This is a genomic window from Rhodococcus sp. NPDC059968 (genome assembly GCF_042738615.1).
Lineage (GTDB): Bacteria > Actinomycetota > Actinomycetes > Mycobacteriales > Mycobacteriaceae > Rhodococcus_F.
The window spans coordinates 1-57671 of record NZ_JBHWUE010000018.1 but is presented as its reverse complement, the minus strand read 5'-3'; the positions used below and the strand labels follow the sequence as shown (position 1 = coordinate 57671).

At 64.4% G+C, this 57671-nt stretch carries 54 protein-coding genes and 1 pseudogene; 19 read left to right on the top strand and 36 right to left on the bottom strand.

The genetic code is table 11. The annotated features are described in order from the left end of the window. Window positions 1–405: 405 nt before the first annotated feature. The 5 genes from ACFWAY_RS17245 to ACFWAY_RS17225 all read right to left on the bottom strand — a co-directional run bounded on the left by ACFWAY_RS17245 (window position 406) and on the right by ACFWAY_RS17225 (window position 6893). Window positions 406–2067 (bottom strand): MDR family MFS transporter, encoded by a 1662-nt coding sequence (locus ACFWAY_RS17245; RefSeq protein ID WP_378511382.1) that lies wholly within the window; start codon window positions 2065–2067, stop codon window positions 406–408. A gap of 8 nt (window positions 2068–2075) precedes the next feature. Beyond that, window positions 2076–2714, bottom strand: coding sequence for a TetR family transcriptional regulator (locus ACFWAY_RS17240; protein WP_378511381.1), 639 nt, complete (start codon window positions 2712–2714; stop codon window positions 2076–2078). Between the two features lie 394 nt (window positions 2715–3108). Then, window positions 3109–3891 (bottom strand): GntR family transcriptional regulator, encoded by a 783-nt coding sequence (locus ACFWAY_RS17235; RefSeq protein ID WP_378453976.1) that lies wholly within the window; start codon window positions 3889–3891, stop codon window positions 3109–3111. A 54-nt stretch (window positions 3892–3945) separates the two neighbouring features. Beyond that, window positions 3946–5334, bottom strand: coding sequence for a cytochrome P450 (locus ACFWAY_RS17230; RefSeq protein ID WP_378511380.1), 1389 nt, complete (start codon window positions 5332–5334; stop codon window positions 3946–3948). A gap of 113 nt (window positions 5335–5447) precedes the next feature. Next, window positions 5448–6893 (bottom strand): sugar porter family MFS transporter, encoded by a 1446-nt coding sequence (locus ACFWAY_RS17225; RefSeq protein WP_378453974.1) that lies wholly within the window; start codon window positions 6891–6893, stop codon window positions 5448–5450. Window positions 6894–7393: 500 nt separating this feature from the next. Between ACFWAY_RS17225 and ACFWAY_RS17220 the strand changes: the two genes are divergently transcribed. The 6 genes from ACFWAY_RS17220 to ACFWAY_RS17195 all read left to right on the top strand — a co-directional run bounded on the left by ACFWAY_RS17220 (window position 7394) and on the right by ACFWAY_RS17195 (window position 11468). Continuing rightward, window positions 7394–8575, top strand: a complete 1182-nt coding sequence (locus ACFWAY_RS17220; protein WP_378453973.1) for an FAD-dependent oxidoreductase — start codon at window positions 7394–7396, stop codon at window positions 8573–8575. A 14-nt stretch (window positions 8576–8589) separates the two neighbouring features. Next, the gene (locus ACFWAY_RS17215) at window positions 8590–9033 is read left to right on the top strand and encodes a flavodoxin domain-containing protein (protein WP_378511379.1); all 444 of its coding nucleotides are present in this window, start codon (window positions 8590–8592) and stop codon (window positions 9031–9033) included. A gap of 21 nt (window positions 9034–9054) precedes the next feature. Continuing rightward, window positions 9055–9327, top strand: coding sequence for a GntR family transcriptional regulator (locus tag ACFWAY_RS17210; protein ID WP_378511378.1), 273 nt, complete (start codon window positions 9055–9057; stop codon window positions 9325–9327). A 64-nt stretch (window positions 9328–9391) separates the two neighbouring features. Continuing rightward, on the top strand, window positions 9392–10366 hold the full coding sequence (locus ACFWAY_RS17205) for an aldo/keto reductase (RefSeq protein WP_378511377.1): 975 nt from the start codon (window positions 9392–9394) through the stop codon (window positions 10364–10366). Window positions 10367–10422: 56 nt separating this feature from the next. Then, window positions 10423–11127, top strand: coding sequence for a creatininase family protein (locus ACFWAY_RS17200; RefSeq protein ID WP_378453969.1), 705 nt, complete (start codon window positions 10423–10425; stop codon window positions 11125–11127). Window positions 11128–11261: 134 nt separating this feature from the next. After that, entirely contained in the window at window positions 11262–11468 is a 207-nt protein-coding gene (locus ACFWAY_RS17195; RefSeq protein WP_378453968.1) for a hypothetical protein, read from the top strand. 160 nt (window positions 11469–11628) lie between these two features. Here ACFWAY_RS17195 and ACFWAY_RS17190 read toward each other — a convergent pair whose 3' ends face one another. The 21 genes and pseudogenes from ACFWAY_RS17190 to ACFWAY_RS17090 form a co-directional block, all read right to left on the bottom strand. Beyond that, the gene (locus tag ACFWAY_RS17190; protein ID WP_378511376.1) at window positions 11629–14925 is read right to left on the bottom strand and encodes a protein kinase; all 3297 of its coding nucleotides are present in this window, start codon (window positions 14923–14925) and stop codon (window positions 11629–11631) included. Between the two features lie 747 nt (window positions 14926–15672). Then, the gene (locus ACFWAY_RS17185; RefSeq protein ID WP_378453966.1) at window positions 15673–16080 is read right to left on the bottom strand and encodes a WhiB family transcriptional regulator; all 408 of its coding nucleotides are present in this window, start codon (window positions 16078–16080) and stop codon (window positions 15673–15675) included. 2 nt (window positions 16081–16082) lie between these two features. Continuing rightward, entirely contained in the window at window positions 16083–17171 is a 1089-nt protein-coding gene (gene fgd / locus ACFWAY_RS17180; protein ID WP_378511375.1) for a glucose-6-phosphate dehydrogenase (coenzyme-F420), read from the bottom strand. After that, window positions 17171–18100: an LLM class flavin-dependent oxidoreductase gene (locus ACFWAY_RS17175; protein WP_378511374.1), complete on the bottom strand. Its 930-nt coding sequence runs from the start codon at window positions 18098–18100 to the stop codon at window positions 17171–17173. The genes fgd and ACFWAY_RS17175 overlap by 1 nt, the downstream gene beginning before the upstream one ends. Further along, window positions 18097–18741, bottom strand: coding sequence for a PaaI family thioesterase (locus tag ACFWAY_RS17170; protein WP_378511373.1), 645 nt, complete (start codon window positions 18739–18741; stop codon window positions 18097–18099). Before ACFWAY_RS17170 ends, ACFWAY_RS17175 begins: the two co-directional genes overlap by 4 nt. A gap of 102 nt (window positions 18742–18843) precedes the next feature. Continuing rightward, entirely contained in the window at window positions 18844–19761 is a 918-nt protein-coding gene (locus ACFWAY_RS17165) for an LLM class F420-dependent oxidoreductase (protein WP_378511372.1), read from the bottom strand. 17 nt (window positions 19762–19778) lie between these two features. Further along, a complete protein-coding gene (locus ACFWAY_RS17160; RefSeq protein ID WP_378453961.1) occupies window positions 19779–20954 on the bottom strand; it encodes an acyl-CoA dehydrogenase family protein in 1176 nt (391 codons plus the stop codon). Between the two features lie 9 nt (window positions 20955–20963). Next, window positions 20964–21548, bottom strand: a complete 585-nt coding sequence (locus ACFWAY_RS17155; protein WP_378511371.1) for a flavin reductase family protein — start codon at window positions 21546–21548, stop codon at window positions 20964–20966. Between the two features lie 59 nt (window positions 21549–21607). Next, window positions 21608–22681 carry a 2-oxoacid:ferredoxin oxidoreductase subunit beta gene (locus ACFWAY_RS17150; RefSeq protein ID WP_378453959.1) on the bottom strand — a complete coding sequence of 358 codons (1074 nt, stop codon included), beginning with the start codon at window positions 22679–22681 and terminating at the stop codon, window positions 21608–21610. 34 nt (window positions 22682–22715) lie between these two features. Then, window positions 22716–24644: a 2-oxoacid:acceptor oxidoreductase subunit alpha gene (locus ACFWAY_RS17145; RefSeq protein ID WP_378511370.1), complete on the bottom strand. Its 1929-nt coding sequence runs from the start codon at window positions 24642–24644 to the stop codon at window positions 22716–22718. Window positions 24645–24647: 3 nt separating this feature from the next. After that, window positions 24648–25592, bottom strand: a complete 945-nt coding sequence (locus ACFWAY_RS17140; protein ID WP_378511369.1) for an alpha/beta fold hydrolase — start codon at window positions 25590–25592, stop codon at window positions 24648–24650. A gap of 139 nt (window positions 25593–25731) precedes the next feature. Next, a complete protein-coding gene (locus ACFWAY_RS17135) occupies window positions 25732–26937 on the bottom strand; it encodes a thiolase family protein (RefSeq protein ID WP_378511368.1) in 1206 nt (401 codons plus the stop codon). A 32-nt stretch (window positions 26938–26969) separates the two neighbouring features. Beyond that, a complete protein-coding gene (locus ACFWAY_RS17130) occupies window positions 26970–28436 on the bottom strand; it encodes an aldehyde dehydrogenase (protein ID WP_378511415.1) in 1467 nt (488 codons plus the stop codon). 55 nt (window positions 28437–28491) lie between these two features. Beyond that, window positions 28492–29274: an enoyl-CoA hydratase/isomerase family protein gene (locus ACFWAY_RS17125; RefSeq protein WP_378511414.1), complete on the bottom strand. Its 783-nt coding sequence runs from the start codon at window positions 29272–29274 to the stop codon at window positions 28492–28494. Window positions 29275–29373: 99 nt separating this feature from the next. Further along, window positions 29374–30891 (bottom strand): annotated as a pseudogene (locus tag ACFWAY_RS17120) (AMP-binding protein); the annotation flags it as partial. An 11-nt stretch (window positions 30892–30902) separates the two neighbouring features. Next, window positions 30903–32444 (bottom strand): class I adenylate-forming enzyme family protein, encoded by a 1542-nt coding sequence (locus ACFWAY_RS17115; protein ID WP_378453955.1) that lies wholly within the window; start codon window positions 32442–32444, stop codon window positions 30903–30905. Window positions 32445–32503: 59 nt separating this feature from the next. After that, window positions 32504–33025: an aromatic-ring-hydroxylating dioxygenase subunit beta gene (locus tag ACFWAY_RS17110; RefSeq protein WP_378453954.1), complete on the bottom strand. Its 522-nt coding sequence runs from the start codon at window positions 33023–33025 to the stop codon at window positions 32504–32506. 2 nt (window positions 33026–33027) lie between these two features. Further along, entirely contained in the window at window positions 33028–34323 is a 1296-nt protein-coding gene (locus ACFWAY_RS17105) for a Rieske 2Fe-2S domain-containing protein (RefSeq protein WP_378453953.1), read from the bottom strand. After that, entirely contained in the window at window positions 34320–34832 is a 513-nt protein-coding gene (locus ACFWAY_RS17100) for a Zn-ribbon domain-containing OB-fold protein (protein WP_378511367.1), read from the bottom strand. The genes ACFWAY_RS17105 and ACFWAY_RS17100 overlap by 4 nt, the downstream gene beginning before the upstream one ends. Beyond that, window positions 34829–35977, bottom strand: a complete 1149-nt coding sequence (locus ACFWAY_RS17095) for a thiolase family protein (protein ID WP_378453951.1) — start codon at window positions 35975–35977, stop codon at window positions 34829–34831. Before ACFWAY_RS17095 ends, ACFWAY_RS17100 begins: the two co-directional genes overlap by 4 nt. Next, complete coding sequence (locus ACFWAY_RS17090) at window positions 35974–36273, bottom strand: hypothetical protein (RefSeq protein WP_378453950.1); 300 nt, start codon at window positions 36271–36273, stop codon at window positions 35974–35976. Before ACFWAY_RS17090 ends, ACFWAY_RS17095 begins: the two co-directional genes overlap by 4 nt. Before the next feature lie 305 nt (window positions 36274–36578). On the opposite strand from ACFWAY_RS17090, the gene ACFWAY_RS17085 reads away from it, so the two are divergent. The 9 genes from ACFWAY_RS17085 (at window position 36579) to ACFWAY_RS17045 (ending at window position 45113) form a co-directional block, all read left to right on the top strand. Continuing rightward, window positions 36579–37475, top strand: coding sequence for an alpha/beta fold hydrolase (locus tag ACFWAY_RS17085; RefSeq protein ID WP_378511366.1), 897 nt, complete (start codon window positions 36579–36581; stop codon window positions 37473–37475). Between the two features lie 9 nt (window positions 37476–37484). Continuing rightward, window positions 37485–38315, top strand: a complete 831-nt coding sequence (gene hpaH, locus ACFWAY_RS17080) for a 2-oxo-hept-4-ene-1,7-dioate hydratase (RefSeq protein WP_378453948.1) — start codon at window positions 37485–37487, stop codon at window positions 38313–38315. Next, window positions 38315–39091, top strand: coding sequence for an aldolase/citrate lyase family protein (locus ACFWAY_RS17075; protein ID WP_378453947.1), 777 nt, complete (start codon window positions 38315–38317; stop codon window positions 39089–39091). Before hpaH ends, ACFWAY_RS17075 begins: the two co-directional genes overlap by 1 nt. 84 nt (window positions 39092–39175) lie before the next feature. Continuing rightward, window positions 39176–40348 (top strand): acyl-CoA dehydrogenase family protein, encoded by a 1173-nt coding sequence (locus tag ACFWAY_RS17070; RefSeq protein ID WP_378511365.1) that lies wholly within the window; start codon window positions 39176–39178, stop codon window positions 40346–40348. Window positions 40349–40363: 15 nt separating this feature from the next. Continuing rightward, window positions 40364–41392 carry an acyl-CoA dehydrogenase family protein gene (locus ACFWAY_RS17065; RefSeq protein ID WP_378511364.1) on the top strand — a complete coding sequence of 343 codons (1029 nt, stop codon included), beginning with the start codon at window positions 40364–40366 and terminating at the stop codon, window positions 41390–41392. Then, on the top strand, window positions 41389–42540 hold the full coding sequence (locus ACFWAY_RS17060) for an acetyl-CoA acetyltransferase (RefSeq protein WP_378453944.1): 1152 nt from the start codon (window positions 41389–41391) through the stop codon (window positions 42538–42540). The genes ACFWAY_RS17065 and ACFWAY_RS17060 overlap by 4 nt, the downstream gene beginning before the upstream one ends. A gap of 83 nt (window positions 42541–42623) precedes the next feature. Beyond that, a complete protein-coding gene (locus ACFWAY_RS17055; RefSeq protein ID WP_378511413.1) occupies window positions 42624–44132 on the top strand; it encodes a class I adenylate-forming enzyme family protein in 1509 nt (502 codons plus the stop codon). Further along, a complete protein-coding gene (locus ACFWAY_RS17050; protein WP_378511363.1) occupies window positions 44129–44860 on the top strand; it encodes a tyrosine-protein phosphatase in 732 nt (243 codons plus the stop codon). Before ACFWAY_RS17055 ends, ACFWAY_RS17050 begins: the two co-directional genes overlap by 4 nt. A gap of 58 nt (window positions 44861–44918) precedes the next feature. Continuing rightward, a complete protein-coding gene (locus tag ACFWAY_RS17045) occupies window positions 44919–45113 on the top strand; it encodes a ferredoxin (RefSeq protein WP_378453942.1) in 195 nt (64 codons plus the stop codon). Window positions 45114–45120: 7 nt separating this feature from the next. Here the strand turns inward: ACFWAY_RS17045 and ACFWAY_RS17040 are convergent, their stop codons facing one another. From ACFWAY_RS17040 to ACFWAY_RS17030, 3 genes are all read right to left on the bottom strand, one after another. Continuing rightward, complete coding sequence (locus ACFWAY_RS17040) at window positions 45121–45705, bottom strand: nuclear transport factor 2 family protein (RefSeq protein WP_378511362.1); 585 nt, start codon at window positions 45703–45705, stop codon at window positions 45121–45123. Between the two features lie 10 nt (window positions 45706–45715). Further along, window positions 45716–46582, bottom strand: coding sequence for a DUF2889 domain-containing protein (locus ACFWAY_RS17035; RefSeq protein ID WP_378511361.1), 867 nt, complete (start codon window positions 46580–46582; stop codon window positions 45716–45718). A 154-nt stretch (window positions 46583–46736) separates the two neighbouring features. Beyond that, window positions 46737–47792 carry a TIGR03617 family F420-dependent LLM class oxidoreductase gene (locus ACFWAY_RS17030; protein WP_378453939.1) on the bottom strand — a complete coding sequence of 352 codons (1056 nt, stop codon included), beginning with the start codon at window positions 47790–47792 and terminating at the stop codon, window positions 46737–46739. Between the two features lie 141 nt (window positions 47793–47933). On the opposite strand from ACFWAY_RS17030, the gene ACFWAY_RS17025 reads away from it, so the two are divergent. The 3 genes from ACFWAY_RS17025 to ACFWAY_RS17015 are packed head-to-tail and all read left to right on the top strand — an operon-like array spanning window position 47934 to window position 51693. Further along, entirely contained in the window at window positions 47934–48710 is a 777-nt protein-coding gene (locus ACFWAY_RS17025) for a FadR/GntR family transcriptional regulator (protein WP_378511360.1), read from the top strand. Beyond that, window positions 48700–49533, top strand: coding sequence for an enoyl-CoA hydratase (locus ACFWAY_RS17020; RefSeq protein ID WP_378511359.1), 834 nt, complete (start codon window positions 48700–48702; stop codon window positions 49531–49533). The genes ACFWAY_RS17025 and ACFWAY_RS17020 overlap by 11 nt, the downstream gene beginning before the upstream one ends. Window positions 49534–49560: 27 nt before the next feature. Beyond that, window positions 49561–51693, top strand: coding sequence for an acyl-CoA dehydrogenase (locus tag ACFWAY_RS17015; RefSeq protein ID WP_378511358.1), 2133 nt, complete (start codon window positions 49561–49563; stop codon window positions 51691–51693). 60 nt (window positions 51694–51753) lie between these two features. Here the strand turns inward: ACFWAY_RS17015 and ACFWAY_RS17010 are convergent, their stop codons facing one another. From ACFWAY_RS17010 to ACFWAY_RS16995, 4 genes are read right to left on the bottom strand one after another with little or no spacing between them, the layout of a single operon-like run. After that, complete coding sequence (locus ACFWAY_RS17010) at window positions 51754–52677, bottom strand: SDR family NAD(P)-dependent oxidoreductase (protein WP_378453935.1); 924 nt, start codon at window positions 52675–52677, stop codon at window positions 51754–51756. 39 nt (window positions 52678–52716) lie between these two features. Beyond that, the gene (locus tag ACFWAY_RS17005) at window positions 52717–53157 is read right to left on the bottom strand and encodes a Zn-ribbon domain-containing OB-fold protein (protein WP_378511357.1); all 441 of its coding nucleotides are present in this window, start codon (window positions 53155–53157) and stop codon (window positions 52717–52719) included. Between the two features lie 5 nt (window positions 53158–53162). After that, window positions 53163–53987 carry an enoyl-CoA hydratase/isomerase family protein gene (locus ACFWAY_RS17000; protein ID WP_378453933.1) on the bottom strand — a complete coding sequence of 275 codons (825 nt, stop codon included), beginning with the start codon at window positions 53985–53987 and terminating at the stop codon, window positions 53163–53165. Between the two features lie 23 nt (window positions 53988–54010). After that, window positions 54011–55264: a cytochrome P450 gene (locus ACFWAY_RS16995; RefSeq protein WP_378453932.1), complete on the bottom strand. Its 1254-nt coding sequence runs from the start codon at window positions 55262–55264 to the stop codon at window positions 54011–54013. Between the two features lie 250 nt (window positions 55265–55514). On the opposite strand from ACFWAY_RS16995, the gene ACFWAY_RS16990 reads away from it, so the two are divergent. After that, window positions 55515–56153, top strand: a complete 639-nt coding sequence (locus tag ACFWAY_RS16990; protein ID WP_378453931.1) for a cysteine hydrolase — start codon at window positions 55515–55517, stop codon at window positions 56151–56153. A gap of 18 nt (window positions 56154–56171) precedes the next feature. Here ACFWAY_RS16990 and ACFWAY_RS16985 read toward each other — a convergent pair whose 3' ends face one another. From ACFWAY_RS16985 to ACFWAY_RS16975, 3 genes are all read right to left on the bottom strand, one after another. Beyond that, complete coding sequence (locus ACFWAY_RS16985; protein ID WP_009472439.1) at window positions 56172–56966, bottom strand: SDR family NAD(P)-dependent oxidoreductase; 795 nt, start codon at window positions 56964–56966, stop codon at window positions 56172–56174. Window positions 56967–57068: 102 nt separating this feature from the next. Further along, a complete protein-coding gene (locus ACFWAY_RS16980; protein WP_378453930.1) occupies window positions 57069–57287 on the bottom strand; it encodes a hypothetical protein in 219 nt (72 codons plus the stop codon). Window positions 57288–57299: 12 nt separating this feature from the next. Continuing rightward, window positions 57300–57671: amidohydrolase family protein (locus ACFWAY_RS16975; protein WP_378511356.1), on the bottom strand; the 372-nt coding region annotated here is incomplete at its 5' end.

Genomic DNA, 57671 nt, shown 5'->3' with positions numbered 1-57671 from the left:
AAATCGCGTCAACTCTCTCGCGCAACCTCCTGAGCCAATTGATAGCCACAACAAATCCACTGCCCGCGGTATCGTCCGAACCCTCATCGTCGAAGTAGCGACGATCGCCGACCAGCGCGGAGCCGGTGGATCGAGGCAGCATCACATCTGCACCCAGTCGAGGACAGCGCTCCAACAACAACCCTCCCTCGGACCCGACATGACACGGCCGAGCAGGTTCCGGTGGCAACACGGCCACAACCCGGTCGAGCAGTAGAAAGGAACCTGTCTGAAGCCCTCAGACAGCGTCCGAGGGCGGTTTTACATGCGTCGAAACCTCTCCCCGCGCAATAGGGGTGGGGCGGCGGACCGGTCTGAATTGCCGTCACGACAACGTGCTGCTGCCGCACAGCCCATTTCCTCGCCTTACCTCGACGTACTGGTCTGGGGTGACCCGATGCCGGATGCTGCGGTCTGACCGTCTTCCGGCCCGTCGAGAGCGCCGATGAGATCGACGTTCGGTTCGCGGTCGATGCGGGTCGCCAGAGGCTTTTCCTGGACGAAGAGCAGGAGGAGGACCGCGAGGATCACGAGTGGGACCATGTAGAGGAAGATCGGGGTCAACGCGTCGTTGTAGGCGCCGATGATCACCTCACGTACCGGCTCTGGGAGGCTTTTGAGGATGGCCGGGGTCAGTGAGTTCTCGCCTCGAGGAAGCGCCGCGCCGGTTTCCGGCATGCGCTCGGCGAGAAGGTTCGTCAGGCGCGTGGTGAACAGGCTTCCGACGATCGCGGCGCCGAGTGAGGCCCCGATCTGGCGGAAGAAGTTGTTGGATGCGGTTGCTGTTCCCACTTCACTTGCAGGGAACGTGTTTTGGACGATGAGTATGAGGATCTGCATGCCGAGCCCGAGTCCGACTCCCATGAGAGCGATGTAACACCCGATCACTACCAGTGACGTGGTGGGCGTCAGTGTCGACAGCAGCACCAGGGCACCCGCGACGATGAGGGTGCCGATGATCGGGAACCACTTGTATCGTCCGGTCTTACTTACGACTTGTCCGGATCCGATCGAGGCGACGAGCAGCCCCGCCATCATCGGAATCATCAGCAGGCCGGCCTCGGTGGCATTCTTGCCCGTAACCATCTGCAGGTACGTGGGTAGGTATGCCAAGGCGCCGAACATCGCGATTCCGGTGATCAGACCCGCCACGGTGGTGAGAACGAAGTTGCGTTCGGCGAACAGGTGCAGGGGGATGATCGGTTCCGCAGATCGACGTTCGACCATGACGAAGGCGATGGAGGCGCCGACGGCGCCGACGATGAGGCCGATGATGACGGTCGAACCCCAGGCGTAGGTGTTGCCACCCCACGTGGTGAAGAGGATGAGGCAGGTGGCTGCGACCGCAATCAGCGCCATACCCCAGCCGTCGATCGTGGGTTTGGTGGTACGGCCCTTGGGCAGGTGGAGGAACAGTACCGCGGCGGCGATGGCGAGAAATCCCAGTGGCACGTTGATCCAGAATGCCCAGCGCCAGCCGATGCTCTCGGTGAACCACCCACCCAGCAACGGTCCGCCGACCGAAGCGAGTGCGAACACACCGCCCATGGCGCCCATGTACTTTCCGCGTTCGCGGGCGGGGATGACGTCGGCGATGATCGCTTGGGACAGCAGGATCAGTCCGCCGCCACCGAGGCCTTGAACGGCGCGCCCGATGATCAGAGCGGTCATGCCGGGCGCGAGGCCTCCGATGATCGATCCGGCGATGAAGATGCTGATGGCGCCGATGAACAGACCTTTGCGACCGATGAGGTCGCCGAGCTTTCCGTAGACGGGCATCATGATCGTCGAGGCAAGGATGTATGCGGTGGTCACCCACAACATGTGGTTCACGCCGTTGAGCTCCCCGACGATGGTGGGCAGCGCAGTGCTGAAGATCATTTGATCCAATGATGCAAGCAGCATGGTAATCATCAAGCCTGCAAATACCAGCACAATGCTGCGGTGATCGCTCGAAGATGCCTCCGCCGGCCCACGATCGGTCAGCTCCGGGGTGGGGTCCGGGGACGGCGGTGTCGGTGTGGTCATCGAGATCCTTACTTCTGATGGTCTGCGGGCCGAATGATTTCGGCCATCAACTCGAGCGCAGGGGTGAGGAGTTCAGCTCGGGTCTGGTTCTTGTCGCTGTTCTGCCAGCGGCGGAAGACGTAGCGCATCGCGGCTCCCGCTGTCATGACCGTGGCACTGGCCTCCTCTTCGGCGTCCACCCTCCCTGCGAGGTGTCGCTGTTCCGGGTTCGCCAGTAAACGCTGCGCCACGACTCGGGTCAGAGACTCCTCCAGTTCGTGCAAGCCCCTCAAGTGGCGCTGCAGAAGTTCCGGATTGCCTTTGATGATCTGGCGGCGCTGCGACTGGAGATCGAAGTCGTCACCGACGCCGTGTACCGCAGTCTCGAAGATGTGAACCACCGCGCGCAGCGGGTCTGCAGGGAATTCGTCGAGCAACCGATTGACGGTGTCGTCATCAGGAATGACGAGTACATCGCCGATCACCGCGGCATCTTTGGACGGAAAGTAGTTGAAGAAGGTCCTGCTCGAGACGTTGCTGGCGGCGCAGATCATGTCCACTGTCACCGCGTCGTACCCACGCGCGCCCACCAGTTCGACCGCCGTGGTTTCGATGAGTTGACGAGTCGCCAGCCGTTTACGCTCACGCAACCCAGCCTTTTCTTGCATGCAGTAAATGATTGCACTCACTGCATGTTTTGGCAATCCGCTGGAGGTTGAGGCGGCTTCAAATGACCTCACCCATGGTGAACTGCGCTGAGGCAGGGTCGTGCGTCAGTGCCCGGACACCGAGTCGACGATGGCGGCGCAGAGCAAAGGGCCGGCGGACGTCTTTCGTCCAGTCATCTGGGGTGCGCGGATCGACAGATCCTCGCACCGAGCGTCCCGGCGAATGTCCTCGAACAACTGCACCCGCGACTCCAACCCGAGACCCCTCACGGCGAAGGGTGTGGTGACGCCCGATCATCGCGTCCGTCCTTGTCGTCGATACACTCGTCGAGACTTCTCGCATACCTCTCTGGCTCGCGAATCGCGAGACTTTCACCAAGTTGACGTGCCGCTGTCAGTCAGAGTCTGCCGCGTCACGGTCAGGCAGGTTGGGAAAGAATTGCATGCTATCGATATCGGACAGAACGAGTTCGCGGTCATAGGACAACCGAACTCTGCTCCCGAGCCATGATGTCCGCGACAGTTCGACCAACTGTCGAGTACCCGCAAGTCGGGACTGGGCGTGCACCACTACGAGTGGTATGTCCAAGTATGAGTGCAGGAGTTCGGCCTGGAGCGTCGTCGCAAAGCCGATCTCCGCGAAACACTCTGCAACAACAGGTTGATCGGGTGCCAAAGGAACGATCGCCTCAGCGCCGGCTAACTCGGCCGGCGACCAAGATTCCGTGAGGCCGATCGGAATTTCGTCGACAAGATGTATCTCACGGGCGAATATCAAGCGTCCGGGCAGCACAAACTGCTTGAAGGTCCTCTCCAGTTCAGGTGGAACGGGGGCGCCCACGTTGTCGTCCATCCGAGATCTCGCGTCGTGGCCTTTCGCGATCAGTTGCTGCCGCCACGGTTTGTGCAGGTCGAGATCGAATCTGCCTGTCAGCTCTCGACCTGTCACATAGGTGCCGGATCCACGTCGACTCTCGACGTATCCGTCTTCGACCATGGCCGCGATTGCCCGGCGGACCGTCACTCGACTGACGCCGTAGTGCTCCATCAACGCAGCTTCGGTGGGAATGCGAGCTCCCGACACGAACTCGCCCTCATCGATGCGGCGTCGCAGATCACGTCGGATCTGCCCCCAGGCTGTCAGCGGGGAATCATGCTCGACGACAAAGGCTGCCACTTCTCCATTGTCACCCATGCCGGCCCCGGCACGCCGCAACAGGTGGAGGATTGGTCACCGAGGTAGCGAATAGATGGCTCGCGCCACCTGAGCACCCGGCGCGGAGAACTCCACCGGCAGCCGTGAGAATCCGCGGACCATCTGCTTGACCCAGCGTTCGGGCTGCCCGACGATGCGGATGTCCGGTCCTGCGAGAAGTTCCTCGACGGCGATCTTGGCGGCGAGCCGCGCGAAGGGTGCACCCATGCATGCATGGATGCCCTCGCCGAACGACATGCTTCGATTCTTCGGTGTGAACTCGCGGTTGATGTCGAATGTGTCGGGATCGGAGTAGACACGCTCGTCGCGGTTGGCGGAGCCTTGCAAGAACATCACTCGCGAGTCGGCGGGAATTGTGACACCCGCAATGACGGTGTCCTCGGTCGTCTGACGCGACAGGTTTTGACCTGGTGTCTCGTAGCGGAGGGTCTCGTCCACGAACTGCTTGATCATGTCAGGATTTTGCCGCAGGTAGCCCTGCAGACGTGGGAACTTGTCGAAGACATACACGATGTTGGTCAGCAGGGCCGCGGGAGCGTCGCTCGCCGCCGATAGCACCAGGTGTGCCAACCCGTCCATCTCGGCCTCGAAGACCTTTCCCTTTCGCTGTGCCAGCAGGATCTGCGTGTAGGCGTCCGAGCCCGAAGTGTCGGCGCCTGCATCGATTTCCACCCGTCGGGCGGCGAATCGTTCCGCGAGGAGGACTTCGGTTTCTTGATTTGCTGCTGCCGCATCGGCCGGGATTCCGAACTTTCCAACGGTTCGCTCCATGGCGCGCCACAGGTGTTCGACAATGACTGCATTGTCCTGGGCCGGAGAGCCGAGCAGTGAGATGCCCATTCCGATGGACATCGGCAGCGCGAAGTCACTGGCGAAGTCCCCACTACCCTTCGCGTGCATGTCAGCCAACAGCTTTCGCGCAAAGTCCCGGGTACCTTCCTCGCGAGCGAGGATCTCGCGGGCAGCGAAGGTGCGACGAACCGCTTGGCGCAGGGCCGTATGGCGAGGCGGATCCTGAGCAACGAGGATCCCTTCACCGTAAGAGTCGTGCGTGCCGTCGATGTCGTTCCCAAGCCCGTTGACGAACTGCTGGTGGTTGGCCAAGCCTGCACGGACGTCGTCATAGCGTGACACCACGTAGATGTCGCGGTCCGGGTTGTAGTAGACCGGAGCCGCATCTCGCAGGCGCCTGTAGGTGTCGTAGGGATAGTCGTAAGCGGAATACGACAGCGGGTCGTAGTAGACGGTCAGATCGTCCGGTGCGGTGGCATGTTCGACCGAAGCGGGCGAAGTTCCGGCATCCGACTGCCGATCGGTGCCGGGCGACTCCGCGGCGGGGCTCGGGTGATGCGCGACTGAGCATCCGTGCACAAGCGGTGCCTGCGTATCAGCGGTGGATGTCATGGACTTCGGACCTCACTTCGACGTGTACAGCGCTTGCGCGCCTGGATGTTTCTACCGTGTAGGCATCGGCTCGTCGTCGATCCGACGTGGCCACTGCGGATGCGGTTGGAGAACTACAGCGAGCGGTACTTCTCCTGGAATTGCTCCTCGAGGTCCTCGAGGGTGCGACCACGTGTTTCGGGCGCGGAGGTGATCATGAAAAGTGTGCCGAGGAAGCACACCACCGCGAACAGGAGAAATGTCCCGAAATGCAGGGCTTCGACCAAGATCGGGAAGGCAAGCGAAATGAGTGCGTTGATGCCCCAGAGCGCGAGTACTGCGAGGCCGATCATGCGTCCTCGCCACTTGAGCGGGAAGATCTCGGCGATCATCAGCCATACGACCGGACCGATGGTGCCCTGGACGATACCGACGAAGACCAGAATGCCGATGAGCAGTAGCCAAGGACGAACGGGATTGCCTTCTGGGAGTGCCAGTCCAATGGTTCCAACGAAAATGTGCCCGAATGTCGTGCCGGCGAAGCCGAAGATCAACAGCGTGCGACGGTTGAACTTGTTGATGAACGTCAGGGCGAGAAGCATTGCGCCGACAGCGATCACGCCGGTGAGCACGTTGAACGTGATGGCGCTCGAGCCGAATCCGGCCTCGTCGAGTACCTGCGTGCCGTAATACATCATCGAGTTGATACCCGTCAGCTGCTGATACATGGCCAGGCCGATGCCGACGAACAACAAGTGGCGAATCCAGGGCGTGCGGAAGATCTCGGAGTAGGTGCCGGCCTTCTCGACCTTCTCGAGTTCTGCAAGCTGGCGAACTTCGTCCATCTCGGCGACAGCACGTTCGTGGGATCGGACGGTCAACAGCACCGCCAGAGCTTCGTCGTCTCGACCGTTGGCGATGAGCCAGCGCGGACTTTCGGGCATCCGCAGCATCCCGAAGAACAAGAACACGGCCGGCACCACAGCCACCGCCAACATGTAGCGCCACACGCCGTCGTGATGCCCGAAGATGTTCGCAATGATCGCGTTGACAGCGAACGCCAGGAACTGGCCGGACACGATCATAAGCTCGTTACGCGAGACGATGCTGCCACGCTTCTCGAACGGTGCGACCTCGGCGAGATAGACCGGGACGGTTACCGATGCTCCACCGACGGCAAGACCCAGAACGAAACGGAAGACGAGGAAACTTCCGTAACCGGGTGATACGACGCAACCGACAGCGCCGATGAAGAACAGAATGGCAAGCAGGATGATGTTGCGTCGCCGCCCCATCGCATCAGAAAGTCGACCACCACTGAACGCACCGATCGCCGCTCCGATGAGCAAAGTGAACGTGATCAGTCCTTCCTGCACCGATGTCAGGCCGGACGCCGACAGTCCACCGGGTTCGACCATGAACGACAAGGCACCGTTGAGAACGCCCGTGTCGTAACCGAACAGCAGGCCGCCGAAAGTAGCGACGACTGCAACGAGGCCGATTCGCCGGTTGTAAGCACCATCGCCGAGAGGCGGCAAGTCCATTTCCACTGAATTAGTGGTGAGTGATCCGTGGGACACGTCTCCTACGCTCCTTTGCGTAATTCGCTCGAACCGAAAAGTCGGTCATGACGCGAGTTGATCGATATCGAATGCTAGGCCATGGACGTGGTCCGCGTCACTATCTCAGCGGAAACTCTTTCAACTATTTTTCGTCGAGCCGGAATCCGATATTTGTATTGCTTTCATATCCAATCTCTTCTTTTGTGCAGGTCACGGGGCCAACGCAACAAGTTCAGGCCCGCCAACCACCGAAGAATCGCGCGGATCGTCCGGACCGGTCTCCCGTTTCTGCAGGCACGGTCCAACAAGACTCCATCCTCGATTTGTATCGCCATCAATACAACTTGGTATGGACTCGAATACAACTTCGTCAAGGATGTGTATTTACTGGAATACAGAATCTTCAGACGTCGAAAAATAACTCGTCGAAAACCTTGGAATTCGATTTTCGGAGCTCCATTCCGGTGTTATCGTCCTTGTCACACAATCAACTACATTCACCGCCAGGGAGACCCGTCATGGACACGACGAACACCATCGAGTCGCAGCCATCGGTCGCGATCGTCGGCAGCGGACCGTCCGGGTGCTACCTCGCACAGTTCCTACGCAAGCAATGGCGCGAATCCGAGATCGTCATATTCGATCGCCTCGACACCCCGTACGGCCTGGTGCGATACGGAGTCGCTCCGGATCACCCGGGCACACGCGCCGTGTCGAAACAGTTCGACCGCCTGTTCACACGCGACAACGTCACCTTCGTCGGCTCCACCATCGTGACCTCGGTCGAAGGCTGCGGCGATGTGACACTCGACCAACTCCGATCGACGTTCGACATCGTCGTCCTGGCTACGGGCCTTCACGCGGACCGTACACTCGACTGTCTCACCGACCTCCCCGGTGTGTATGGGGCCGGCAGGTTGACGCGTTTGATCAACGGCCACCCCGACGAGACAGTCGAAGGTTTGCACCTCGGCGCACACATCGTGATCGTCGGTCATGGAAATGTCGCCATCGACCTGCTCCGACTGTTCCTGACCGCGCCGGAGCAGCTTCGCGCACTCGGTGTCGCAGATGACGTGATCGGCGCCATCACCTCTGGTCCCGTCCGCGAGATCGATATCGTCGGTCGATCCCTGCCTGCCGCGGCCAAGTTCGATCTCGCGATGATCAAGGAACTGGCCAAACTGTCCGATGTTCGCTTCGAGGCCGATATGGTCACACCCGCGGACGACGAAGATCCGTCGCGACATGATGCGGTCAAGATGCTGATCGACAGTTCCGAGCCGAGTGCACAGCGCATCGCCAGGTTCCACTTCGGTTGGGAGCCCGTCGAACTGGACGGCCACGACGCCGTCGCCGGCCTCACTGTCCAAGCACTGGACGAAAGCTGCCGGACGGTCCGTCTCGAGACCGACTCCGTCTGCACCGCCATCGGGTTCGCCGAGAATGAGAGCGCACCGCTACTCCGGGCCGACCACGCCTCGGCCGAGCATGTGGACCTCGACCGGGGCATTCTGGGCGACAGTCTGTTCTGCGTCGGATGGGTCCGACGTGGACCGCGCGGAACCATTCCCGAGAACCGCGCCGACGCACGCATGGTCGCAGACACCATCATCGCCGACTTCAACGCTCGCAGCACTGCGGCATCCAAGCCCGGGTACAGCGCGCTCGACTTCGCACACCATTCCGCCACTATCTGATCGAGGAGTACACCATGAGCAGGACCGTCATTCTTTTCGGAACCGAATCAGGCAACGCTGAGATGGTCGCCGAGGACCTCGTCGAGGAGCTCGACGGCAACCATAATGCCGTGGCCATCGACATGACCGACTACGACATCTCGGAATTCTCCACCGAAGACAGCTACATCGTTGTGTGCTCGACCCACGGTGACGGCGAACTTCCCAGCGGCGCGCGCCCGTTCTTCGAGGCGTTGGAGGCCGACTCCCCCGACCTGAGCGCGATTCGCTATTCAGTCTTCGGACTCGGGGACAGCAGCTACGAGACCTATAGTCACGGAAGCGAAATCATCGACGAGAAGCTGCGCGCACTGGGTGCCGAACGTGTCGGGGAATACGGACGCCACGATGCAAGTGACGGCTCCTTGCCGAACGACGACGCGCTCGAGTGGTTACGCACTGTCTTCGTCGCATCCTGAGCACTCGACCCGAGGAACCCCATGCCCGCTGTTCTCGTACGTACCCTGCCCGACGAACTCGTCCACGACCTCGACCGCGATCTGCCTACACCGCTCTACGCTCAGCTCGCTCAACGGATCGAGTCCGCGATCACCAACGGCACGCTCGAACGAGGATATCGGCTGGAAAGCGAGACCGTTCTTGGTCGGCGGATCGGGCTCTCGTACTCCACGGTCCATTCCGCTGTCGACGTTCTCGTCAAGAAGGGCCTGCTGATGCGCAGCCGAGGAATAGGAACCCTGGTCATCCCCTGAGCCTCACCCGAAGTACACCGCCACCACAAACCGTCTCACCCAAAGACAACGAGGTTCACCACTCATGCAGTACCGCAGCTTCGGCCGCACAGGCTGGGATGTCAGCGAAATATCCTTCGGGGCCTGGCAACTCGGCGGGCAATGGGGCAAGGTCGACGACGAAGAGTCGATCGGGACACTCCTGCACGCCTACGAGCAGGGAATCAATTTCGTCGACACCGCCGAACTCTACGGGGCAGGCCACAGCGAAGAAGTCGTCGGCGAATCACTTCGGCGGTGGACTGGCGACAAAGTCTATGTCGCTACGAAAATACAGCCCGTCGTGTGGCCGAGCCCCGACGAAGACGGACCGCTCATGTCCGGCCGCTATCCAGAATGGCACCTGCGCGACGGTGTAGATCTAGCGCTGAGGCGCTTGGGCGTCGAACGACTGGACCTGCTTCAGCTGCACGGCTGGTTCGCCGACGGCACGCGTAACCTGGACTGGCTCGAGACCCTCAACGCACTTCGCATCGAAGGAAAGATCGACAAGATCGGAGTATCGATCCGCGACTATCGACCGGAGGAAGGCATCGACATCGCCTCGCTCGGCCTCGTCGATTCGATCCAGGTCATCTTCAACATGTTCGAGCAGCGTCCTGCCGACGCACTGTTCCCGGCCGGACGCAAGACACGGACCGCCTTCATCGATCGCGTTGCACTCGACTCGGGTTCACTGGGCGGACAGTGGACGGCCGAGACCTACGACTCGTGGGAACCTGGCTCCCAGCAGCACGAGATGTTCCGCGGCGAACGTTTCGCCGAGACGCTCGCTCGGGTCGAGGCGCTGAAAGAACTTTGCTCGCTGTACTTCCCGACGCTTGCCGAGGCCGCTATGCGCTACGCACTGAGCTCCCCCGAGGTTTCCACGGTGATCGCCGGAATGAGCTCGCGCCGGAACGTTGCGCGAAATATCTCCTACTCCGACGGCAAAACCTTCCCTGAAGAGCTTCGGCTGAAGCTGTCCGAGCACAACTGGTCGCGTAACTACTACAAGTAAAGCGAGTGCGTGCCATGACTTCTTCGACTGCAAGAGGCGCCGTGCAAGCGGAACTGATGTCCCCTTCCGAGCTCGACGCCGCACTTGCCGCGGCCCCGGTGGCGTACCTACCCTTGGGCACTCTCGAATTCCACAGCGCGCATCTGCCGATCGGGCTCGACGCGCTCACCGCCCACGGAGTCTGCGTCGGAGCCGCGACCGATACCGGCGGCATCGTGCTTCCGCCGGTGTACCAGGGCACCGGTGGTGGGCACTCGGACTACCCGTGGACGATCATGATGAACTCCCCTGATTCGATTCGGACGCACCTCGAGCAGACCTTGGCGAAGCTGGAGTCGTTCGGCGTCCGACTGGCCGTGGTGTTCACCGGGCACTTCGCCGACGAGCAACTCGAGATGATCGACGATCTTGCCGAGGCATGGAACGGGCGGTCCGATCGCACACTCGCGGTGTTCGCTACCGCGGTCAATCGTTGCCCCGCCTCACCGGTCCCACCGGACCATGCGGGGTACTTCGAGACCAGTCTGCTGCACGCATTGCATCCGGAACTCGTTCACATGGAACGGCTTCCGTCGGCAGAGATGTACCCTTCAATCGATCCGGAGGGTGACACAATGGGCCCGCAGCGCCACGATCCGGCTCATCCTTTGTGGGGGATATTCGGGCCCGACCCACGCACTGTAGACATGAATAGAACTGATTTCGTTCGGTCGGCTTTGGTTTCCTGGATCGCGGCCCAGGTTGCGACAAGCCTGCACTGACTTGCTACCTGCTGGTCAGGAGTTGTGAATATGACGACTTCAGATATGCAGTCCTACGTGCGCTTCACGGCATCGCCTCGCACGCCGGAGCCTCACCGGAACTCAGCCGCAGCGCACAAGACGCGCTCGAACTGATGAACGTCGGCGTCAACTTCCTCCGCGAGCACATGCACTCCGAATTCCGGATCCACCACGCCATCCTCGACGAGGGCGGGCGCTCCGTGAACGTCGTCCACCCGTACGCCGAGGCCTACCACGTCGTCCGAGCATCCAACGTCCGAGAGATGCGCGCACTGTTCGCCCGTGTCCGCAAGAACGCCGAAGGCGCCCCTGATGACTGAGACGACGGTCGAGATCGAGATCGACCGTAGCTCTTCGAACCTCCTGGGAACACCGTGCTGGAAGTTTCGATGCATCGAGCGCGGGGAGTAGTCTCGCGGCTAATCAGCGCCTGGGCCACCAATTCGAATGAAGCCCTGGCGGCGATCGACCGAGCCCACCTTAGTGCTCGCTTCCCGTCTGTTCCACTACCCACGCGGCAATCTTTGCGCGGGAGGTGAATCCGAGTTTGGCGAGGAGATGCTCTACGTGTCCCTGGGCAGTGCGGGGCGAGATCACGAGTCGAGCTGCGATCTCCTTGTTGGTAAGGCCCTGGGCGACTAGATCGGCGACCTGGCGTTCTCGTTTAGTCAGCTTCGGCGATGTTTCCGTGGAGGCCGAGGAAGTTGGCGCCGGCTCGCCGAGAGCGTAGGCGAAGGCGGCTCCCAGCCCCAAGGACCGGCCTTCCCGGCGGGCCGCCTCGTATGCTCGCTCCCCCAGAGCCAGACGACTCGACTGCTCGCACTGCTGGTGGTGAGCGAGCATCGTAGGGAACACGACTCCGGCGCTGCCAATGGAGTGCCCCAGGGCCTCGGCCGCAGCAATCAAGACGATCGCGCGGTGCGCGTCACGCTCGGTCGCGGCGAGCCAGCCCAGGGCTTCGAGACAGGTGGCGACAGTTCGTGGGCTGTTCACCTGCCGCGCCAGGCGCAGCGACTGTTCGAGTAGCCGTGCCGCCCCAACCACATCACCCTGCCGCCACACTGCAACACCCATACCCCACAGTGCGTACGCGCGGTACATCGATTCACCGCGCGCTTCCGTGGTTGCGCGGACCTGCTCGTAGCACTCGATTGCCTGCTCCGTTTCGCCGAGGAGTTCGTGGGCTATCCCCAGCATGTGTAGCGCCCCGATGTGCAGTGGGTGGTTCTTCCGGCTGGTGAAAGTCTCGAGGGCACTGTGTAGGAGCGAGGGTGCACGACGAAGATCACCGCTGAAGAGCGCGAGCATTCCGTCGGAATAGGCCACGAGTGCGTGGACCAACGGGTCGGTCGACTGTTCGGCCAATGCGCGCCCCTCCTCCACGAGTGCGGTTCCCACCGGAATCTCACCCTGCAATTCGGCCAGGACGCTGTCCGCATACAAGCCCTTGACTCTTTCGCGGGTAGGCAGTCCCGGAGCGCTGGCCAGGAGGCGATCTAGCCAACGCCGTCCCTCGCTGTACCAGCTCTGAGAGATCCAAAAGGGGAATAGGGCGGCGGCGATGCGCAGTCCGGTCTCGGGGCTATTTGTCGCGCAGAACTCCAGCGCCTCTCTCGTATTCGACTGCTCCCGCCCGAGCCGGGCGATCCAGTCCAACTGCCGCGAGCTTATCCATTCATCTTCCGCCGCAAGTGCCAACTTCTCGTACCAATCCCGGTGCTGCCTGCGAAATTGGTCGTACTCACCGCTCTCCTGCAATTGCATTCGACCGTAGTCGCGCAGAGTCTCGAGCATCCGGAATCGGACCACGGGACCGGCTTCTTCGCGGATCAGTATCGACTTGTCCACCAGTGAGGTCACCAGGTCGAGGAGATTCTCCGGCTCCAGACCGCGGCCGCCGATCTGTTCGGCGGCGTCGAGTTCGAAGCTTCCGGCGAACACCGCCAGTCGAGACCACACCGCCTGCTCATCCGGTGTGCACAGCTCGTAGCTCCAGTCGATACACAGTCTGAGAGTTTGCTGCCGTGAGGGCGCCAGCCGGCTGCCGCGAGTGAGCAGCGCATAACGATCGGTGAGCCGCTGCAGGATCTGCTCGGGCGACATCGCCCGCAGCCGAGCCGCCGCCAGCTCGATCGGTAGAGGCAACCCGTCCAGTCGATGGCAGATTCGGGCGACTGCATCCTTGTTGGTGTCGGTGAGCTCGAACCCCGGGACGGCGATGACGGCGCGGTCGACGAACAGGGTGACCGCGTCATAGCGGGGTAGGCCCCGCAGCGTCGAGTGCCGATCTGGGTCGGGCACCGTCAGTGGCGGAACCCGCAGCGCCGCCTCGCCACCGATCCCCAGAGGTTCGCGGCTCGTGGCGAGGACCCGCACTCCTCGGCAGGCGCGCAATAGGGTCTCGACCAGCCGGGCCGCCGCGTCCACGATCTGCTCGCAGTTGTCGAGCACCAGCAGCAATTCCCGGGAGGCCAGGAAGTCCAGCAGTACCTCATGCAACGGTGTCCCCGCCTGTTCACGCAACCCGAGCGCGGCAGCCACTACATCGCTCAACGACGTCCCGTCGGACAGCTCACCCAACTCCACCAGCCATACTCCGTCAACGAACTCACGTCGCATATTCTCGGCAACCCGCAAGGCCAGACGGGTCTTGCCGACACCGCCGATCCCGGTCAGCGTCACAAGATGGGAGTCCGACAGCATCGCCTTGGTGTCCGTCAGTTCACTCCGACGCCCGACGAAGCTGGTGAGCTCGATCGGAAGGTTTCCCTTGACGCCCCGAGTGGCATGTGACGTCGGTTGGCGGTGCGCCAACGTAATGTGCTTGGCGAATGGTGTAACGCCTGGAACCGGTGATTGCTGCTGTGCGCCTAGTTCGGCGTGCAGAGACATCTCGTCGGCGGGGAAGCCGAGGCGCAGCTGGATCCGCCGCAGTTCGTCACCGAGCTCAGCAGCGGAGGGCCGGTCCTGAGGATTTGCGGCCATTGCGCGTCCGATCGCCGCGGACACGTCGTCGTCGATTCCGTGCTCGCGCAGATCCGGTACCGGCTGGGTGGTAATCCGCAGGAACTGGGCCACCACCTGCTCACCGCTGCGGCGCTCGAAGGCGGCATGACCGGTCAGGGCGCTGAACAAAGACGCACCGAGTCCGTATACGTCCGAGGCCCGGCTCGGCGAATCGCCCCGGAGCACCTCTGGGGCGGTGAAGGCCGGCGAACCGGTGACGGTACCCGTGCCGGTCTCGAATCCGCCGGACATGTGCGCGATCCCGAAATCACCCAACGCCGGATCCCGGTAGTCGGTGAGTAGAATATTTGCGGGTTTGATGTCAAGGTGCAAGATCCCGAGCCGGTGCGCGGTCTCCACTGCCCCGGCCATCTTTACCCCTAACCGCAGCGACTCGTCGATCGGGAGCGGCCCGTGTCGGCGGATCCGCATATCCAGCGAGTCCTGCGCGTGGTACTGCATCGCAATGTAGTGGACACCACCCTCGGTGACGCCGACTTGCAGCACGTTGACGATATTCGGGTGTCCGCTCAGCCTGCCCATAGCCCGCTGTTCCCGGAGGAATCGCGCTCGATTCACCTCGTCCAGGTCGGCGGTGAGCACCTTCACTGCGACGACACGTTCGATGCCCGGCTGAGTGCAGCGGTAAACGACGCCGAAGCCACCGCGCCCGATCTCCTCGGCGTTCTCGAACCCCTCTGCCTCTAGCTGCGCAACGACCGCTGCGCCCACGTTGCGTTGCGTTACCAGGGGATCTTCATCCTCGGTCATCAGCTATCCAGCGATCCATCCGATCCGCGACGCTCGACGATCGACACCGCGCATACCTTGAAAACCTGTGTTCTCAGGGTAACGCCGCCACCCGATGCCTCGGCCCTATCTCGACGTTCTCTCAACCTCGATACGCCGCGCAGTTCAGACGTCCGGCACCCCGCAGCCCGGCATTGGTGCTGGCGCGATCAGCCCGAGCGTGGGCGCGAATCATGAGTTGGACATCTGATCGATTGGCATGGTGTCGACGGGTAACGCGTACTCACCGGTCTCCGGGAAGTCGATATCGACGCACTCGCTGTACGAGCAGACCCCGACGTGGCTCACCGAGTACCGACTGATCTCATCTCGACCGGGAACTGTCACCTTCCTGTGCTCGTCCGGAACGTATCGCCTCAGCCACATTTGTGCCTGCGGATCGCTCCCTGTCCGAAGTGAAGAGCGCGGACCGAGCATCCGCGTTCGGAACGTTTGCAGGGCGCGGAGCAGAACCGCCCGCGTGGGGCGCGGTCCGCTGCAGGGCACAGAGCACCATTTACAACGTTTGCGCCTGGCATAGATATGCCCACCGCTCGAACTCCATCCGATCCCGCTCGTCTGCATCACAAGAGTCGAGAAGATCGATGCAGTCCTGCCTCTTGCAAGTACGGCACTCGTTACCGAGCCGAGTCATTGACGCTCGATTCTCGAGGTTCCGCTGTATCACTACTCAGTGTGCTCTGCACTGCTCGCACACTCGAATGCGACTCACCTGGAAGTACCGCAGCGTCGGAATGCCCTGCCGGCAGCCGAGGGCTCGGCTTCCTCATTCTTTCTCGACACGAGCGCAGGCCGTTGGTTGAGTCTGCGTTCGCGGTCTTCGCGCAGGGATCGGAACCGTTTCCGGAGTCGCCATTCCTTGCGTTCTTCCTCAGTGAAACCTCCCCAAGTGCCGTGGGGTTCGGCCGTTTCCAACGCGTAGTTCAAGCACGCCGCTCGCACTGGACAGCTATCGCAGATCAGTTTGGCAACACGTATCCGCTCCGACCGTGCTTCACCACGTTCGTTGTCCGGGTGGTAGAAAATTGTCGTGTCGGTACCACGACATGCAGCGGACAACTGCCAGTCCCACACCTCCGAGATCGGTATAGGTAGTTTCGGTAGCTTTGCAGGCATCCCTATTCCTTCGTGCGTGCCCGGGTGCCGGGAGCTGACTGGACCGTGGTGTACGAAGCGTTTGAGGCTGTATCCGCGCTTGGCGTAGAAGGAAGTTCACGGAGGCGGGGTTCTAGATCCCGCTCGAACAACTCCAGGAACCGCTTCTGATCATGCCCGGGAGCGTGGAACACCAGGTGGTTCAACCCCGCATCGAGATACGGGCGGATCTGCGCCACCGCCTCATCCGGATCCGACGCCACGATCCACCGCTTCGCCACCTGCTCGATCGGCAACGCATCCGCCGCCTTCTCCATCTCGATCGGATCATCGATGCTGTGCTTCTGCTCCGGCGTCAACGACAACGGCGCCCAGAACCGCGTGTTCTCCAACGCCAACTCCGGATCCGTGTCATACGAAATCTTGATCTCGATCATCTTGTCGATCTCCGCCACATCCCGGCCGGCCTTCGCCGCCCCCTCCGCGACCGCAGGCATCAACTTCTCCGTGTACAACTCCATCCCCTTACCCGACGTGCAGATGAACCCGTCACCACTACGACCGGCATACCGGGCCACCACCGGACCACCGGCGGCGATGTACACCGGAATCCCGCCCTCGGGCACGTCGTAGATCGACGCCCCCGTGGTGTTGAAGTACTCGCCCTCGAAATCGACCCGATCACCCAACCACAGTTCGCGCATCAACCGGACCGCCTCCCGCAGCCGCGCGAACCGCTCCTTGAACTCCGGCCACTCTCCGGCAAAACCCGTCGCGATCTCGTTCAAAGCCTCACCGGTACCCACCCCGAGCATGATCCGCCCCGGATACAGACACCCCATCGTCGCGAACGCCTGCGCCACCACCGCCGGGTTGTACCGGAACGTCGGCGTCATCACCGACGTCCCCAACTGCAGCCGCTCCGTCCGCTCCCCGACCGCCGTCATCCACGCCAACGAAAACGGCGCATGGCCACCCTCGTGCCGCCACGGCTGAAAGTGATCCGACACCGTCGCCGAGTCCATCCCGTGCGCCTCCGCCAGAACACCCAGCTCCACCAACTCCCGCGGACCGAACTGCTCCGCAGAAGCCTTGTAACCCAACTTCACCATCACGCCTCCACCAATGCTTTGACTGGTTCCAGAACCTCACCTGCGAAACGTCTGAGGGTGTCTGCAGCAGCGAAATCGTGGAACCGGAGGACGAATAGTTCCACTCCGCGTTCGTGTTCCCGTCGAAACTGCTCGACCAGCTGCGCGGAGGTGCCGACGAGGGCGGCTCCCCACGCAGGTACCGGCATCCGCCGCGCGGTCACTGCTGCCACGTGTTCGACGTCCGCTTCGTCCGCTGCCATTCCGACGGCGTACTGGGCGGAGATCCGTGCTCGACCTTTCAGCTCGGACAGTTCCTCGAGTCTGTTCCTCGCTCCCCCAACGCAGTTCCACCAATCGGCGTACCGGGCGACCAGCGGCATGGTCAGCGTCGGGCCACCACCGCCGATGTGAATGGGGATCCGGCCGTGCACGGGAAGTGGAAGTCCGTACGCGCTATGCAGCTGGAACTGCCGGCCCTCGTAATCGAAGGGCTCACCGGTGAACATCAGTTCTAGGATATCGAGAGTCTCCCCCAACGCTTCCGAGCGCTCACGTCTGGATCCGAGCGGAAACCCGAACGCGGTCAATTCGGCCTCGACCGAGCCCCAACCCAGTCCCAGATCGAGCCGCCCACCACTGATCTGGTCCAAGGTGGCCGCCATTTTCGCGAGCAGCGCGGGATGCCGGAACGGATTGCATCCAACGAGATGGCCGAGTCGTATTCGCGAGGTCACACCGGCGACTGCCGTCAGCAGAGTCCAGCTTTCGAGCGTGTCGCACGGAGGAGCGCCCGGCGCGTAGAGGTGGTCCATCAGCCAGAAGGAATCGAACCCGCGTTCTTCCACCACTGTCGCGGTCGCGAGTACGGCGGACACATCCATCTTGAACTGGGGGACGTAGACGCCGAACTGCAGGTCACCCATCCGGTGGCGTACGTCGGCCGTCATGGCTGCCCGGGTAGCAGTCGCAGGAACAGCGCTTCCGCCTCGGCCAGCAGTTCGTCGCCGTCGAGGAGGCGCCCCGTGATCCACGTCTTGCGACCGTCTATCCGGTCGATGGATGCTTCGACTCGAAGCTTCCTGTGGATCGGGGTGATCTTCCGATAGTTCACCTTCAGGAACGCGGTCCGCGATCCCGGCTGTCCCTTGATACTCACGAAGATCCCGAGCAGATCGTCGAACAGCAGCGGGATGGTGCCGCCGTGGACGGCACCGTTTCCGCCCAATTGGGAGTCGGTGAACTCGACGACCGCGACCATGTCCCGGTCGCGTAGTTCCTGGACAATGTACGGGATCAGCACCGGATGTCCCCGGCCGGTCAGATCGGGCCGCCGCGGGTAGCGTTCGAGCTCGGGCACCCGGAACTCCGTCAGCCGCTCCGTCGCATCCCGGAACTCCCGGTTCAACTGCGCCATGAGTTCGACCGAAGGCGCTGCTGCACACAGTGCGGACTGCAGTTCACGGAACGTCTCGACGAGCTCACCGAACTCGCGGCTCCCCGGCATTTCCTCCGCCACGTCTCGCGCCCACTCCCCCGGTTGATAGGGGGACGTCACGGATTGTTCACTCGGCACAGTCGATTTGGGCACTGTGACTCCTTCGTCTCGCTCCTGATCGTGGGAAGCGGAGACCCGCGCGCTCCATCGGAACGCGCGGGTCCGCTCGATTTTCGTGCCGGGACACCGCCGGGTCTATCGGCTGATCAGCCGTTCGCTCATCATGGCGATGTCGCGCTCGAACTCGCCGAGACTGCGACTGGACGGCTCGATCGTGATCCAGGTGACGCCGGCGTCCGCGTAGGCACTCAACCGCGGTGCGAGGGCGTCGCAGAATGCGGTGGAGTCGCCGGACTGCTGCAGGTTCTTCTCGAAGGGCACGAACGAGACGTCGATGGACGACTTGCCGGCTTCGGCCCGCTTCTTGTTCTGCGCGGAGATCATCTCGCAAAGGGTGTCGATGTCTTCGAGCGGCGGAGTTCTCGTGATCTCCGCCATTTGAGCGGACTGCGCCATCGGCATCCATCCGTCCGCCGATTCGACGACGCGACGTCGGGCTGCCTTGCTGTTGCCCCCGATCCAGATCGGTGGTCCACCGGGCTGCGCCGGCAGCGGGAGCGAGAGGTGGTTGCTGCATCCGAACTCCGGGCCGTCGTGATCTTCGCCCACCCAGGTGGCGCGCATCGCGGCGATGGCCTCGTCGAGCAACTTCCCACGGCGAGCGAAATCTGCTCCCAGCGCGTTGAACTCGGTCTCGAGATAGCCCGCGGCCATGCCGAGGGTGAGCCGTCCACCCGACAGCAGGTCGAGGCTCGCTGCCGATTTGGCCCCGAGGTAGGGGCTGCGATACGCAGCCACCATCACGTACGTGATGAGTCGAATCCGTGTCGTCGCCTCCGCTGCCATACTCAGTGCGACGAACGGGTCGAAGGCGTGGTGACCGCCGTTGGCGAGCCACTTCTTGTCCGGGTACGGGTGCTCACTCATCGAGAACCCGTCGAAACCGGCGTCCTCGACGAACTTGGCGACCTGCCCGAGACTACTGTTGCCGATCCACTGCGGGTAGTGCTTCACGGCGCGCATCGGGAACATCAGATTGAATTTCAGATCCATGGCCCTGAGTTCTCCTGTCACTTCAGCAGTTCGCGCGCGATGACGACGCGCTGAACCTCGGTGGCGCCCTCACCCAGTCGCTTCACGCGAAGGTCGCGAAACCACCGTTCGAGTGGCAGTTCGTCGGAGAGCCCGAGAGCGCCGTGGATCTGGATGCACCGGTCGATCACCTTGTACGCCACCTCGGTGCCGTACATCTTGGACACGGACGCGTCGGTCCGAACGTCCCGGCCGAGATCCGCGTTCCACGCCGCCTGGTACATCAGCAGTCGCGCGGCCCGCAGTTCGACTTCGCAGTCGACGAGCATCCACTGGATACCCTGCTTGTCGGCAAGTTTTCCGCCGAACACATCCCGGTCTTTCGCCCACCGGCACGCCATGTCGAGGGCCGTCTGCGCGATGCCGATGGGACCGGCTGCGTACTGGATCCGGCCGTGCACCAGAAAGTCGGAGGCGAGGGCGAACCCTCTGCCCTCCTCACCGATCAGGTTACCGACGGGGATGCGGACGTCGTCGAAATGCAGTTCGTACGGCGCGAACGACGCCATCACCCCGATCCGGTGGAAAGACATTCCCGGAGTGTCCTTCTCCACGATGAGACAGGAGATGCCGCCCCGGCCCTCACCGGTGCGTGCGTAGACGACGCCCCAGTCCGCCTTCTCCGCGTGACTGGTCCACATCTTGCTCCCATTGAGCACGTAGTGGTCGCCGTTGCGGACTGCCTTGAGTTTGATCGCCCGCGCCGGATCCGACCCCCCGGACGCCTCGCTGATCGAGGTGTACGCCTTGGTGGCCGTGCCGTCGATGATCGGCTGTGCGTACTTGCGAAACTGCTCTTCCGTCGCTTTGTACATGACGTTCGGTGGATTGCCACCGAACGCACCCAGCGCCGGGAAGAACGCACCCATGCGGCATTTCGCGGCTTCCTCGGCCACAAGGACCTGCCCCAGCACGCTGAGGCCGGCACCGCCGAACTCCTCCGGTGTCTGCATCGCCCACAAGCCGAGCGAACGCGCCTTCTCCTGCAGCGGAATCAGTTGTTCGCGGGGCAGGCCGGCCGCGTCGTGCGGCAGGGTGGCCTCGAGCGGATGTACTTCCGACTCCATGAACCTTCGCACGGTGTCGCGGAGCATGCGGAACTCTTCGGGCAGTTCCCACGCTCCCGTGACGGAGGTCTGTTCGACAGTGGTCATCTGCCGTTCCTAGACCGTCTGGCCGAAGCGTCGCGCGCGGGCGTTGGCGAGCTGCGGCTCGTGGTTCGCGTCGTACTGGGCGATCCACTGCTCGGGGAGCTTGCCCCACGCCTCGTTGATCTTCAGACGTTGGCCAGGGTTGAGGATCTCGGCAGCGACGACGTCGCCGACGAAAATCGAGCTTTCCTGGACGTCCAGGGTGCCGACGATCCGGGCTTCGACGTAGCTGTGCGCGTCGAGCAGGATCGGTGCCCCGGTGACTCCGGTCTTGGTGCGCAGCTTCGCGAGCTTTTCCCCGTCACGGCCCGAACTGCCGCCGAGCGTCATCAGGATTTCGAGGGACTTCTCGAGCTGATCGTCCTCGGCGCTGAGCATGTGCATGACGAAGATGCCGGAGTTTGCCACCATGTCGTTGGTCTTGTTGTACTTGGTGAGGCTGATGGTGGCGCGCGGAGCTTCGGGAATGATGCTTGCGGAGCCCGCGGACAGCGACATCAGGCCGTTGCCGAACCCACCGTCGACGGTGGTGATGGCGACGGGAAAGGGCCGCAGCCCGGCAAGCACCTTGTTGGCGGCATCGGTATCGACGGTCATGGTGTGTTCCTTCATCTCGGGATGGTTATTCGCTGGTATCGGGACTGCGGGGCCCTTGATCAGTCGACGGTCCACGTGTTGTGGCCGTTGAGGGTGTCCTGCAGGCTTTCACCTCCGGAAGCCTGCGCGGTGGAGACCTGGTCGCGGACGGCGTCGTCGTACGTGGGGCGGGTCACCGATCGGATGATGCCGGTGACGGTGTAGCTCAGGCTCTGATCGGAGAGGCGCGAGAGCGCATACGCGTACTCCGGATCGTCACCGTGGGCATCGTGAATCACGATCTCGTGAGCGGCGACGTCGGCGGTGTCCGCTACTCGCAGTCCGAAACCATTACGCACGACGCACAGTTCGTCGTCGGCGCCGAAGGTGATCGGCTCCCCGTGCCGGAGCGGGATCAGTCGCTTCGCCGCCTCCTCCTTGCGGAGGGCGTCGAAGGATCCGTCGTTGAAGATGGGGCAGTCCTGCAGGATCTCGACGAACGCCGTCCCGCGGTGGCGGGCCGCAGCCATCAGCACCTCGGTCAGCCCTGCACGGTCCGAATCGAGGGCCCTGGCAACGAACGTGGCCTCGGCGCCCACGGTGAGGGACATGGTGTTGAACGGTGCGTCCACCGATCCCATCGGCGTGGACTTGGTGACCTTGCCGACCTCCGAGGTCGGCGAGTACTGCCCCTTGGTGAGGCCGTAGATCCTGTTGTTGAACATCAGGACCCGCATGTTCACGTTGCGGCGGAGAGCGTGGATCAGATGGTTTCCGCCGATCGACATGGCGTCGCCGTCACCGGTGACCACCCAGATCGACAGGTCGGGCCGGGTGACCGACAGGCCGGTCGCGAGGGTCGGTGCCCGGCCGTGGATGGAGTGCACACCGTACGTTTCCAGGTAGTACGGGAACCGTGAGGAACAGCCGATACCGGAGATGAACGCGATGTTCTCCCGCTTGAGGCCCAGCTGCGGAAGCATGCTCTTGACGGTTGCCAGGATCACATAGTCACCACAACCGGGGCACCAGCGCACCTCCTGGGTGGACGCGAAGTCCTTGGCCTTCATCGGCACATCCGACTTCGGGACGGTGTCGAGGGCACTGAGCCCTAGTTCGATTCCACGAAGATCGGACGGGATGACACTGGTCATGGGAACTCCAATCGAGAAACTGTGGGTCGCGGCGCTAGCGTGTGACGACGGCAGCGAGGGCGGCCGGGGTCTTGGCGGATTCGGAGCCGGCGAGCGTGCCGCCGAACTCTTCGAGGAATGCCTCGTGCAACTCGTCGGCCCGGAACGCCATGCCCGACACCTTGGTGACGGGCTGGATGTCGGCATCGAACCGAGCACTGAGCAGCATCGACAGTTGGCCCAGGTTCATTTCGGGCACCAGCACGCGCCGGTATCCGGTCAACACGTCGCCGAGATTCGCCGGCATCGGATTCAGGTGCCGCAGGTGCACACGAGCGATCTTGTTGCCACCACGGCGCATTCGCCGGACAGCTTCACCGATCGGGCCATAGGACGAACCCCAGCCGATCACCAGCACGTCGGCGTCACCGTCGGGATCGTCCACGATCAGATCGGGAACCTCGATGCCGGCGATCTTCGCGGCCCGAATCCGGGTCATCAGTTCGTGGTTGACGTCGGTGTACGAGATGTCGCCGCTGCCGTTCTCCTTCTCGAGTCCACCGATCCGGTGCTCGAAACCTGCGCTACCGGGTACAGCCCAGTCGCGGGCGAGCGTCTGCGGGTCACGGGCGTAGGGCAGGTAGCCGCCCTCGGCACCACCTCCCTGCCCGGCGGCGGCGAACGCCGGGTCGATCGGGGGTAGCGCGCCGACGTCCGGGATACTCCACGGTTCCGAGCCGTTCGCGATGGCACCGTCGGACAGCACGAGAACGGGAGTGCGGTAGGTGACGGCGATGCGCGCGGCCTCGAGGGCGGCATCGAAGCAGTCGGCGGGCGACTGCGGCGCGATCACCGCGACCGGGGATTCCCCGTTGCGGCCGTACAGGGCCTGCAGCAGGTCGGACTGTTCGGTCTTCGTCGGCAGCCCGGTCGAGGGCCCACCTCGCTGCACGTCGACGATGACCAACGGCAGTTCCGTCATCACGCCCAGCCCGATCGCCTCGGACTTGAGGGCGAGTCCGGGACCCGACGTGCTCGTCACACCCAGGGCACCGCCGTAGGACGCGCCGAGCGCCGCTCCGATTCCGGAGATCTCGTCCTCTGCCTGGAAGGTGACGACGCCGAAGTGCTTGTGCTTGCTGAGCTCGTGCAGAATGTCCGAGGCAGGCGTAATCGGGTAGGTGCCGAGGAAGACGTCCATCCCGGACGTCCGGCCCGCCGCCAGCAACCCGTAGGCCAGGGCGGTGTTGCCCGTGACCTGCCGGTACGTTCCCGCGGGCAGGGTCGCCGGCGCCACCTCGAAGCTCGTGGCGAACGACTCTGTCGTCTCGCCGTAGTTCCACCCTGCACGCAGGGCCAGGACGTTGGCCTTCGCGATGTCCGGTTTCTTTACGAACTTGCTGCCCAGGAACTCCTCGATGGCGGCGAGAGGCCGGCCGTACATCCAGGACAGCACCCCGAGTGCGAACATGTTCTTCGACCGCTCGGCGTCCTTCTTGCCCAGCCCGACAGATTCCACCGCACCCAGTGTGATTGTGGCCATGGCGATCTCGTGGACCTGGTAGTCCTCGAACTCGGCGGTCTCGAGAGGGTTGCCGTCGTACCCGACCTTCGACAGATTCCGCTTGGTGAACTCGTCGCTGTTCACGATCAGCGTGCCGCCGCGAGGCAGATCGCCGATGTTCGCCTTCAGTGCGGCCGGGTTCATCGCGACGAGGACATCCGGGCGGTCACCCGCCGTGAGAATGTCGTACTCGGCGATCTGGATCTGGAAGCTCGACACGCCGGGCAGCGTTCCCTGTGGCGCCCGGATCTCGGCGGGAAAGTTCGGCTGCGTCGCGAGGTCGTTGCCGAAAGCGGCTGCCTCCGCGGTAAATTGATCACCGGCCAACTGCATGCCGTCGCCGGAGTCACCGGCGATACGGATGACGACCTGTTCGAGTTTGGTGACCGGTCCGGTCGCCGCCTGAGTGGTGGATTCCATCTGCTACTGACTTCCCTTCGACGACTCCTGGGCGTGAGCCCGAATCGCCTGGTCGAGGTACCCGAGCAAGCTCGCGGTGAAGATGTCGTTGTCGTCGCCCGCCACCATGTGGCCGGCATCTCTGACGTCGACGACCTGAGCGTGCGGTATCAGTTCGCGCATCTCGGCGACGCCCTCGTCGGATACGACGTCGGATTCCTTGCCGCGTACCAGCAGGACCGGACAGGTGATGTTGCGTGCCGCCCGGCGCGAACGTTCGTAGATGACTGCGCTGACCGGCGTATCAGGATGCGTACTCGCATCGTCGTTGAACATCACACGGGGATCCCAGTGCCAGTGCCATCGACCGTCGCGCAGCCTGAGATTCTTCTTCAGGCCTTCGAGGTTGCCGGAGTGGCGGCGGCGTGGGTTATATGCGGAGATCACCTCGGAGGCTTCCTCGAGGGAGGCGAAGCCGTCGGGGGCGCTCGTCATGAACTGCCGGACGCGCTGCCCGCCCGCGACCTCGACACGCACTGCAATGTCGACGAGCACGAGTGCCTGCGCGAGCTCGGGATCCTCACCGATCGCGATCAACGACACCTTGCCGCCGAGAGAGGCGCCGACCAGAGCGATCGGAAGGTCACCGTGCTCATTTCTGACATGATGGACAATCAAACGGACGTCTTCGGTCATGATCGACATACCGTAGTTACCGGACTCGTCCCACTCACTGTCACCGTGGCCGCGGAGGTCGACCGCGTACGCGGTCCAGCCGGCCGCCGCCAGGCGTTCACCGGTTCGGCGCCACGAGTGCCTGGTCTGTCCGCCGCCGTGCAGCAGGAGGACGACACCAGCGGGTTCGTTGCTGGTGCCGAACCTTTTCCACCGGTCTGCCGAGAGCTGAAGTCCGGCCCCCTGAATGCTCAGCGTTTCCGGAACGTCCATAGGCTCTACATCGAGCTCCATCCGAACCGCCTTTCCTTGTGGGCTGCGCCGCACTTGGGGCCACACCGGGAGTTTTGTCTCGGCGGCCCGGGCGAGGATTCGAGGTACCCACCCGCCCGGGCTGCCGTTCCCTCACTTTATCTGACAGTTGTGTTCATTTCTAGTCTTTCGAGGCCGGAACTTCGATCACCACTGCGCCGGCCTGACCGCCACCGGCACACATCGCCGCGACGCCGAAACCGCCACCCCGTCGACGCAGCTCGTTCATGAGCGTGACGACCATCCGGGCGCCCGAGGCGGCCACCGGGTGACCCAGGCTGCATCCGCTACCGGCGGTGTTCACTATCGATTCGTCGATCCCGAGCTTTTTGCACGCCGCAACGGGAACCGACGCGAACGCCTCGTTGATCTCCCACAGGCCCACGTCGGCGATCGAGATTCCGGCCCGGTCCAGCACCTTGGGGATCACGTCCAGCACCGCAAGTCCGGTGCGCGCCGGGTCCACTGCCGTCGCCGCCCAGGACTTGACGATGGCGAGGGGTGTCAGTCCGGCCTCGGCCACGAGGTCGCTGCCGACGATCGCCACCGCAGCGGCGGCATCGTTGATGCCGCTGGCGTTACCCGCGGTGATGGAGAAGTCCTCGATCTCGGGGTGGAGGACCTTCAGGCTCGCCAGCTTCTCCGCGGTAGAACCGCGGCGCGGATGCTCGTCGGTGGAGAATTCGATCACCGAGCCGTCCGACTGCAGCACCTGCACCGGGACGATCTCGTCCGCGAATGCACCGGAATCGATTGCAGCGAGAGCGCGTTCGTGTGATCTGAGAGCCCACGCATCCATTTCCTCGCGCGTGATGCCGGCCTCACGTGCCGTGTTCCACCCCACCGTGATGGACATGTCCATGTTGGGTGCCTCGGCGGAGTCCGGGTGTGTCGGCGGCATCCACTTGTCGGTGAACTCGTCGACGGTCCCGGGAGTGCGGAACTTCTGCAGCGGGCCGGTGGAGGTCGACTGGGCGCCACCCGCGATGACCGCGCGCTCCGCTCCCGCGATCACGGAAGCGGCGGCGTTGCCGATCGCGGTGAGGCTGCCTGCGCAGTGCCGGTTGACGGCTTGTCCGGGCACCTGGAGCATCCCGGCGACCACCGCCGCGTGGCGGGCGATGTCACCGCCGCCGTAGTTGGACTCGGCGAGGATGATGTCGTCGATCTGCGAAACCTCGAGCCCGGAGCGCTTCTGCACTTCTTCGAGTACGACACGGGCGAGTTCCATGGCGGTGGTGTCGCGCAGAGTGCCCTTGAACGCCGTACCGATGGGCGTACGGGCACCGGCGACGATGACGGCTTCGATCTTTCCTGATTCTGACACTGTCCAGTCCTTCGATAGTGGGATGCGCGGGGTCAGCCGAGCGTGAAGGGGTCACGGGTGTCGCCGGTCAGCTCGACCCACACCGCCTTGGTTTCGGTGAAGTCCTTGACGGCGTCGATACCGTTCTCGCGGCCGATGCCGCTGGCCCCCATGCCGCCGAAGGGCACGCTCGGGGCGACGGCACGATACGCGTTGATCCAGATCGTGCCGGCACGCAGCTTGCCTGCCACCCGATGCGCCCGGTGAACGTCCTTGGTCCACACCGAACCCGCGAGACCGAACTCCGTGCCGTTCGCAGCCGCGACTGCCTCGTCCTCGTCGGTGAACGTGGAGACGACCAGGACGGGTCCGAACACTTCCTCGGCCACAGCGCGCATGTCCGATGTGACATCGGTCAGGACGGTGGGCTTGACGAAGTAGCCGCCGAGTTCCTCCACTGCTTCTGCACCGTAGGCAATGGTCGCTCCCTGCTCGCGCGCCGACTCGAAGTGCGACAGCACCTTCCGGAACTGCGGCTCGTTGGAGACCGGCCCCATCTCGGTGGCCGGATCCCGGGGGTCCCCGAGGACGATCGTCGATGCCCGGGCGACGATCTTCGACACCAGTTCCTCGGCGACACTCTCGTGCACGAGCAGGCGCGACCCGGCGAGGCAGGTCTGTCCCGTCGCGGCGAAGATCCCCGAGATCACCCCGTTGGCAGCGGCGTCGAGGTCGGCGTCGGGGAACACGACCTGAGCCGACTTGCCGCCGAGCTCGAGCGTGAACCGGGTCATGTTCTCCAGGGCGGCCTGACCGACTTTGATGCCCGTACCGGTGGAACCGGTGAAGGCCACCTTGTCGACCCCGGGATGCGACGCGAGAGCGGCGCCCGTCTCGGGACCCCATCCGGTGACCACGTTGATGACCCCGGGCGGGAAGCCCGCTTCCTCGAACAGCCGCGCGAAGGCGAGCGTCGACGCGGGTGTGTGGTCACTCGGCTTGACGACGAACGTGCACCCCGCCGCCAGTCCCGCGGCAAGCTTCCAGGTGAGCAGCAGCAGGGGCGAGTTCCACGGGGTGATCGCCCCGACGACACCGACCGGCTCGTGTTTCGTGTACACGAGGTAGTTGGGCTTGTCCGTCGGAATGACACCACCCTCGAGCTTGTCGGCCATGCCGGCGTAATAGTAGTAGTACTCGGGCAGACCCTTCATCTGTCCGGCCATCTCCCGCAACAGCTTTCCGCCGTCGCGGACCTCGAGTTCGGCGAGGTTGTCCGCCTCACGGGCAATGACGTCGCCGAGCTTCCAGATGAGCTTGCCGCGGGCCGTCGCGGTCATCCGGCCCCACGGACCGTTCAGTGCCTCCCTCGCGGCACGAACCGCACGGTCGACGTCGGACGCGCCACCGTCGGGGACCGTGGCCCAGGGCCTTCCGGTGAACGGGTCGAGACTGTCGTACGTCTTGCCCGATTCGGCTTCCACCTCGGCGCCGCCGATCAGCAGCGGAAACCGGATCACTTGTTCTGTAACGACGCTGCTGCTCACAGCACACTCCTTGTTCGGTGGGGCAGGTTCAGCGGAATCGCGGCTTGCGCTTGTTGGTGCGGGAGTCGACGTCGTCCCTGCCGTTGTTTCCGATCTGGGTGTAGGACAGTCCGTTGCGCAGTGCCATCGACGGCATCATGTCGAGGGATTCCCAGATGGCGCGAACGGTTCCTTGGATGGCCTCGGGGCGCCGTCCCGCGATCTCGGTCGCGAGTTCGTGGGCGCGATCCCACAACTGCCCGGGTGCGGTCACCTCGGTGACGATTCCGGCCCGCAGTGCGGTATGCGCCGTGATGCGTTCGTCGCTGCCGAGCAGCGCCCACCGCATGACCTCCCCGAACGGGATTCCGCGCGCCAGCATGCCGATCGGCTCGAGGGCGGAGACCCTGCCGCCGTTAGCATGTGGGTCGAAGAAGGTCGCGTCCTCCGAGCAGATCACGATGTCGGACTCGTTGACGAAATACATCGCGCCGCCGGCGGCCATGCCGTTCACCGCGCAGACGACCGGCTTCCACACCTTGTGCTGCCGGGGGCCCAGCAGCACTCCGGGGTCTTCCTGGTTCCACTGGTTCAGGTGGGTCCACCAGGGTGCGGCACTGACATCGACTCCGGTGCAGAAGGCCCGCTCCCCTTTCGCGCGCACCACGGCGACATGGATGTCGTCGTCGTCCCGCACCCGTGCCCACACCGCGGCCACCTCCCGGGTCATGGCCTCGTTGAAGCAGTTCAATTGGTCCGGGCGGTTCAGGGTGATGATGGCGATATGGTCCGCGACCTCGAATTCGATGGTGTCGAATACGGTTTCGAGCATGTTCGGCTCCACTCGTGTATGTCCCGAAGGCGTCGGTTGCGTGCTGTCTTCGGAGGCAAACAGCTTCCGTAGTTCGGGTTTGACGATCTTTCCCATCGCGTTGCGTGGCAGCACGTCGAGCACCTCGACCTGCTCCGGGTACTTACGGATGTTCAGACCGACCGCGTGCAGGAAGTCCCGCAGGTCCTCCAGTGTCGGCGGTTGGCCGGGATTCGCCGGTACCACCACTGCACAGACCCGTTCGCCGCTGTTCGGGTCCGGTATCCCGATCACCGCGACGTCCGCGACGGCCGGATGGCCGACGACGGCTTCCTCGACTTCACGCGCCGAGATGTTCTCCATCTTCCGGACGATGATGTCCTTGATGCGGCCGGTGACCGCCAGACAACCGTCGGCGTCCACATAGCCCAGGTCGCCGGTGCGGAAGAATCCGTTGCGGTCGAGCGTTCCCTCGTCAAGTGCGCTGTCCACGTAGCCTTTGAACAGCTGCGGTCCGCGCACCCGGATTTCCCCGATCTCACCGGGCGCCGCGTCGGTTTCGTCGGTGCGAACGATCCGGACCGCACCCCCACCCGCGGGGAAGCCTTCGAAGACCGCGTGCTGCTCGTCCGTGTCGTCCGGGGTACCCCAGGTGATGTAGGGGCATTCGGTCATTCCGTAGCCCGAGATGACGCCGACCCCGCCGAGGGCGGTCTTCGCCGCGGCGTGCTGCGCACGGGGTCGCGGTGATCCACCCGCGAGGGTGGCCCGGGCGTGGGGAAACAGCGGCACCGCACCCCGTTCACGGGAGAGGCGAAGGTACTCGTTGGTGAACGGAAGACCGGAACCCACCAGGGTGACGTTCTGCTCGATCAGAAGATTCGTCGTCTCCTCGGGGACGAAGGTCGCGCTCACGATGAGGGCGTGTCCGACGATCACCGCGTGCAGCAGGTGCGCGATGCCCCCGATGTGGGCGACCGGTGCCAGTGCGGCGCAGCGATCCTCCGGACGGGCCCGGACGTTGGTGACGAAAGTCGCCGCTGCCGCGAGGAGTCCGCCGTCGGTGTGCTTGACGCCCTTGGGAGCTGCGGTGGTACCGGAGGTGAAGAAGATCCACGACACGTCGTCCGGGCCCGCGGGATGCGCCGGTGGTGGTAGGACCGCCGGGTCGCCGAGTTCCCAGTCCCCGTCGACGACGAGTACCTCCAGGCCGCGGGCACTTCCGGCCGCGACCCGCGCCGCCATGTCCGCGTAGCCGTATCCGCGGAACATCCGGGGCACGATCAGGAGGCGCGAACCGACCTGCTCGCTGATGAACGCGATCTCCGGGTCACGCAACATCGTGACGAGTGGGTTCTGCACCGCGCCGAGCCGGGACAGGGCCATGGCCAGAGCCATGGTCTCGACCATGTTCGGCAGTTGCCAGGACACCACGTCACCGGCTCGAATCCCTCTCGTGTAGAGCGTCGCCGCGATTCCTTCCGCCAACCGCCGGAATGCGTCGAAGGAGAAGGAACGCCGCGTTTCGTCGACCGCGAACTCGGCGGACGGGGTGATGGCGGCTCTCGCCGCCAGCGTCTCCCAGATCGATTCCACCTGTACTCGGCTCGCGTCGACCACGCTCTGGGCGCTGACCATGCCCGTCCTCCCTACTCCGCCGAGACCCGGAGGTCGTCGGCGATGACGCGCTTGAGGATCTTGCCTGCGGGGCCGAGGGGGAAGTCGCCGCGGTAGACGAAGCGCCTGGGCTGCTTGTACCCGGCCAGCTCCGCCCGGCACAACGCCGTCAGCTCGGCCGTGAGGGCGTCCTCGTCCACGTCACCGCGCGGGACGATCACCGCGACCGGTGTCTCGCCCCACTCCGGATCGGGAATTCCCACCACGGCCACCATCTCGACCTGTGTGTGGTGCCCGATGACCCGCTCGATCTCCGCCGGGTACACGTTGAATCCGCCCGAGATGATCATGTCGGTCTTGCGCCCGGTGATGTGCAGGTATCGCTCCTCGTCGAGGTAACCGAGATCGCCGGACCAGAGACCGGTGGAGCGGAACGCCTCGGCCGTCTGCTCCGGGCGGTTCCAGTACCCGACCGCGTTCGCTTCGCTCTCGATCACGATCTCGCCGATCTCACCTGCAGGGAGTTCGTTGCCGTCGGCGTCCACGATGCGGATGGAACACATCGGTGTCTCCTGACCACACGAGGTGAGGATCGAGGTCTTGCCCGCCACCATGTCCCGGTGGTCCTGGGGCGTCAGGATCGTCGCCTGCCCACCGCATTCGGTCAGCCCGTATCGCTGCTGCATGTCGCAGCCGAGCATGTCCATAGCCTTCTTCGCCAACCCCGGAGGGACGGGCGCCGAACCGTAGCTGATTCGGCGCAGGCTGGACATGTCCCGTGCCGGTCCCTCCTCCAGGATCCGCAGGGTCCGCTGAAGCATCGTGGGGATGAAGGTGGTGAACGTGACTCCACTGCGCTCGATCTCGTCGATGACGGCCTGAGGGTCGAACCGACGGTGGATCACCATGGTCTGACCCAGATAGGTCCAGGACAGGGTGCGCACCATCCCGCCTGCGGTGAAGAAGGGGGTGGTGGCGAGGAAGACGTCCGAACGATCGCCTTCGGTGACGAGAGTGGTGTCCACGACCTGGGCGAGCATCCCGCGGTGCGTGTTCACAACCCCTTTTGAGCGTCCTGTCGTTCCGCTCGTGTAGAGAATGAACTGGATGTCGTCCGGAGTGAGATCCGCCGGAGTCGGCTCGGTGGATCGCGCACCGCGCAATGCCGTCTCGTAGTCGGCACCGACGACGCTGCCCCCGATCTCGAGAACCGGGGCCAGATCGTTCAGTTCCGCGCCGAACCGCTCCACCTGGTCCGTGTGGACGATCGCGCCGCGAGCCCCCGAGTCGTCGCGGACGTGCGCGAGTTCGTCGGGAGCAAGGCGGATGTTCACCGGAACCGCGACGAGTCCGGACTTGGCGAGGGCGTAGGTGATCTCCGGCCATTCGATGCAGTTGCGGGCGATGACGAGGACCCGGTCACCCTTCGCCAGACCCTGGTCGAGGAGATGGTTCGCCAACCGCCGGGCCCGTTCGTCGACCGTCGTCCACGTATGGGTTCGATCGCCCTCGACGACGGCGGGCTTGTTCGGGTATCGCCGTGCGTTGTTCCGTGGGATGTCGCCTACTAGCACTGTTCCTCGCAAATTTGATTCTGGAAGGCGGCGCCTTCGATGGTGGGGTGCGTTTTCGGTCAGATGAGGAAAGCGAGTGTGTCCACGGGGCCGCCCGCGCTGATGAGGTGGACCGTCTTCCCGGCCAGCTTCAGTCCGCCGGGTGTGCGGCGGACACGGTGGATCACCCGGCCGGCCCAGACCCGCTGGGAGTAGCGGTACTCGAAGAGCGCGAAGTTAGATCCCACGGTCACGGTGTCCTCGTCGGTGTCCAGCACCTCGGAGTTGCTGAGCAGTCGGCGCATCACCGACGGCGGGGTCTGCGAATGCCGGTTTCCGGTATTGAGCTGAGCCACCCGGCTCTTGATGCGACGCCGGTTGTCGTAGATGTACGACAACCGGGTCTTCGGGTCGTCGTCGGGATGCATGGGGACCCAGTACAGCGCGTCGTTGTCCCACAGGAGCTCCCACTCGGAGTACCGGGCCTCGTCCGCGAGGCGCGCCTCGAGGTTGAGGAAGGCCACGATGTCGGCGTCGGGCGCGGGCAGCGGGAGGGGTGCACTCTGCAGGGCGGGGGCCGCCGAATTCTCCACGGTGGTCATGCTCAGATCTCCTGTCCGACGACGCTCGCCCACTGGCGGTAGAAACCGCGTTGCGGGGTCTCGGCGCTTTTGTCGCTGTTGACGATTCCGGTTTCGTCCTGCGCATCGGTCTCCAGACCGCGGGACAGTCTCAGCCACTCGGGGTCCCGGGCGGCGAGGCCTGCCTGATTGCGCATTCCGATCTCACCGTCGTCGGCGATCAGGAATCCGGCCGGGCCCATCGCGCCCTCCGAGCGGCGCAGCATCCGCTCGTTCATGCGGTCCTGCCCGGGGAACAGCGCTGCCGTGGTGTAGGCCACCGTCTCGTCGGGACCGATCGGTTCGACGTACATGATGTTCATTTCGGCGAGGAACAGGTTGGGCCAGATCAGGGTGTGCGGCGGGCCCACCACGAGTGAGTCGTGCGTCTTCTCGGGACCGTGTGCCGCCTCCAGCGCCGCGACGTACTCGGGCAGCTTCTCGCGGGGTGTGCGTCCGTACCAGACGAATTCCTCGTCCAACTTGCGGTACTCCGCCGAGTAGTCGATCTCCGAGTGCCCGCCGCCCATGTCGCGGACCACGACATCGACCTTCGACGGAATGTGCGACACCTTGGCGGGCCGGATGGCGTCGTAGACCGATGCGTGGGTGAACAGCGCGTGATAGCCATCGACGTTGTTCTCCACCACCATCTTCCAGTTCGCGTGGTGGAGGTGCTTCATCCAGTTCGACCGGAGGTCGATGGTGCCCGTCGGTGACAGGTTGAGCAGTCGGTCGATCGCTTTCGTCGCGTTGCCGAGATGTTCCTGCAGTGAGATACCGTCGGCAGTGAGGGACGCGAAGAGGAAGCCGCCGTAACTGTCCACGCGCGGGGCCTCGGCCATGCCCAGTTCCGAGCGCACCTTTTGGAAGGCCTCGCCGTAGCCGTTCCGCATCGGAACAGCGGTGAGCGATCCGTCGTTGCTGAAAGTCCAGCCGTGGTACGGGCATCGGAAGGAGTTGGCGTTGCCCATCTCCGCGTTGCACAGCTTGTTGGCGCGGTGCGAACAGCGGTTGAGCAGGACCCGGATCGTGCCGTCCTTGCCGTGGACCACGACCACCGGGTCGTGGCCGATACGGCGGGTGAGGTAGTCGCCCGGCTCGCTGACCTCGCTCTCGTGCGCTACGTAGACCCACCCTTTCCGGAAGATGGTGTCCATCTCGCGTTGGAAGATCTCGGGCGAGGTATAGACCGAACCGTGCACGCGATCGTTCTGCACGATGCGCGCGACGTCGAAGTCGTCGGGCGCCGTGGTCGGCGTCGATTCCATGGTGGTCATGAGTGGGCCTCCGTCTCGATTGGGGCTGTGGTCCGGGCGGTCGGCTCAGCCGAACTTGTTGTTTCACTTGATGTCTCGGTGTTGCACGCAGCGGGAATCCATACGTTGCCCAGTCGCCGGAAGTCGACCTCGACGGCGTCGCCGACACGGGGCGGGCGAGCCGTCGGGTGGAGCGTGGTCATGATCAACCGGTGCCCCGCGGACAGCTCGACGTCGAGGATCGCGTAGGGCTCGGCCGTCCGCACCAGTCCCGGCTCGAAGCGGTGCATCGTCGTGGCGGAATGTACGACTCCGGTCGGTTCGACCACTCTCCAGTCGCTGTCGCTCGACCCGCAACCGTCACAGACGTACTGCTCGAGGTCGAGGGGTATTCCGCAGCGGGTGCAGAAGGGCAGGGCGAGTTCGCCGCGGGCGCTCGCCTCGTAGAGGGGTGCGAGAGAGTCGGCAGCCACATCCGGCTCGAGACCGGGGTGGAGAAGCCAGTCGGTGTCATACGTCGTCGTGGTCATGCCGCTCTCTCCAGGATCATGGCGGCGTGGTGATCGACCCGGCCACCGATTCCACCGACGAGGGCGGTGCGAGCGCCGGGCACCTGGCGCTCACCTCCCTCGCCGCGCAGTTGGATCATCGCCTCCGCGAGGGGCGTCATGCCCTGAAGGTAGAAGCCGGACAGCTGACCGCCGCCGGTGTTGGTAGGAAGTGCGCCACCCCGGCTCGTTCCGCCGCCTCGTACGAACTCGCCCGCCGGTGTTCCGCCGGTGAGCCCGTACTCCCCCAGAAGGAGGAGTGTGACGACCGAGAACGGGTCGTAGAGCTGCGCGACGTCCAGGTCCGTCCGGGACATTCCCGCCTGACCGAGCGCGTCGTCCACTGCACGCGCGCCCCCGCCGAACCACGACTCTCCCCCGGCCCGGCGATGCCGGACCGGGTGGTCCCGCCCCGTCCCGCGGACGGTGAGCCGGATGTCGTTGCCGATCCCGGTGTCACCGGTGACGACCACCGCTACGGCACCGTTCACAGGCCGTGCGCAGTCGAGGCGGCGCAGTGGATCGGCGATCATCGGGCTGGCCAGGTACCCCTCGTCGTCCAGCGGCTTCGTGACCACGGCGTCGGGATTTCCCAAGGCCCAGCTGCGGGTGGTCGTGGCGACGGCACACAGGTCGGCGGCCGTGCCCCCGGTGAGGTGCATCCATCTCTGGGTGAGCAATGCGTAGGTGGGCACCGACCCCAGCAGTCCCGAAGCCCGCTCGAGACCCCGCGTCCCGGTGTTGCCCCCGCTGTGGGCGTACGTCGATCCCGCCCCCTTGCCTTCTACCAGCGGGGCGTCGGCGAAGACGCAGACGACGGTCCCGGCCGCGCCGGCGTCGATGGCAGCCTGTGCTCGCTGGATCATCGCGATCGTGGTGGCGCCTTTGATCTCGATGTGTTCGAGAAGTCGAAGGTCCGAGAATCCGCCCTGTGCCGCGAACGTCACCCCGAGGCGGTCGGGCCGTACACCCTGTGAGGACCCGACGAGAAGTCCGTCGACGTCCGCGTGTGTGATTCCGGCGTCGGCCAGAGCAGCCCGGGTCGCCTGGCAGGCGAGTTGCAGTGGGGTGTCACCAGGCCTCAGCGACATCGTGGTCATGCCGAGACCGACCAGGTCGACCGTCACGACACGTCCCTGGTGAGGGGGCGAACCGTCCCCACCGGACCCAGTGAGCGGTCGCGGTGCTCGTCGCGGTAGTTGCCGACGCGCATCCATTCCTCACGGTCCTCGGGGGTCGCGAGACACAGGCTCGCGAGTTCGAGCGGCGAGAGGAAGATGTGATCTCCTGTCTCGGCGTCCTCGACCAGCAATCTGGGACCGTTACCGCTCGTGTCCAGCGACACGCGGACCACGGCGAACTCGTTGGCCAGCTGTGCCAGCTCCCGTCGCTCGACTGCGCGGGTCTCCTCATGTACCGACATTGCCCTCAGCTCTTCTCGTGACCCGCCCGCGACGGACTTCGCAGGCGGTCCGGTGTGCACTTCGCGTCCGGGGAGGCTTGCCCAAACGACTGAACACCCCTCATAGTCATATCGTATGTGAGTGTCAGAAACAATGCCCGGAAATCGAGGTCTGCGATCCAGGATCTTCAGGATTTCCCAGTTCAACCCTATTGAATTCCACAAACCTAAACGTGCACACTGTGCATACTAGGATCAAAATAAGACACAACCGTCAGATCGATGTCCGGCCGCGGCGCCGCCGTCGAATCCAGGAAGGCCTGTACATGAGCGAGACAACGATGACCGTCCCGGCCGTCGCCACCGACAACTACCGCAGCATCTGGGGCTTCCTTCGCGAGCTCGACTTCCGTCAAGGATTCGTGGATGTCGACGGCGTGCGGACACGGTTCGCCGAGGCAGGCGCTCCCGACAAGCCGCATGCGATCCTGCTCCACGGAACCGGCGGCCACTGGGAGACGTTCGCCCCGAATCTCGCCGCACTGAGCGAGCAGTACCACTGCGTCGCCATCGATATGGTGGGCAACGGCTTCTCCGAGAAGCCCGATCACGACTACGAAATTGCGGTTTACGTGCGGCAGATGCTGGCCGTGATGGACCACTTCGGAATGTCGAAGGCGCACTTCATCGGCATGTCACTTGGGGCATGGGTCTCCGCTGCTGTTGCCGTGCAGCATCCCGACCGCGTTCACAAACTGATCCTGATGTCGCCGGCGGGGCTGATCGCCACGGCGTCCAACATGGCCCGGATCCGTGCCGAGCGCACCGCCGCGGTCGAGAACCCCACGTGGGAGTCGATCCACAAGGTCTTCGAGCACCTCATCGCCGACGAGGACAACCGTCTACCCGACCTCGTCGCCCTGCGTCAGGCCATCTATCGCCGCGACGACACCCGCGAGACGATCGACCACCTACTTATCCTGCAGGACGCCGCCGCCCGCGACCGCAACCTGATCCCCGAGGAGAAGTGGAAGACCATCACGGCACCGACCATGATCGTCGCGTCCGGACAGGACCACGGCGAGTACCAGAACACCGCGCGCACCGTCGCCAGGCTGATTCCCGACTCCGAGGTCTTCGAGATGCCCGAGGTACGCCACTGGCCGCACTTCGAGGATCCCGCGAGTTTCAATCCGGCCGCTCTGGCCTTCCTGGGCAAGTGATCGATGATCATGCCTGATTCCGGCACACTGAACCCGGAGGCGATCGCCGACACGGCGCGCCGCCTCTACGAAGCGGAAAAGACTCGGATCCCCATTCGCCAACTCTCGCTGCAGTATCCGGACATGACGATCGACGACGCGTACGCGGTTCAGCGGGCGCTCGTCGACCTGAAGGTGGCCGACGGACGCAGCGTCAAAGGCCGCAAGATCGGACTCACGTCCAAGGTCATGCAGCGCGCCGTATCGATCAGCGAACCCGACTACGGCGCGCTCTTCGACGACATGTTCTTCGACGACGGCGGAACCGTGCCGGCCGGGCGATTCATCCGGCCCCGCGTCGAGGTGGAACTCGCCTTCATTCTCGGCGAGGACCTGAAGGGCCCCGGGGTAACGTTGTACGACGTCCTGAGCGCGAGCGAGTACGTCACCCCCGCTCTCGAGATCCTCGACGCACGAGTACAGATGAGCGATCCGGAGACCGGCCATCTCCGCACCATCGTCGACACAATCGCCGACAATGCAGCCGATGCGGGCCTCGTTCTCGGTGGCCGCGTCGTCAAACCGATGGACGTCGACCTGAGATGGGTGAGTGCGCTGCTGCTGCGCAACGGCTCCATCGAGGAGTCGGGCGTCGCAGCCGCGGTACTCAACCACCCGGGTAACGGCGTGGCCTGGCTCGCGAACCGTCTCGCACCGCACGGTGTGCCCCTGCGTGCGGGCGAAGTGATTCTGGCGGGCTCGTTCACCACGCCGATCTTCGCCGACCCCGGCGACACGTTCGTCGCCGACTACGGACCTCTGGGTACGGTCTCGTGTGCCTTCGCCAAGGACGCCGGGTGATGGGCAATCGATGGGCGGAACTCCTCCGCGACGACCGCCCCCGGATCGGCATGTGGATCGCGTCCGGCAACGCGTACAGCGCCGAGATCTGCGCCGGTGCAGGGCTCGACTGGCTCATGCTCGATCAGGAGCACGTCCCCAACGACATTCGTTCGACACTCGCGCAGTTGCAGACGCTGGCGGCGTACCCGGTCGAGGTTCTCGTTCGTCCCGCGTCCGGCGACCCCGTGGCGATCAAGCAACTTCTCGATATCGGGGCAACCAATCTCATCATCCCGATGGTGGAATCGGCGGAGGATGCACGCGCACTCGTCGCGGCTACCCGCTATCCCCCGCTGGGCATCCGCGGCGTAGGTAGCGCCCTTGCCCGCGCATCACGATGGAACCGAATTTCTGACTACCTGCCTACCGCAGACGAGGGCCTTACCCTGACCGTTCAGGTCGAGTCGATGGAGGGGCTGGACTGCCTGGAGGAGATTCTTGCCGTCGACGGAATCGATGCCGTCTTCATCGGGCCCGCCGATCTCGCGGCCTCGATGGGCTACCTGGGAAAGCCGGAGAGCCCCGAGGTCGTCGAAGTGATCGAGAAGGCAATTTCCGTCATCGCGTCTTCCGGCAAGGCTGCCGGTGTCAATGCCTTCAATGAGACCATCGCGCGGCGGTACATGGCCGCCGGTGCTCGCTTCGTCCTCGTCGGCGCCGACGTGACCGTCCTTGCCCGGGGCAGTGAGGCACTGGCCAGACGGTATTCGGCCAATTCTGATCAAACGGCCTGAACCTCTTTAATCTGACACTATTGTCACTTATACTCGAGTGGTCGAGTGCGGATCTTCGCGATCCGCCGCTATGGAAGGTCTCCTATGGATTTGGACTTCACACGGGAGCAGGTGGAGTTCCGCGACCAGGTACGTACGTGGCTGGTCGAGAACAAGCCCCGCGACCCGCGCCCGCGGGACGACGCCGGTATTCGCGAATACGACATGGCCTGGCAGAAGACCCAGTGGGAAGGCGGATGGGCCGGAATCGCCTGGCCGAAAGAGTACGGGGGCGGCGGTCTGACCCTGCTCCAGCAGTTGATCTGGTACGAGGAGTACGCGGCCCAGGGACTGCCCGGAATCGATGCGAGCTTCGTCGGTCTCAACCACGCCGGCCCCACCCTGATCACCCGCGCCACCGAGGAACAGAAGGCGTTCCACCTGCCGAGGATCCTGCAGGGCGAGGCCGTGTGGTGCCAGGGCTTCTCGGAGCCGGAGGCCGGTTCCGACCTGGCGTCCCTCAAGACCAAGGCCGTCATCGACGGCGACCATCTGGTGGTGACCGGCCAGAAGATCTGGACCAGTTTCGCCAAGTGCGCGGACTACCAAGAACTGTTGGTACGCACCGACAACGCGGGGTCGAAGCACCAGGGCATCACCTGGGTGATCTGTGACATGCATACACCGGGCATCGACGTCCGTCCCATCGAGACCATCGAGGGCGGTGCCGAATTCTGTGAGGTTTTCTACGACGACGTCCGGATCCCCGTCAGCAGTGTCGTCGGCGAGATCGGTTCCGGTTGGAGTGTCGCGATGTCGACGTTGTCGTTCGAGCGCGGAACCGCCTTCACCGCCAACCAGGTTCGCCTGGCGGGGGTCGTCGAGGACCTGATCGAGTTTTCCCGCGACCACGTCGGACCGGACGGTCGGCGTCCGGCCATCGCCGACGACGAGATCTCCCGGCGGCTGGCGCGCGCCCGATCTTCCGTCGCGTCACTGCGTGCGATGACCTACGTGGGGATCTGCCAGAACATGCAATCCGACACTCCCGGACCGCGCGGATCGATGCTGAAGCTCCACTACGCCGATCTGGCGAAAGAAGTTGCCGCGCTGGCGATGGACATCGTCGGCGCCGAAGCCCTCCGCGGAACCTCGCGATGGGACCACCACGGTTGGGTCGGAAACTACTTCCATTCCTTCTCTCAGTCCATCGGCGGCGGAACGTCCGAAATCCAACGGAACATCATCGGGGATCGCATCCTCGGCCTCCCGCGCTGACAGAAAGCAGAGATCATGAACCTTCTCCCCTCCGAGGACCAAATCGAACTGGTCGCCGCAGCAGTCGATTTCATCAGCACACGCATGCCGATCGAGGACATCAGGCGGCGTGCGCGCGCGGAGTCGTCGGTGGATCGGAGCGTGTGGGCCGAGGGCGCCGAACTGGGCCTGCTCACGCTGGGGCTCGACGAGGGCCACGGCGGCTCCGGCCGGCCCCTCGACGACGAGGTACTCCTGTTCGCGGCCCTCGCCGAGCACCTTGCAACAGGTCCCTTCCTCGCCTCCACACTGGCCACCCGCGTCAGTGCGGCACACGGCGACCCGGATCTCACCGACCGCATCGGGTCCGGAGACGCCGTGGTGGGACTCGGCGAACTGCGAGGAGACGGCGCGATCGACCAGGACGGGTTCAAGGGCTCCTTCGATCTCCTGGACTGCGTCGGCGTCAGCCACGTGCTGCTCGTTGCCCGGCACGGAGCCGCGCTGGTCGAGATGTCCGAGTTCACCGACGTCACTCCCCTCAGGTCGATGGATCCGGGAACCCGGCTCGCGACGTCGACCGTCACCGGCGGGCGTGTGCAGCACTGGCTGCCCGCCGAGACGGACTCGATCTGGTTGCGCGCCATGGTACTCACCGCAGCCGGCTTGTCCGGACTCGCCGAGGCGACGCTGCGGCTGTCGACCGAGCACGCGAAGACCCGCGTCCAGTTCGGACGCCCGATCGGTGTGAACCAGGCGATCAAGCACGCCTGCGCCGACATGGCGGTGGCCGCCGACGCGGCGCTGTCGCAGACACTGTTCGCCGCCGTGAGCCTGCAGTCCGGCCGTCAGGACGCTTTGTTCCAGATCCTCGCCGCCAAGTCCGTCGCCGCCCGAGCAGCCGTGGGCAACGCAGCCTCGAGCATCCAGGTCCACGGCGGGATGGGCTACACGTACGAGCACAACGCGCACCTCTACCTCAAGCGCGCGCACGTACTGACCCACCTATTCGACGAACCGGCCGACGTGCTGGCCGAACTTCTGGAGCAGGGAGCACCGCAATGAGCCGAAGAGTTGCCATCGCCGGTGTCGCGTTGTCGGACGTGGGACGCGTCGACGACAAAAACGCCTACGAACTGATGGGGCAGGCCAGTCGCAGGGCCCTCGCCGACGCGGGACTGCGCCCCGAGGACGTGGACGGACTCGCCTCCACCGGGCAGGGCACGCTGCCGCCCACCGATGTCGGGGAGTATCTCGGCCTGAAGCCGCGCTGGATCGACTCGACGTCGGTGGGCGGGGCCTCGTGGGAGGTCATGCTGGCCCATGCCGCGGACGCGATCTCGGCCGGTCATGCCGACGTGGTCCTGCTGACGTACGGCTCGACGGCACGCGCCGACCTGCGCAAGGGACTGCGGACCGCGAACATCAACTGGGGCTCGCGCGGACCACTGCAGTGGGATGCCCCTTACGGGCACACGCTCGTGTCGAAGTACGCGATGGCGGCCCGCAGGCACATGTACCAGTACGGCACGACGATCGAGCAACTCGCCGAAGTGGCCGTGTCCGCGAGGTTCAACGCCAAGGACAACGAGGAAGCGTATTACCGCGACCCGATCACCATCGACGACGTGCTGTCCGGCCCCATGATCGCCGATCCGTTCACAAAACTGCACTGCTGCATCCGTTCGGACGGCGGCGCCGCCGCGGTTCTCGTGGCCGAGGACCGGGTGAAGGACCTTCGTTCCGAACCGGTGTGGGTACTGGGCACCGGCGAGGCCACGTCGCACATGCTCACCAGCCAGTGGGACGACATGACCGTCGGGCCGGCATCGATCACCGGGCCGCTGGCGTTCGAGCGTGCGGGGTTGAAGCCCTCGGACGTGGACGTCGCCGAGGTCTACGACGCGTTCAGCTACATGCTGATGCTCACGATGGAAGACCTCGGATTCTGCGAGAAGGGTGAGGGCGGCGCCTTCGTCGAGAAGGGCACGCTGCGACTCGGCGGCGAACTGCCGACGAACACCGACGGCGGCGGACTGTCCGCCTGCCATCCCGGTCAGCGCGGATTGTTCCTGATCGTCGAGGCGGCCAGGCAGCTGCGCGGAGAATGCGGCCCACGCCAGGTGGAGGACGCGAAGATCGCCTGCGTCAGCGGCACCGGTGGTTGGTTCTGCTCGAGCGGAACGGTACTCCTCGGATCAGAAGCACCGTGACCGTGTCTGCGGCAGTCGGCGGTCCGGTCGCTCCCACAGGGGTGACCGGGCCACCGGTCGTGGGCGAGTTCGCCAACACCCGGATGCTGCTCGAGGCGGCGGCGCAGGTACACGGTGAGCGTGATGCGTATGCGGAACCGGACGGCACGCGAATCGGGTTCGCGCAGTGGATCGGCCGAGCTCGCCGACTCGCCACACATCTGGCGGAACGCGGGGTACGCAAGGGCGACGTCGTCGCACTGATGTTGCCTTCTGGGATCGACTATGCGGTCTGCTATTGCGCCGCAGCGTTTCTGGGCGCCGTCGCCACCGGATTGAATCCGCGACTCGGCCCACGCGAGACCGACTCGATCCTGCTCGGCGTCGCGCCGGCCCTCGTCATCCGCGACTTCGATGCGGGCCTGCCCGAAGTTCCCGACGGGATCGCCGTCCTGCCGCGTTCGGAACTCACCGCTGCCGAGGGAGGCGCCGCCGGCGCACTACCCGATGCGGTTCTCACTCGCGGCGACCCTGTGTCGATCATCTTCACGAGTGGAACGACCGGCCTTCCCAAGGGGGCATGGTTCGATTCCGACAACCTCGCGGCGTCCGCGATGGCGTCCGGGATCATGAGCGCACCCTACGACCGCCGGCTGTCGTCGACACCGTTCCCGCACGCCGGCTACATGTCGAAACTCTGGGACCAACTGGTGTGGGGAACGACCGTCGTCATCTCCCCAGTTCCGTGGTCGGCCGCGAAAATGTTCGCGGTGCTGCGGGACGAGCGGATCACGGTCGGTGGTGGAGTCCCTACCCAATGGGCAAAGCTGCTCGACGAACCCGGCGTGAACCGTGAGTCCCTGCCGCACCTTCGTGTGGGCGTCGTCGCGAGCGCGCCCGCCTCTCCCGAACTGGTCGAGAAGACCGCCGCATTGATCGGCGTGCCCCTGGTCGTTCGATACGCCATGACCGAATCTCCCACCGTCTGTGGCACCGAGCCCACGGATCCGCCCTCGGTGCAGTTCCGGACTGTCGGCCGCCCCCAGACCGGGATGACGGTGCGGGTCACCGGCGAGGACGGCGCCGAGTTGCCCACCGGGGAGATCGGCCGCATTCGCGTGAAGGGCGGCTGCGTGATGCGCGGCTACTGGAACGACCCCGGGCGCACCGCCGACGCATTCGACTCCGACGGCTACTTCGTCACCGGCGACCTGGGGATGCTGACCGAAGAAGGCAACGTGGTTCTCGCCGGCCGGACCGGAGACCTTTACATTCGGGGCGGCTTCAACGTCCACCCCGTCGAAGTCGAACAGGTGCTCGCCGAGCACCCGGAGGTCCGGGACGCAGCGGTGATCGGCTACTCCGCTCCGGTGATCGGGGAGATAGGTGTCGCGTTCGTCGTTCCCGTGTCTCCCGGCAGGGCACCGTCGTTGCCGGAACTCCGCGCATGGACCACCACGCGACTCGCGGACTACAAGGCACCCGATCACCTGGTGGTCGTCGACGAGATTCCGCTGACCGCCATGTCGAAGACCGATCGGGTCCGGTTGCGGGAACTCGTCGCCGCGAACCCGCCGGCCCGGCGAAACACAGAGAAGGGACGTCGGGCGTGATCGACGAACACGAAACGCTCCTGTACGAGACCGTGACCACCGACCGCCTCGCGAACCTGCGCGACGTCGGCGGTCTGCGCCTCACCGACGGCGGTATCACCCGCACCGGAATCCTCTACCGCAGCGATGCGCCCTACTCCGGGGACTCTCTACCCGAACATGTTTCACCGTGGCCACCCGTCGCGGTCGTGGATCTGCGCTCGTCCGCCGAACGTGATCGCGCACATTTCGAGTGGATGCAACCAACGGCATCCCATCACCGGCCTCTGCACGACGCTGCGGCACCGACCGACCAACGTCCACCGGATCTCAGCGGGTTGTACTTGCACATTCTCGATACCGTGCCCGACCGGGTGGCCGGTCTGCTCGCGCTCGTGGCCAGGGCAGACGGCCCGGTTCTCGTGCACTGTGCGGCAGGCAAGGACCGCACGGGCGTCGTGGTCGCCGCGCTTCTTCTCGGTGCCGGAGTCGAGCCTTCCGAAGTGATCGCCGACTATCTGGTGACGGCCCGGAACATGAACGACCTCCGCCGGCGGTGGTCAGCCAGGGCCCGCGCGGGTGGGCATCGTCCCGTCGTGGACGAGAAATGGTTGCTCACACCGGAAGAAGCCATCACCGCAGTCGTCGACCGCCTACAGGGGTGGCGCACGGGTCCGGACGGCTGGCTCGTCGATCACGGTGCCGACCGAGACGACCTGCGCGCGTGGGAGAACCGACTACGCACCTGATGGCACGGCACGAAGGACACTCCCTCACCCGACCCACACACACTCGAAAGGTAACGTCATGAAGGTTCACATCGAACTCGAACAATGCGAAGGCCACGGAATGTGCGCCGCCACCGAACCTGACCTCTACGAACTCGACGACGACGGTTTCGCCGCCACCGCCGATTTCGAGGTGGCGGAGTCACAGACCGGGCAGGCCGAGTCCGGTGCCTCGGCCTGCCCGATGAGTGCGATCACGCTGCTGCGCAGCTGATTCGGTGTTAACTGCTACGAATCCCGAAGTCGATGTCGGCCCGTCCGGAGATGGGTGCGAAACCGTCTCTGTCCATCCAGGACGGGTGGGCCACATGGCCCTCTGCCGGACGCGCCCAGTCGACCCAGTCACCCCAGTCCTCTCGGCTGAGGGGCGAGTCCGGTATAGGAAATTTCGACGACGCCTCGCGCAACTCGGCGGCGAACTTCTTCATCTCGTACATCGCCCACCAGTCCTCCTGCGCGGACCACCTTCCCCGTCCCGCATACGTGAGCACCTGTAGTGAATCGAACCCGAGGGCCGGTGCGCCCGGTTCCGGATTGTCTGCCCGGTTGACCACCTTGTACACCACCCGGTCGTCGTCGATCGTGTACCAGACGAGCGGGTTGTACACGTACGGGGCAGCACCCATGGTGCCTTCGAGATAGCGCGAGATCTCCGAGGGCCCGGTGAACATGCCGTAGAAGTGGTCTCGGTAGACACCGTCGTCGGTGAACAGCTGCGCCATCGCGTCCCAGTTCTCCAAAATGGGGCCCACAGTGAAGTAGTGCCGGAAGGCGCCCTCCACTTCGGTACGGTCATATCTGGTCATGTGTTGCCTTTCAGACGTGCGCGGACGAATTGTCGGGGCCGGGGAGAAGTACCGCGAGCGGGGAGACGTCACCAAGCGATCGCAGTAGGTCGTTCAGGTGGGTGCAGGATCCGACACCGTGGAAATCCGAGCCGACCACGCCCTCGATCTCCGTGACCTTGCGCCCGACGAGGCGTTGCGCGCCGGCCACAGCATCAGGGCATTCCGGCCAGGGCAGGACACGCGGGGTGACGGTCAACCGATGTACCCTCAACGTGCGTGAGTCGATGAGAACGTCGGTCCCGTACTCGTGCACCACGGTTTCGATCCCGGCGGCGTTCACGTAGGTCTCGCGGAACATCGCGTCCACCGACAGTTCCGCGTCATCGCCCACACTCACATCGATCCGCCGAATGCGTCGCATCGACCCCGGCCGAAGTTCACTCATCAGGTGCCAGCCGGCGCCCACCCCGACAAGGTCCGGCGCCTGCGGGCCGTTGACGAGGGGAGGTGCTCCATCTCGCGCGACGCCCGTCATCATCGTTCCTCCGGCTGCGAAGCCGGCACAGTAGTCGGCCCGTGCGAGGGCACCGCGACCACCGAGGTGCAACTGCTCCTCTGCGGAGAGTTCGCGGGTCAGTGCATATCCCGAGATGACAGTCGCCACCGGGACGTCGTCCAGTAGTCGCGCGATCACGCTGCCCTGATCGTGAGGTGCGAGGCAACCCTTCGCCGCTTTGCGAAATCCCGACGATGCGGAGAGTCCGATCAGTGGTGTGAGGTCGACCGCCACGGTGCCATCGGCGATGTCCGTGACGGTGCGCCCTCGGCCCAGGTCGACGTCGACATCGACGGCACCCCCGCCTGTTCTCGACCACTCCCCTGCCTTGTCCGTCACGACATCGACTCCGGCCCCACGGAGTCGGAGAAGGTCGGAGTGTCCCCGAGGGCGCTCGATGTCCACAGAGGTCGTGCGACGGACCGAACACGGTCGGCGCGCAGGCGTGCTGATCGACGGTGCGTGGATACCGTGCTTCGGGGTCAGAAAATTCTCACTCATGTACTTCATTGATATCTTGTGCCTCAATGTTTTTCAAGACCGAGCGCCAACCCTCGAGACTTTCGCTCGAACGTGCAGCGACGCTGATGTCATCGGACACCGCTCCCCACCGCGCGACCAGTGCGTCCGCCACCTCCTCCACGGAGCCCACGACGGCGAAGGCTGCGAGAACGTCGTCGTCGATCAGACTCCGCATGACGTCCCACTGCCCGGCTTTCGACAGTGCATACAACTTCTCGTGAAGTCCGGCCCAGCCGTGCAGATCGAGCACGCCCCGATAGGCAGGCGTCGATCCGTAGAAGGCGATCTGCCCGCGCACGTAGTCGCGGGCCTCCGCGATCTCCTCCGCGGTGGTACCGCACGCCACCATCGGGGTGACCCCGATGGTGAAATCGCTCCGGGACCGGCCCGAACTCGACAATCCTTCTTTCACACTGGGTAGTACGACCTCGGCAAGGTAGCGGTCGGTGACGAAGGAATGCACGAGAAATCCGTCGGCGACCTCTCCTGCCACCCGTGACATCGCCTCACCGACACCGGCGAGCTGGACGGGCGGGCGCCCGAACGGATTCGGTCCGGGATCGAACATCGGCGTCATCAGGGTGTGCTGGTAGAACTCCCCGTCGAAGTACAACCGCGAACCGGTCTCCCACGCGTCCCAGATGGCGTGCAGAGCCTGAACGTATTCGCGCATCCGCGCCGCCGGCCGCGACCACGGCATGCTGAAACGCCGGGTGATGTGCGGCTTCACCTGACTCCCGAGACCGAGCCGGAGCCGTCCGTGTGAGAGCGCCTGCACGTCGTTGGCCGCGACCGCGGTCACCATCGGTGTTCGCGCGAACGCGACGTAAATACTTGTCCCGAGCGTCATCGTCGACGTCGTCTGCGCGGCCGCCGCCAAGAGAAGCAGGGGATCATGACTGGTTTCGCCGAGGAAGAAGCCGCCGAACCCGACGTCCTCGGCGCGGTGCGCGATCTCGGCGGCGCGTCCGGTTCCCGGGTCGACGACCACATCGAACGGCGGACGCCGACAAACTTCGAATTTCATGTCACTCCAGACTGGAGACGGCAGCTCTACTCGGACCGAGCAATGCATTAGGTCAACGCAATTGGGAGAGTTTCACCTCTTCCCTTCAACGATTAGAGCAGATACCTTCAATTCAGTCCACGGAATTGCCGAGGAGGAGCCATGGCACGATCAGAAGACGAGACCGAGTCCCGCAGTGACGGGCCACCGCGTCCTCGGGCCGCGGATGTGGCGCGGGCGATCGAGGACGAGATCGTCGCAGCCGGGTGGCGGGTGGGTGAGGCACTCGGATCCGAGGCCAGCCTGATGGCACGGTTCGATGTGGGACGCTCGGTCATCCGGGAAGCGTGCCGGATCCTGGAGAGCAGGCACGTCGCGAAACCGCGCCGCGGACCGGGCGGCGGCCTCGTGGTGACCGCACCCGAGCGGTCCGCTGTGCTCGACCACGCCTCGCTGTACCTCGAGTACGCGGGTTTTGCTGCCGCCGACCTGTTCGAGACGATGGAGACGTTGGAGACCGCCGCAGCCGCGCAGTTGTCCGCAACGATCGATCCCGCGGGAATCGACAGACTCCGTCAGGTGCTGGCCGAGGAAGCCCGCTCGGACGACCTGCGTGCGCAGGCAGTCACCGTGCACACCGAAATCGCCCGCCTGACGGGTAATCCCGTGCTCGAGTTGTTCATGCACATCGGCAACAACCTTGCCCGCATCCACGGCGTCAGCCCGATAGAGACGGAACGCCGGTGGATCCACGAACGCAACGTCGAACTGGTCGAAGCGATCATCGCGGGGGACGCTCTGGCCGCGCAGCGCAACGTGCGCCGACGCATCCGTGCCATGACGCGGCGACAGGCCGTGTCGGCGGACAGGACACCCGCACTCACCGATACCGATACCGATACCGATACCGAAGCAAAGGCTGCAAGTGATGACCGATAGTAGCAACGCGATCCCACGCAAACCAGATGCTGCCGAGGACAGCGGCAATCTGGTCGCCGTAGAGCAACGCGGCAGCGCGCGCATGCTCACACTCAACCGGCCGAGAGTGCGCAACGCGTTGAGCAGAGCCCTCAGCGCCGAACTGGTGCACCACCTCCGCGCGGCGGACGCGGATCCCACCGTCACGGTTGTCCTGCTCACCGGCGCCGGCGGAGCCTTCTGCTCCGGCGTCGACCTGAAGGATCTCGCCGAGAGCGGCTTCGACGGCGCAGAAGCAACGGACGGCAATTGCATCACCCAGGTCGCCGAACTGGTGACACCCGTCATCGGTCTCGTCAGCGGCCCGGCGGTGACAGGGGGTTTCGAGCTGGCTCTCGCATGCGACTTCCTGATAGCGGGCGAGTCTGCCCGATTCGCCGATACCCATTGCCGGGTGGGCATCGTCCCGGGCGGAGGTCTGACGGCTCGACTCGCCGAAGCGGTCGGAGTTCGTCGTGCTCGCCAGATGAGTGCCACCGGCAGCTATATCGACGCCCGTACCGCGCTGTCCTGGGGTCTGGTGAACGAGATCGTCGACGACTGCGAGCTGGCCGACCGTGGGTGGGCCGTGGCCGACGCATTCTCGGCGGCCGACCAGCCCACACTCGACGCGGTGTGGGGACTGTACGACGCGGCGTCGGCCGACGGTATCGCCGATGCCGTGCACCGCGAAGCCGCCGTGAACCGCTCCTGGTCGGCCGACGCGTCCGCCGTCGCGGGGCGCACGGCGGACGTCGTCGTTCACGGACGTAGTCAGGCACGCAATTCCTCACCCGCCGAATAGGATCGGCCGAATCGAAAGGAGCCGCACATGGCTCTGGCAATCACCGACGAACACCGCCAACTCGCCGACGCCGCCACGGTCTTCCTGTCCCGTCACGCTTCGTTGGCCTCCGCCCGGGAGTCGCTGGACAAATCGAATGAATCCCTTCCGCCGTTCTGGGATGAGATGGCCGAACTCGGGTGGATGGGACTGCACCTGCCCGACAGTTATGGAGGCTCCGGATACGGCATCGCCGAATTGTGTGTCGTCCTCGAAGCGACAGGGCACGGTCTCGTGCCCGGTCCGTTCCTGCCCACCGTGCTGGCGTCCGCGATTCTGTGCGACGACGGATCCGACGAACTGAGGCGAAGGCTCGTCCCCGGACTCGCCGACGGTTCCGTGGTCGCGGGATTCGGTTCGGGTGGCACCTGGGTTGTCGATCACCACGGACTCGAGGGCCGATCCGAGGGCGTGCTCACCCCTGGCTACGCCGACGTTCTCGTCCTTCTCTCCCATGAGGACGTCCTCGTCGTCGACGCCGACGCGGAGGGCCTGGCCGTGGAGATCCTGCCCGGACTCGATCCCACACGGCAGATCGGGCGTGTGACCGCACGGAATGTCCCCCTGTCGGCGGTCACCGTCCTGCCGGGTGCAGCGTCGGCGGCCCGGACGAGGCTGCGCACGCTGGCATCGGCCGAAGCCCTCGGGAGTACCCTGGCGTGCGTCGAGATGTCGAAGCGGTACGCCCTCGAGCGAGTTCAGTTCGGCCGCCCGATCGGCACATTCCAGGCCGTGAAGCACCACCTTGCGAACATGCTGCTCGACGCCGAACTCACCGTGGCCGCCACCTGGGATGCTGCCCGCATCACCGACCCCGACCGAGCCGGCCTCGCGGCAGCCGTCGCCGCGACATACGCGCGCCGCGCGCAAATCTTCTGCGCTCGGACGAACATCCAGTTGCACGGCGGTATCGGATTCACGTGGGAACACGATGCTCATCTGTACTTACGTCGAGCCGAAGCCCTCCAGTCCTTCGTCGCCGAATGCGGTAGTGCGGCACGCGCAGTCACGGAGGGATACCGCGCCGACCCGACGCCCCGCCTCACTCTCGACCTTCCGCCCGAGGCGCAGGATTACCGGACGGCGGCGCGAGCGGCCCGCGATCATTGGCAATCGCTCCCCGACGATCGGCAGCGCGCGTTCCTGGTCGAGAGCGGATATCTCGTGCCGCACTGGAAGAAGCCGTGGGGTCTGGCGGCCGATCCCGTCCGACAACTCGTCATCGAAGAGGAGTTCCGCACCACACCGGTTCCCGACTTGTCGATCACTGGATGGATTGCTCTCACCATCTCGGAGTTGGGTACCCCCGACCAGCAGCGACGGTGGGTGAAGTCGGTGCTGCTCGGCGAGACGCAATGGTGTCAGCTCTTCAGCGAGCCCGGGGCAGGCTCCGACGCCGCCGCGATCCGCACATCGGCGGTCCGGGTCGAGGGCGGGTGGCGCGTCACCGGCCAAAAGATCTGGACGAGTCTCGCCCACGAATCCGATTGGGGAATCGCGACCGTCCGTACCGACCCTCGGGCACCGAAGCACACCGGCATCACGATGATGGCCGTCGATCTCGCAGCGGAGGGTGTCGACGTGCGCCCCATCCGTGAACTCAACGGTCAGGCCGGCTTCAACGAGGTGTTTCTCGACGAGGTCTTCGTGCCGGACTCCAATGTTCTCGGCGAGGTAGGAGCAGGGTGGAAGGTCGCGCGAGCGACGTTCGGCAACGAGAGGGTGTCGATCGGAGCCGGTGCGGGATCCGTTCCTCTCGCCGCGACCGATCTTCTCGCAATGGCCGCGGACGAGGACCTCCGCGAGATCGGTGAACTGCTGGCCGAAGGACACGCGCTCCGATTGCTCAACCTCCGACAGGCCTCACGCGCTGTGCAGGGGACGGACCCCGGCCCGGAAGCCGCCCTGTCCAAGCTCGTCAAAGCCGAACACTCCCAGAAGATCACGGATCTCGGAATGCGTCTGGGCGGGTTGGCCGCGACGACGGGCGGGCTCCCGGTGGTAGAGGAGTCGTATCTGTTCGCCCGCTGCCTCACGATCGCCGGGGGCAGCTCCGAGGTGATGCGCAATCACATCGCCGAACGCATCCTCGGACTGCCCCGAGATCCGATACTGACCTGAAAACACGTGAACGGCCTCGGTCCCGAGGGACCGAGGCCGTCATCAGCGACGACTCTGCGGCTATCCGCCGAATCGCAGTCCCGCGGCCCGGGTGCGGAACACGTCTGTGCCCATGACGGCGCCGAGCTTGTTCGCATCCCAGCGCTTGCCGCCGTTGGAGACCGTGGAGACCGGTGTCCAACCCTGGAGCCACTGAATGTTCTCGCCGAGCGCCTTGATGACCTGCCCGCTCACATGCCCCGCCTCCGGGCTGGCCAGCCACGCGACCACGGGTGAGCCGAGCGACGGATCCTTCGGATCGAACTCGTCCTCGCCGCGCTCATCCGGTTCGATCGGGGCATCGGCGCCGGCCATGGTGGCGGACATCCGGGTGCGCCCGCCGGGGCTGATCGCATTGACCGTCGCACCGAGGGACGCGAGCTCGAGACTCAGCGTCTGGGTCAGACCTACGATCGCAGCCTTGGCAGCACCGTAGTTCGATTGTCCGAAGTGGCCGAGCAGGCCGGCGCCGGACGTGGTGTTGATGATGCGGCCGTAAACCTTGGAACCGGTCGCCTTGGATTCCTCCCGCCACTTGCGGGCCACCGCGCGGCTGGTCAGCCAGCTACCGCGCACGTGCACTCGCATGACGAGATCGAAATCGTCCGCGCTCATGTTCCAGATCGCCCGGTCGCGGACGATGCCCGCATTGTTGACCACGATGTCGAGCCGTCCGAGCTCCGAATACGCCCGCTCTACCAGCCACTCGACCTGTTCTTCGTCTCCGACGTCGCTGAAGTCCGAGATTGCCTCGCCGCCGCGATCTTTGATTATCTGCACGACCTCGTCGGCTACCTTTCCGGTGCCCTCCCCGTCGATCGAGGTTCCGAGGTCGTTGACGATCACTGTCGCGCCGTGCTTGGCAAGTTCCAGGGCGTGCCCACGGCCGATACCGTGACCCGCACCCGTGACCAGCGCGACCTTACCGTCGAGCAATCCGCTCATTGTGAGTGTCTCCTTGCAGTTATCGAATGGCCCGTGCGTCTACACACCGGCAGGACGGAATACCGTGGCATCGATGTCTTCGGTGATTGCCCGAAAGTCCACCTGCACCAGCATTCCTACTTCGAGGTCCGAGGGTTCGCAGCCTTCGATGTTGGTCATCAGTCGCGGCCCTTCCTCGAGTTCCACGATCGCCGCGACGTAGGGCAGCCTGCCTTTGAACGGGTGCAGGTCGTTCACGTACACGGTGGAATAGGTGTAGAGGGTTCCTCGCCCGCTCGCCTCCACCTGGACGACATCCTCACTCCAGCAGTACGGGCAGAACGGGCGCGGATAATGGTGGACTTTCCCGCAGCCGTTACATTTCGCGATGAGAAGGCGACCCTCATTCGCGGCGTCCCAGTAAGGGCGACTTCCGTTCTCGATGGTCGGAATGTCGGCGCGCGGCTTCTCGGCCGGGACTGCGGCGGTCTTGTCAGGCATGGTGGTCACCACCCCACGAAGTCCGCGGAGCGCTTCTCCACGAACGCACGTACGCCCTCGCCCGCATCGTGCGAGTAGGACTGGATCTCCTGCGCCATGGCTTCCTCGGTGAAGGCGCTGGCTCGGTCACCGTCCGGCGAGTCGTTGAACAGTCGTTTCGTCAGCGCGATCGCGCTGGTGGGCGCAGCAGCCAGTCGACCGACGAAATCGTCCACTGCCGTGTCCAGTTCGTCGATCGCGACGACGCGGTTGACCAGGCCCAGAGACAGTGCCTCCCGAGCCGGAAGCTTCTCGCCGAAGAAGACCATCTCCTTGGCCTTCTGCATGCCGATCCTGCGCGGCAGCAGGTACGCGCCGCCGCCGTCCACCACCAACCCACGCTTGACGAAGGATTCCGCGAAGTAGGCCTGCTCGGTCGCGATCACCAGGTCCGACGCGTAGGCGAGGTGAGCGCCGATGCCTGCAGCCGCACCCTGTACGACAGTGACCACCGGCTTGCCGCAATCGAGCACGGATGCCACCAGGCGTTGCGCTCCGTTCATGATCGTGCGCATCGGGCCGGTCACCCGTTTGACGTTCTTCGCATGCCCGTCAGCGAGTTTCACCACGTCAGCCCCTGCGCAGAAGTGCCGTCCGTTCGCCCTCAGCAGGACCACTCGAACGTCGGCATTCACATCTGCTTCGGCGAACAACTCGATCAGCAGGTCGCGGTCGTCCGGTCTGATGGCGTTGGCCGCATCCGGTCGGTTCAAGGTGATCGTCATGACCCCTTGTTCCACCCGGTGCAGAACGGATGTGCCGAGGTCCCGCTCGGCGATCGTCTCGGTCACTGATGTCTCCTCGCGAATTGCCGTCACTTGACTGTGTAGTGTGCGTCGAGATGTTTGATGCCGTTCAAGAAGTTCGACCGCAGCACCGCAGGCTCCCCCACCGCCCGAATGTCCGGGTACCGCCTGAACAGTTCCCGGAACGCGACGTCGAGTTCGAGACGCGCGAGGTGTGCACCCAGGCAGAAATGCGGTCCGGGAGCACCGAACGCGAGATGCGGATTGGGGTTACGGGAAATATCGAACTTGAACGGATCCACGAACACGGACTCGTCGCGATTGGCGGAGTTGTACCACAAGACCACCTTGTCGCCCTGAGAAAACACCTGCTCTCCCAGGCGGACACCGTCTCGCGTCACCGTCCGGCGCATGTGCACGACGGGACTCGCCCACCGCAGCAATTCCTCGATGGCTGCCGGCGCCAGGCGGTCGTAGTCCGCCATCCATATGTCGCGCTGGTCCGGATTTCTCGTGAGTACGAAAAGGCCGTGTGTGATGACGTTGCGGGTCGTCTCGTTGCCCGCGCCCACGAGCAGAATGAAGAACTTGGCCATCTCCTGGGGAGTGAGATTCTCGCCCTCCGCCGCCACGAGTTTGGTGATCAGGTCGTCTTTGGGACGTGCGATTCGCTCTTCCGACAGCGATCGCAGTAGGTCGATGAGCCCTTCGCTGGCCGCGGTCACAGCCTTGCCGATACCGACCGCGGATTGATCCTCGATGTACTCGGCATCGCTCGCGCCGAGAATGGTGTTGGTGGCCTCGAGAATGAACTTCTCGTGCTCACGAGGTATGCCCAGGAGATTGTCGATGATGCGGAGCGGCAGTAACGCCGCGAAGTCGCTGACGAAGTCGCACTCCCCCGATGACGGCATCTCGTCGAGGATCTCCCGGACGGTAGTCTCGACCTCGCTCCGGATACCCTCGAGGCTCTTGTTCGTGAAACCGCGGGAGACGATCTTGCGCATGCGGGCATGCTCAGGGTTGTCCATGTCGATGATCGAGCCGCGATACTCGCGGAGCTTCTGCGGCTGATCGAAGATCTGAGTGCCCTCACCCGAGCAGAAATCCTCGGGCCGGCGGCTGACCTCGAGCACGTCCGCGTGACGGGTCAGGGCCCAGAAGCCTCTCGCACCGTCACCCGCCTGACCCGGCAGCGGGACGAATGCATGCGGATTGTCGCGGCGGAGGCCCGCGAACAACGCATCACGTTCTGCCGCCCCGTTCTGCCACCATGTGAGGTCGTTCAGTCGGGTGGACGCGACCTCGTCGGTTTCAATCATTGGCACCGCCTCGATTCTTCGTAAGTGGGGACCCGCGCCGCACGGCTCCTTCGGCCGACGGCCGAGTCGGACTGGGATGGTCGCGCATCCCACTCTGTCACCCGGGTTACTCGCTCCCCAATTCTGGCATTAGTGTCACTAATTGGCAACCAGGACTACCAGCAAGTTCATCCACACCGTTTGACTATCGCCGAGTGGCAACTGGCTATATCGTCACCTTGAATCCCATTCATACTCGAACGGAGTCGACGTGTCGTCCCAGTCCTCACAACCATCTCGAGCCCTTCCCCGGCCGATCAGTTCAGCGGCGCTGGTCATCAGTGAATGTCAGCACGGAATTCTGGAACCCGAGAGGTCGGTTTCGCCGGGACTCGCACACGAGGCCGCCCGACGCGGAGTGGTGCCACGCACAGCGCAGCTTGCGCGGGCTTTCCGCGCCCGCGGTCTGCCAGTGTTCCACTGCGTCATCGAACATCGCCAGGACCAGAAGGGGATGCTGCCCAATTCGTATCTCGGGACGATGGCACTGCGGAGCCGCGGGATGAGCACGGGCAGTATCGATGTCGAGATCCCGCACGAACTGGGCCCCGAACCGAGCGACATCGTGAGCAGTCGAGCCACCGGACTGACGGCGTTCTACGGAACGAACCTCGACGCGATGCTGCGGTTGCAGAAGGTGGAAACCCTGGTGCTGGCAGGTATTTCCACGAACGTCGCACTTCCGGGACTTGCCCTCGAAGCCGTGAACCGCGGCTACGACGTCATCCTTGCAGAGGACTGTACGGCGGGTTCGTCGGACGAGGTACACACCTTCATGGTGGCAAATCTGCTCACCGTGTTGACAAGGGTCAGTTCGGCAGCGGACGTGATCGACCGGCTACCGAACTGACCTGCCCGGACAGAAGGTTCAGCCCGCCACCGAGGCCAGATTCTCGGCATCGGTGGCGGCGTCACCGTTGATCGAGAATCCGCCATCGATCGTCACCAACGCGCCGGTGGAAAACGCCGCCTCGTCCGAGACCAACCAGGTTGCGGCATGAGCGATATCCATCGGATTTCCGATACGGGTCAAGCGTCCACCACCGGTGTGATGACCCGAGTCGCCCCGCGACGACACCACCCGTCCCACGAGGATGCAGTTGGCCCGAATGCCGTCGGCACTGCCCTCCACCGCCAGTGATCGGGTCAGGCTGTTCACTCCGGCCTTTGCGGCACCGTACGCCCCGAAGCCCTTGAATCCGGCGAGAGACTGTCCGGAGGAGATGTTGAGAATCGAGGCACCCTCGGCACGCGCAAGGTGGGGCCACGCGTACTTCGACGCCCAGAACACGTTGCCCGTCAACGTTCCCGTCATGATTCGCTGCCACTCGTCCGTCGAGTACTCGTGCAGCGGCTTGACGGTACTCGCGACAGCATCGGTGGGCGCAGCGTTGTTCACCAGTGTCGTGAGAGTGCCGAAATGCGCTGCGGTAGCTGCCACTACGTCGCGCACACTGTCCTCCGACGTGACGTCGAGCGGAAAGAACTCCGCTTCACCACCGGCGTCCCGGATTCGGTCGACCACTTTCCGGCCGCGGTCCGCGGTGCGGCCAGTGACCGCCACCTTCGCCCCCTCCGATGCGAAGAGTTCCGCGATCGAACGGCCGATACCTCTGGTCGAGCCGGTGACCAGCGCCACCTTACCTTCGAGTCGTGCTCCCATGCCCGTCCTCACCTTTCACAGTGTGTGTCGTGTCGAAGTCTCGAACGCGCGTCCGAGACGCAGAAGGCCGTTCCGGTGGAACCGGAACGGCCTGAGCGCGATCTACAGAGAATCGCGAAGATTCTCCATGGCCGCCAAGCGGCGATTGACCATGTCGAGGGCGGAGGCATGATTCGGGTCATCGCCGGACTGGGATTTCAACTCGGCGAGCCGGGTGCGTGTCGTCTCGATCTCGTCGTCGAGGCGTTCACCGGCTTCGTCGCGGGTCAGGAGATCCTGGTCGGTCCAGTCTGCCGCGTCGATGTCCTTCTCGTGGGCCATGATCAGATCCCGTCACTTTCTGTCGATGCGGGGGAAGTTGTAGAGCCTGCGGGCGTTCAGTTCGACGATCTTGTGCGCTTCGTCGTCGGGAACATCCTGGAGCAGTTTCGTGGTGTACTGCCGGCTGTTGGGCCAGTTCGAATCCGAGTGCGGGTAGTCGCACTCCCACATGATGTTGTCGATACCGATCTGGTGGCGACGGGCGACACCCTCGAAGTCGTCGATGAAGCAGCCGTACATGTGCTCGCGGAACAGATCCGACGGACGCACTTCCTTGTTCACGTTCTGATACCAGCGGTGCTTCTCCCACGTCAGGTCGATCCGCTCGAGCAGGTACGGCATCCACCCAATACCACCCTCGGACAGCGCCACCTTCAAATTCGG

Excerpts from the sequence above, each read along its gene's own strand:
- ACFWAY_RS17085 (WP_378511366.1), top strand. The coding sequence starts at position 36,579 with ATGAGCGAGACAACGATGACCGTCCCGGCCGTCGCCACCGACAACTAC.
- ACFWAY_RS17190 (WP_378511376.1), bottom strand. The coding sequence starts at position 14,925 with ATGACCGAGGATGAAGATCCCCTGGTAACGCAACGCAACGTGGGCGCA.
- ACFWAY_RS17030 (WP_378453939.1), bottom strand. The coding sequence starts at position 47,792 with ATGAAATTCGAAGTTTGTCGGCGTCCGCCGTTCGATGTGGTCGTCGAC.
- ACFWAY_RS17045 (WP_378453942.1), top strand. The coding sequence starts at position 44,919 with ATGAAGGTTCACATCGAACTCGAACAATGCGAAGGCCACGGAATGTGC.
- ACFWAY_RS17005 (WP_378511357.1), bottom strand. The coding sequence starts at position 53,157 with ATGCCTGACAAGACCGCCGCAGTCCCGGCCGAGAAGCCGCGCGCCGAC.
- ACFWAY_RS17175 (WP_378511374.1), bottom strand. The coding sequence starts at position 18,100 with ATGACGGCCGACGTACGCCACCGGATGGGTGACCTGCAGTTCGGCGTC.
- ACFWAY_RS17110 (WP_378453954.1), bottom strand. The coding sequence starts at position 33,025 with ATGACCACCGTGGAGAATTCGGCGGCCCCCGCCCTGCAGAGTGCACCC.
- hpaH (WP_378453948.1), top strand. The coding sequence starts at position 37,485 with ATGCCTGATTCCGGCACACTGAACCCGGAGGCGATCGCCGACACGGCG.
- ACFWAY_RS16985 (WP_009472439.1), bottom strand. The coding sequence starts at position 56,966 with ATGGGAGCACGACTCGAAGGTAAGGTGGCGCTGGTCACCGGCTCGACC.
- ACFWAY_RS17040 (WP_378511362.1), bottom strand. The coding sequence starts at position 45,705 with ATGACCAGATATGACCGTACCGAAGTGGAGGGCGCCTTCCGGCACTAC.
- ACFWAY_RS17125 (WP_378511414.1), bottom strand. The coding sequence starts at position 29,274 with ATGCTCGAAACCGTATTCGACACCATCGAATTCGAGGTCGCGGACCAT.
- fgd (WP_378511375.1), bottom strand. The coding sequence starts at position 17,171 with ATGGTGAAGTTGGGTTACAAGGCTTCTGCGGAGCAGTTCGGTCCGCGG.
- ACFWAY_RS17010 (WP_378453935.1), bottom strand. The coding sequence starts at position 52,677 with ATGAGCGGATTGCTCGACGGTAAGGTCGCGCTGGTCACGGGTGCGGGT.
- ACFWAY_RS17025 (WP_378511360.1), top strand. The coding sequence starts at position 47,934 with ATGGCACGATCAGAAGACGAGACCGAGTCCCGCAGTGACGGGCCACCG.
- ACFWAY_RS17195 (WP_378453968.1), top strand. The coding sequence starts at position 11,262 with ATGAACGTCGGCGTCAACTTCCTCCGCGAGCACATGCACTCCGAATTC.
- ACFWAY_RS16995 (WP_378453932.1), bottom strand. The coding sequence starts at position 55,264 with ATGATTGAAACCGACGAGGTCGCGTCCACCCGACTGAACGACCTCACA.
- ACFWAY_RS17200 (WP_378453969.1), top strand. The coding sequence starts at position 10,423 with ATGTCCCCTTCCGAGCTCGACGCCGCACTTGCCGCGGCCCCGGTGGCG.
- ACFWAY_RS17245 (WP_378511382.1), bottom strand. The coding sequence starts at position 2,067 with ATGACCACACCGACACCGCCGTCCCCGGACCCCACCCCGGAGCTGACC.
- ACFWAY_RS16980 (WP_378453930.1), bottom strand. The coding sequence starts at position 57,287 with ATGGCCCACGAGAAGGACATCGACGCGGCAGACTGGACCGACCAGGAT.
- ACFWAY_RS17165 (WP_378511372.1), bottom strand. The coding sequence starts at position 19,761 with ATGGATCTGAAATTCAATCTGATGTTCCCGATGCGCGCCGTGAAGCAC.
- ACFWAY_RS17140 (WP_378511369.1), bottom strand. The coding sequence starts at position 25,592 with ATGGAGCTCGATGTAGAGCCTATGGACGTTCCGGAAACGCTGAGCATT.
- ACFWAY_RS17185 (WP_378453966.1), bottom strand. The coding sequence starts at position 16,080 with ATGCCTGCAAAGCTACCGAAACTACCTATACCGATCTCGGAGGTGTGG.
- ACFWAY_RS17015 (WP_378511358.1), top strand. The coding sequence starts at position 49,561 with ATGGCTCTGGCAATCACCGACGAACACCGCCAACTCGCCGACGCCGCC.
- ACFWAY_RS17100 (WP_378511367.1), bottom strand. The coding sequence starts at position 34,832 with ATGACCACGACGACGTATGACACCGACTGGCTTCTCCACCCCGGTCTC.
- ACFWAY_RS17055 (WP_378511413.1), top strand. The coding sequence starts at position 42,624 with ATGCTGCTCGAGGCGGCGGCGCAGGTACACGGTGAGCGTGATGCGTAT.
- ACFWAY_RS17070 (WP_378511365.1), top strand. The coding sequence starts at position 39,176 with ATGGATTTGGACTTCACACGGGAGCAGGTGGAGTTCCGCGACCAGGTA.
- ACFWAY_RS17065 (WP_378511364.1), top strand. The coding sequence starts at position 40,364 with ATGAACCTTCTCCCCTCCGAGGACCAAATCGAACTGGTCGCCGCAGCA.
- ACFWAY_RS17240 (WP_378511381.1), bottom strand. The coding sequence starts at position 2,714 with ATGCAAGAAAAGGCTGGGTTGCGTGAGCGTAAACGGCTGGCGACTCGT.
- ACFWAY_RS17220 (WP_378453973.1), top strand. The coding sequence starts at position 7,394 with ATGGACACGACGAACACCATCGAGTCGCAGCCATCGGTCGCGATCGTC.
- ACFWAY_RS17105 (WP_378453953.1), bottom strand. The coding sequence starts at position 34,323 with ATGACCACCATGGAATCGACGCCGACCACGGCGCCCGACGACTTCGAC.
- ACFWAY_RS17205 (WP_378511377.1), top strand. The coding sequence starts at position 9,392 with ATGCAGTACCGCAGCTTCGGCCGCACAGGCTGGGATGTCAGCGAAATA.
- ACFWAY_RS17230 (WP_378511380.1), bottom strand. The coding sequence starts at position 5,334 with ATGACATCCACCGCTGATACGCAGGCACCGCTTGTGCACGGATGCTCA.
- ACFWAY_RS17075 (WP_378453947.1), top strand. The coding sequence starts at position 38,315 with ATGGGCAATCGATGGGCGGAACTCCTCCGCGACGACCGCCCCCGGATC.
- ACFWAY_RS17020 (WP_378511359.1), top strand. The coding sequence starts at position 48,700 with ATGACCGATAGTAGCAACGCGATCCCACGCAAACCAGATGCTGCCGAG.
- ACFWAY_RS17160 (WP_378453961.1), bottom strand. The coding sequence starts at position 20,954 with ATGACCACTGTCGAACAGACCTCCGTCACGGGAGCGTGGGAACTGCCC.
- ACFWAY_RS17210 (WP_378511378.1), top strand. The coding sequence starts at position 9,055 with ATGCCCGCTGTTCTCGTACGTACCCTGCCCGACGAACTCGTCCACGAC.
- ACFWAY_RS17150 (WP_378453959.1), bottom strand. The coding sequence starts at position 22,681 with ATGACCAGTGTCATCCCGTCCGATCTTCGTGGAATCGAACTAGGGCTC.
- ACFWAY_RS17215 (WP_378511379.1), top strand. The coding sequence starts at position 8,590 with ATGAGCAGGACCGTCATTCTTTTCGGAACCGAATCAGGCAACGCTGAG.
- ACFWAY_RS17155 (WP_378511371.1), bottom strand. The coding sequence starts at position 21,548 with ATGACCGTCGATACCGATGCCGCCAACAAGGTGCTTGCCGGGCTGCGG.
- ACFWAY_RS17060 (WP_378453944.1), top strand. The coding sequence starts at position 41,389 with ATGAGCCGAAGAGTTGCCATCGCCGGTGTCGCGTTGTCGGACGTGGGA.
- ACFWAY_RS17090 (WP_378453950.1), bottom strand. The coding sequence starts at position 36,273 with ATGTCGGTACATGAGGAGACCCGCGCAGTCGAGCGACGGGAGCTGGCA.
- ACFWAY_RS17145 (WP_378511370.1), bottom strand. The coding sequence starts at position 24,644 with ATGGAATCCACCACTCAGGCGGCGACCGGACCGGTCACCAAACTCGAA.